Genomic DNA, 57,671 nt, shown 5'->3' with positions numbered 1-57,671 from the left:
ATAGTATAATGGTATTATGTTATCCTTCCAAGTTAAAGATATGGGTTCGATTCCCATTATTCGCTAATTTTGTTGATATAGCTCAGTTGGTAGAGCACATTCTTGGTAAGAATGTGGTCGGCAGTTCAAATCTGCCTATCAGCAAAATTATTAATCTATAACATATAAAAAAATTATGTCTAAAGAAAAGTTTAAAAGAACAAAACCTCATATAAATGTAGGAACTATAGGTCATGTTGATCATGGTAAAACTACTTTAACATCAGCAATAACTACTATTCTTTCTAAGAAATATGGTGGTAGTGTATATAAATTTGAACAAATAGATAATGCTCCAGAAGAAAAAGAAAGAGGAATAACTATAAATACATCTCATGTTGAATATGATACGAATAATAGACATTATGCACATGTAGATTGTCCTGGACATGCTGATTATATAAAAAATATGATAACAGGTGCAGCGCAAATGGATGGAGCTATATTAGTAGTTTCTGCTATAGACGGTCCTATGCCTCAAACTAGAGAACATATATTGTTAGCAAGACAGGTTGGTGTTCCACATATAATTGTATTTATAAATAAATGCGATATGGTAGATGACGAAGAAATATTAGATTTAGTAGAAATGGAAGTTAGAGAATTATTATCAAAATATGGATTTAAAGATAAAGATTTACCAGTTATAAGAGGTTCTGCCTTAAAAGCACTTGAAGGTGATAATAATTGGGAAAATAAAATAATAGATTTATCAGAATATTTAGATGAATATATTCCAGAACCTAAGAGAGATATTGATCATTCATTTTTATTACCAATAGAAGATGTATTTTCTATTTCAGGAAGAGGAACTGTTGTTACTGGAAGAATAGAAAAAGGTATTGTAAAAGTTGGCGATGAAATAGAAATAGTAGGTATAAAAAATACTATAAAAACTATTTGTACTGGTATAGAAATGTTTAAAAAATTATTAGATGAAGGGAGAGCTGGAGAAAATGTAGGTTTACTTTTAAGAGGAATAAAAAGAGAAGATGTAGAAAGAGGACAGGTGTTATCTAAACCAGGAAGTATAAAACCTCATACTAAATTTGAATCTGAAGTTTATGTATTAAATAAAGATGAAGGAGGACGTCATACACCATTTTTTAATGGATATAGACCTCAATTTTATTTTAGAACTACAGATGTTACCGGTACTATAGAACTACCAGATGATATAGAAATGGTTATGCCTGGAGATAATATAAAAGTAAAAATAAATCTTATGTCTTGTATTGCAATGAATGAAGGATTACATTTTGCTATAAGAGAAGGAGGAAAAACAGTTGGAGCTGGAATAGTAACAAAAATATTAGATTAATATTAAAAATTTAAATGTTTTATGATTATTAATAAAATTATTTTATTTATTAGTAATATAATATATGAAATTAAAGATATATCATATCCTAGTTTTTCATATATTATATATGTATCAATATTATTACTCTTTATTATTTTATTTATGTCTTTATTTATTTGGATGATTGATAGTATATTAATATTTATAATTTATTTAATAATTTATAATGAAAAAAAATTATAAAAATGGAAAAAAAATGGTATATAATTCAAGTATTTTCTGGATTTGAATTAAATATAGTAAATAATATAAAGGAAAAAATTAAATTAGAAAATATGGAGTATTTATTTGGAAAAACATTAATACCAAAAGAAGAAGTAATAGAATTTATAGATGGTAATAAAAAAAAAAGTGAAAGAAAATTTTTTCCAGGATATATATTTATAGAAATGAATGTTAATGAAATTAGTTTAAATTTGATAAAAAAAATACCTAATGTAATAGGATTTATGGGTAAAAATAAATATAATTGTCCTATACCATTAAATTCATCTGAAATTTTAAGTCTTATAAATAAAATAAATAATAATAAAGGAAAATTTATACCTAAAATTACATTTGATATAGGAGAAAAAATAAGAGTAAATGATGGACCTTTCTCAGACTTTATAGGAATAATAGAAAGTATAGATTATACAAAAAACACATTAATTGTATTAATATCAATTTTTGGAAGAAATACTCCTGTACAATTAAATTTTAGTAAAGTAGAAAAATATTAATATATTATGAAAAAAATAGAATGTAATATAAAATTACAAATACCTTCTCAAGAAGCTAATCCCGGTCCACCAATAGGTCCTATATTAGGACAAAAAGGTATAAATATATTAAAATTTTGTAATGAATTTAATAATAAATCCATTAATATAGAAAAAGGATTAATAGTTTCTGTATTAATAAATGTATTTTCAGATAAAACATTTAACTTTATAATAAAAAATTCTCCAACATCTATATTAATAAAAAAAATTCTTAATATAAGTTCTGGATCAAAAACTCCAGGAAAACTTTTTGTAAGTACTATAAACAAAAAACAAATATATAATATATCATTATTAAAACTTAATGATAGTAATTCTTTAAAAATCGAATCAGTTATAAACTCTATCACTGGAACAATAAAATCTATGGGAATAAAAATAGAAGATTAGAATGAAAACTAGTAAAAGAATTTTATATATAAAAGAAAAAATATATAAAGAAAATTTAGATAATATAGATTTTATAATTGAAAATATAAAAAAATATTCTTCTAAAAATTTCATAGAAAGTATTGATTTATCTATTATTCTCAATATAGATTTAAATATTAAACAAAATATTTTAAATAAAACTGTACTACCAAATGGTACTGGAAAAGAAATTAAAGTTGGGATACTTGCATTAGAAAAAGATAATAAATATATAATTAATAATGCAGATTATATAGGAATGGATGATTTAATAGATAATTTTCTTAATAAAAAAATTAAATTAGATGTATTTTTATATACTTCAGATTCATTTAAAATTTTAAATGAAAAGATAAATTTATTAAATAAAAAAAAATTAGTACCTAATTATAAACTTGAAACAATAACAAATAATAGTATATCTGAATCAATAAAAAATATAAAGTATAATACTATTTTTTATAAAATTGATAAAAATGGAATTATAAATACATCAATTGGTAAATTAAATTTTAGTTCAAATATGATAAAAGAAAATTTGATAAAACTATTAAAAGATATAAAAAATATTAAATTAAAAAAAACAAAAAGTAATTATTTTAAAAAAATTGTAATAAGTTCAACAATGGGTATTGGAATTGAAATTCCTAATGAATTTACTAAAATATATTAATTAATATATTTATGATAAAAATTGATAAAAAAAAAATTATAGTAAATAAAATTAGTATTTTATTAAATAAATCTACATCTATTTCTTTAATTAATCTTAATAATATAAAAACCAATGACATAAATAATTTAAGAAAAATTTTTTACAAAAATAATATAGGTATTTTTATAATAAAAAATAATATGTTAAATATAGCTTTAAATGAAAGTCCATTTAGTTTTTTAAAAAATAAAATAAAAAATAGTAATATAATATTATTAAGTTATAATATAGATTTTAATTTACCATTAAAAATATTTTATGAATATAAAAAAAATATAGAATACATAAAATTAATATGTTTTAATGGAAAAATATATGAGGGTGATAATATAAAATACATATGTAATATTTTAACTTATAAAGAATTATTAAATAAATTAATTTTTATATTAAAAGAAAAATCTATATTAAATTTATATAATATATTAAAAAAATTATTAAAAATAAAATCTAATCAGGAGTTATAAATGTCTTTAAGTAAAGAAGAAATTTTAGATGAAATATCTAGAATGTCAATTTTAGATATAAATGATCTTATATTAATGATTGAAAAAAAATTTTCTATATCTTTATCAAATATTTCTACATTAAAAGAAAATGATAAAGAAGAAAAGATATTAGAAAAAAATGATTTCAATATTATATTAAAATCTATAGGAACAAATAAAATATCTGTAATAAAATCTATTAGATCTATATTAAATTTAGGATTAAAAGAATCTAAAGATTTAGTAGAATCAGTTCCAGTAAAAATAAAGGAAAAGGTATCTAAAATAGATGCTGAAAATATAAAAAAAATATTAGAAGAATCTGGAGCAAATGTAGATTTAGAATAAATTTTATTTTTAACAAAAAAAAATCATGGTATATTTATATAACATAAAAAGAATAAGGAAAAATTTTAGTAAATTTACTAAAATTTTAGATGTTCCTAATTTATTATATATTCAAAAAGAATCATTTAAAAAATTTATAGATTTTAATTATAAAAATAATAACTATGGTATAAATTCTGTATTAAAATCTTTTTTTCCTATAATAAATTACAATAAAAGTATAGAATTAAAATATATAGATTATAAATTAGACGAGCCTATATTTAATATAATAGAATGTAAAATAAAAGGATTAACTTTTTTATCTCAATTAAAAATTAAATTAAATTTAATTAATTACGAAATAAATAGTAATAAAGTAATAGATTCAAAATTTCAAGAAGTTTATATATGTGATATCCCAATAATGACAGAAAATGGATCATTTATAATAAATGGAACAGAAAGAGTTATAGTATCTCAATTACATAGAAGCCCTGGAGTTTTTTTTAATAAAATAAAAGATAAAAATCAATTAAATAAAGTATTATATAATGCTAGAATAATTCCTTATAGAGGATCATGGTTAGATTTTGAATTTGATATTAAAGATAATTTATTTTTTAGGATAGATAGGAAAAAAAAATTACCAGTAACAATATTGTTACATGCTTTAAAATTTTCTAATGAAAATATAATAAATTTATTTGAAAAAAAAATAAATATTAATATTATAAATAGTTCTTATATAGAAATAGATATAATATATGAAGATATATTAAACGAAATATTACCATTTGATATAATATATGAAGATAGTATTTTTTTTAAAAAAGGTAAAAATATTTTATTAAATAATATAGAAGAGTTAAAGAAAAAAAATATAATAAAAACTAAATTAAATATTGATTTTATATTAAATAAAATATCATATAAAAATTATTATGATAAATATGGAAATATAATAATATTAGCAAATCAAATAATAGATAAGTTAAATATAGATATTTTAATAAAAGAAAATATAAATATTATAGAAATAATTTTTAATGATAAAAGTAAAAACTATATATCTAATACATTAAATATAGATAATACATTTGATGAAATAAGTGCTATAAAAGAAATATATAAAATAATAAAACCTGGAGAATTATCTACTGATGACTCTATAAAAAAATCATTTAAAAATATATTTTTTTCTAAAGATAAATATAATTTATCAGAAGTAGGTAGAATGAAAATAAATATGTCTTTAAATAGAAATAATAAAGAAGGAGAAAAAATTATAGATAAAAAAGATATTATTGATATAATAAAAAAATTAATAAATATAAAAAATGGAAAAGATTTTTTAGATGATATAGATAGTCTAAGTAATAGAAGGGTTAGATTAGTAGGAGAAATGATTGAAAATCAATTTAGAATTGGAATATCTAGATTAGAAAAAATAATAAAAGAAAAAATATCATTAATAAGTAATATAGATTTAATAAATCCACAAGATATAATAAATTCTAAACCAATATCATCAATTATAAAAGAATTTTTTACTTCTAGTCAATTATCTCAATTTATGGATCAAAATAATCCATTGTCAGAAATAACTCATAAAAGAAGAATATCAACATTAGGTCCTGGAGGTTTAACAAAAGAAAGAGCAAGTTTTGAAATAAGAGATGTACATCCTACTTATTATGGAAAATTATGCCCTATAGAAACTCCTGAAGGGCCTAATATAGGTTTAATAAATTCTTTATCAATATATGCAAGAACAAATGAATATGGATTTCTAGAAACTCCATATAAAATAGTAAAAAATGGATTAGTTACTAATAATATAATATATTTATCTTCAATAGAAGAATATAATTTTAAAATAGCTCAAGCTGATACTAAATTAGATATAAATAATAATATAATAGATAATTATATTATTTGCAGAAATAAAGGTGAATTTAATTATTTTTATAAAAAAGAAATTGATTATATAGATATATCAAATCAACAAATAGTATCTGTTGGAGCATCATTAATCCCATTTTTAGAACATGATGATGCAAATAGAGCTTTAATGGGGGCTAATATGCAAAGACAAGCTGTTCCTATAATTAAACCAGAATATCCTATAATAGGAACTGGGATGGAAAGAATAGTAGCAGAAGACTCAGGAGCGATAATATTAGCTAATAGAAGCGGTATAGTTTCATATTTAGATTCAAAATATATATTTATAAATGTAGATAAAAGTGAAATATATAATAATGATGATTTAGGAATTGATATTTATGAACTAAATAAATTTAGTAAAACAAATCAAAATACATGTATAAATCAAACACCATGTATAGAATTAAATAGTAAAGTAAAATTTGGAGATGTTATAGCAGATAATCAATCAACAAATTTAGGAGAATTATCATTAGGTCAAAATTTAAGAGTAGCTTTTATGATATGGAATGGATATAATTTTGAAGATTCTATATTAATTTCAGAAAGATTAGTAAATAAAAATAAATTTACTAGTATACATATACAAGAATTAATTTGTACAGTAAGAGATACAAGATTAGGAAATGAAGAGATAACATCTGATATACCTAATATAGATTATAAATTATTATCTAAGTTAGATGAAAATGGAATAATTAGCATAGGATCGTATGTATCTGAAGGAGATATATTAGTAGGAAAAATAACTCCGAAAGATGAAACTCAATTATCTCCAGAGGAAAAATTATTAAAAGCTATATTTGGAGATAAAGCTTCAAACATTAAAGATACATCACTTAGAGTCCCTAACGGGATGTATGGAACTGTTATAGATGTACAAATATTTTTTAAAAATAATTTAAAGAAAAATAACTCTATATTAGATCAAGAAAAAAATAAAATAAAAGAAGATATAAATAATAAAACAAAAATATTAAAATTATTATTATTAAAAAAAATAAATAAAATATTAAAATATTCAAATTATGATGAAATAACTAATATTAATAAAAAAATAAATATAAATATAAATGATATTAAAAATAAAATATATTTAGAACTATTAATAAATAAATTCAATAATTTAGAAAATGAAAATAATAAATATATAGAATTAGAATATAAAAAAATAAATAAATCTAATGAATTATCACCAGGAATATTAAAAATAGTTAAAATATATATAGCGACAAAAAAACAAATTCAACTTGGTGATAAAATGTCAGGAAGACATGGTAATAAAGGAGTTGTATCTAAAATATGTCCTATAGAAGATATGCCTTATGATATAAATGGAAATGTGGTTGATATTGTTTTAAATCCTTTAGGAGTTCCATCAAGAATGAATATAGGTCAAATTTTAGAAGTCTATTTAGGTAATGCCGCAAAAGAAATAGGTAATATAATAAAAAAATTAATAAATAATAATGAAGAAATTTATAAAATAAGAAATTATCTAAAAAATGTTTATAATTTAAATAATAATATTAATAATATAGATTTAGATAAATTTTCTGATGAAGAAATATTATTACTATCTAATAATTTAATAGAAGGCTTGCCTATATCAACACCTGTTTTTGATGGAGCTAAAGAAGAAGAAATAAAAGAAATATTAAAATTTGCAAATATAAATGAATCAGGTCAGATAGATTTATTTGATGGGTGTACAGGAGAAAAATTTGATAGAAAAATAACTGTTGGATATATGTATGTTATGAAATTAAATCATCTTGTTGATGATAAAATACATGCCAGATCTACTGGATCATATAGTTTAATAACACAACAGCCTTTAGGCGGTAAATCACAATTTGGAGGTCAAAGATTTGGAGAAATGGAAGTTTGGGCTTTAGAAGCATATGGAGCTGCTTATACTTTGCAAGAAATGTTAACTGTTAAATCTGATGATATAAATGGTAGAACAAATATATATAAAAATATAATAAATGGTAAATATTATATGGAACCTTATATACCAGAATCTTTTAATGTTTTATTAAAAGAAATAAAATCATTATGTATAGATATAGAATTAAAAAATGATGAAGAATAATTTTATTTTAAATTTTATTTATATTAATTTTAGGAGATACTGTGAATTATATATTTGATGATATCTTTAATAAAGATTTATCATATAAAACATTTAATTCTATAAAAATATCTTTAGCTTCACCAGAAAAAATAAGATCATGGTCATTTGGAGAAGTTAAAAAACCAGAAACTATAAACTATAGAACTTTTAAACCAGAAAGAGATGGTTTATTTTGTGCTAAAATTTTTGGACCTATAAAAGATTATGAATGTTTATGTGGTAAATATAAAAAAATAAAATATAAAGGAATAACATGTGAAAAATGTGGTGTAGAAATAATTTCTTCTAAAGTTAGAAGAGATAGAATGGGTCATATAGAATTGTCATCTCCTATAGCTCATATATGGTTTTTAAAATCTTTGCCATCAAGGATAAGTTTATTATTAGATATATCATTAAAAGATGTAGAAAAAATATTATATTTTGAAAACTATATAGTAGTTGATAATGGAACAACAAATTTAAAAATTAATCAGATTTTAACAGAAGATCAATATTTTAAATATATAGAGAAATATGGAGATGAATTTGATGCTAAAATAGGCGCAGAAGCGATATATTTCTTATTAAAAAAAATTAATTTAAATAATGAATATAATATATTAATTAATGAATTTAATAATAAAAAAATATCAGATAATAAAAAAAAAAAAATATATAAAAGATTAAAATTAATAAAATTATTTATAGTATCAAATAATAAACCTGAATGGATGATTTTAACTGTATTACCTGTTATACCTCCAGATCTAAGACCTCTTGTTCCAATAGATGGAGGAAGGTTTGCTACATCAGATCTAAATGATTTATATCGTAGAATAATAAATAGAAATAATAGATTAAAGAGATTAATTGAATTATCAGCTCCAGATATAATAATAAAAAATGAAAAAAGAATGTTACAAGAAGCTGTTGATTCATTATTAGATAATGGTAGAAAAAATAAAATATCTTCTAATAAAAGAAGACAATTAAAATCATTATCTGATATGATAAAAGGAAAACAAGGCAGATTTAGACAAAATTTATTGGGAAAAAGAGTTGATTATTCTGGAAGATCAGTAATAACTGTTGGACCAAATTTAAAATTAAATCAATGTGGTATTCCTAAAAAAATGGCATTAGAATTATTTAAACCGTTTATATATGGAAAATTAGAAAAATTAGGAATATGTTCTAGTATAAAATTAGCAAAAAAAATGGTTGAAAATGAAGAGCTTATAGTTTGGAATATTTTAGAGGATATAGTTAATAACTATCCTATTTTATTAAATAGAGCTCCAACTCTTCATAGATTAGGTATACAATCATTCTATCCTATATTAATAGAAGGTAAATCTATACAGTTGCATCCATTAGTTTGTACAGCTTATAATGCAGATTTTGATGGAGATCAAATGGCTATACATATACCATTAACATTAGAATCTAAAAATGAATCTATTAATTTAATGATGTCTACAAATAATATTCTTTCTCCTGCTAATGGAGAGCCAATTATAGTTCCATCTAAAGATATAATATTAGGAATATATTATATGACAAAAGAGATTGAAAATAAAGATAATAATATTTTTATTAATAATGTTAATGAAGTTAAAAAATTATATGATACCGGAAAAATAAAATTACATGAAAATATAAATATTAAAATTAAAGAGTATATAAATAATAATAATAATCTTATTGAAAATATTTATTCAGTAAAAACAACTGTTGGTAGAATTATTTTATGGGATATAATTCCTAATGGGATTGAATTTAATTATATAAATAAAGTTTTAAACAAAACTAATATACTAAAATTAATTGATATATGTTATATAAATTTAGGAAAAGATAAAACAGTTAAATTAGTAGATGATTTGATGTATTTAGGATTTAAATTCGCTACGAAATCAGGAATATCTATAAATATGAATGATTTTATAATTCCTAAAAACAAAAAAAAAATAATAGAAAAAACAGAAATAGAAGTAGAAAATATACAAAATCAATATCAATTAGGATTAATAACATATAAAGAAAAATATAATAAAGTAATAGATATATGGTCTAATGTAAATGAAAATATATCAAAATTTGTTATGAATAAATTAAAAATTAGTAATAATAGTTTTAACAGTATGTTCATGATGATAGACTCAGGAGCCAGAGGATCTTCTAATCAAGTAAGACAAATTTCTGGTATGAGAGGATTAATGTCAAAACCAGATGGATATATAATTGAAACACCAATAAAAGCAAATTTTAAAGAAGGATTAAATATATTAGAATATTTTATATCAACTCATGGTGCTAGAAAAGGATTATCTGATACTGCATTAAAAACTGCAAATTCTGGATATTTAACTAGAAGATTAGTTGATGTCGCTCAAGATATAGTTATAACTGAATATAATTGTAATACTGAAAATGGAATAGAAATAAATTGTATATTAAATTTTTATGAAAATAAAGAAGTATTAAAAGATAAAATTTTTGGTAGAGTTTTATCTAAAGATATATTTGATTCTAATAATAATATATTATTAAAAAAAAATGATTTAATAGATATTAATAATTTTATTGTTATAAAAAATATATATATAGAGAATATATATATAAGATCTCCAATAACATGTGAATCAGAATTTGGATTATGTGCATTATGTTATGGAATAGATTTAACTAAAGGAGAAATAGTAAAAATAGGAGAAGCTGTAGGTGTTATAGCTGCTCAATCAATTGGAGAACCTGGCACACAACTTACAATGAGAACATTTCATGTAGGAGGATCAGCTTCAAAAATTAATATGAATTCAAATATAAAATCTAAAAATGATGGAATATTAAAATTAATAAATTATAAAATAATTAAAAATACTAGTAATAAAAATATATTAATATCAAGAAATACTGAATTAAAGTTAATAGATTCAAATGGAAGAATAAAAGAAACTTATAAAGCACCTTATGGTTCTTATATTTTAAAAAAAGATAAAGATATAGTTAAAAAAAATGAAATTATTGCAGTTTGGGATTTATATACAATACCTATAATTTCAGAAGTTAATGGGATTATTGAATTTGTTGATATGATAGAAGAAAAAACTTTTACATATAAAAAAGATGAATCGACAGGATTGTTATATATAACTATATTAGAAAATCTTAATAAAGAATTAAGACCTATGATAAAAATAATTAGTAATAATATAACAAAAGAAAAACTAAATAAAACTTCATATTATAGATATTTTTTACCTCCTAAATCTATAGTACATATAAAAAATAAATCTTTTATATACATGGGAGATATAATAGCTAAAATACCTCAAGATTTTAGTAAAATAAAAGATATAACAGGTGGATTACCAAGAATATCAGATTTATTTGAAGCAAGAAAAATAAAAGATTCTGCTATATTAGCAGAAAAAACTGGGATAATATATTTTGGTGATGAAACTAAAGGAAAAAAAAAAATAACAATTGTTCCAATAAATGAAAATGATTCAATATATGAAGAAATGATACCAAAATGGAAACATTTAAGTGTTTTTGAAGGAGAGAAAGTAGAAAAAGGTGATATAATATCAGATGGTCAACAATCTTTACATGATATATTAAGATTAAAAGGAATTAATTCATTAACTAGTTTTATAATAAATAATATTCAAGAAATTTATAAATTTCAAGGAGTTAGAATAAATAATAAACATATAGAAATAATAATAAAACAGATGCTAAAAAAAGTAACTGTAGTTAATAAAGGTGATTCTAATTTATTAGAAGGAGAGCAAATTAAATTATATGATGTAAGAAGTATAAATAAAAAATTAAAAAATGAAAATAAAGAATTAGTTAAATTTGAATATAATTTAATTGGTATAACTAAATCATCTTTATTAACAGATTCATTTATATCATCCGCTTCTTTTCAAGAAACAACAAAAGTATTAACAGAATCATCTATATCTGGTAAAATTGATAAATTAAAAGGATTAAAAGAAAATATAATAGTAGGAAGATTAATACCAGCAGGGACTGGATATAAATATTATAAAAAAACAAAATCTTAAAGTATGGTAACAATAAATCAATTAATAAAAAAATCAAGAAAAAAAAAAATATACAAGAGTAATGTACCTGCATTAAATTCATGTCCTCAAAAAAGAGGAATATGTTTAAAAGTATATACTACTACTCCTAAAAAACCTAACTCAGCATTAAGAAAGATATGCAGGGTTAAATTAACTAATGGTATTGAAGTTACTGCTTATATAGGCGGAGAAGGGCATAATTTACAAGAACATTCTTCTGTGTTAATAAGAGGAGGAAGAGTTAAAGATTTACCAGGAGTTAGATACCATGTAGTAAGAGGAACATTAGATTGTTCTGGAGTAAAAAATAGAAAAAAAAGTAGATCTAAATATGGAACAAAAAAAAATAATAATTAATATAATTTAATTTTATGTCTCGTAGAAAAATAAAAAAAATAAATAATATTTTACCTGATATTAAATATAATTCTAAATTAGTATCTAAATTTATAAATATATTAATGTTAAATGGTAAAAAATCTTTAGCTCAGAATATATTATATTCTGCTTTATATAAATTGAAAAATATAAATAATAATGAAATAGAAATATTTAATAAAGCTATAGATAATGTAAAACCTTTATTAGAAATAAAATCAAGAAGAGTTGGAGGATCAACATATCAAATACCTATAGAAATAAAAGAAGATAGAAGTTATACATTAGCTATTAGATGGATAATAAGATTTGCAAGAAAAAGAAAGATAGATAAAACAATGAATATTAAGTTATCAAATGAATTAAATGATGCTTTTTTAAATAAAGGGTCTTCAATAAAAAAACGTGATGAAATATATAAAATAGCAGAATCTAATAAAGCATTTGCTCATTATAAGTGGTAAAAATGAATATACCAATAAATAAATATAGAAATATTGGAATAAGTGCACATATTGATGCTGGAAAAACTACATTTACAGAAAGAGTTTTATTATATACAGGAATAAATAAAAAATTAGGAGAAGTACATTATGGATCAGCAACTATGGATTGGATGGAACAAGAACAAGAAAGAGGGATAACAATAACTTCTGCTGCAACTACTTGTTTTTGGGAAGGTTTATTTAGACAATATAATAATGATAAATATAAAATAAATATTATAGACACTCCTGGTCATGTAGATTTTACTGTAGAAGTAGAAAGATCTATGAGAATATTAGATGGAGCAGTAATGATATATTGCGCAGTAGGAGGTGTACAACCTCAATCTGAAACTGTATGGAGACAAGTTAATAAATATAATATACCTAGAATAGCTTTTATAAATAAAATGGATAGAGTTGGAGCTAATTTTTTTAATGTAATAGATCAAATAAAAAATAAATTGATATCATCTAATCCTATACCAATACAATTATCTATAGGGTCAGAAGATAAATTTGTTGGTATAGTAGATCTTATAAGATTAAAATCATTATATTGGAACAACGACGATTATGGTGTAAATGTTAAAATTTCTGATGAAATACCAAATGAATTAAAAGAAATTTCAATTAATTTGAAAAATATATTAATTGAAACAGCAGCAGATTCTTGTGATGAATTATTAAATAAATATATAAATAAAGGATCATTAAATGAATATGAAATTAAATATGGATTAAGATTAAAAACATTAAATAATGAAATAATTCCTGTTTTATGCGGTTCTGCTTTTAAAAATAAAGGAATACAACCAGTTTTAGATTCAATAATAGATTTTTTACCATCACCTAATGATATACCTCCAATAAAAGTAAATAATATAATAAGATATCCTAAATATGAAGATCCATTTACTGCATTAGTATTTAAAATATATTCTGATCCGTTTGTAGGAAATTTAACTTTTATTAGAGTATACTCTGGAAAAGCTAAAACTGGAGATTATATATTTAATTCTAATAAAAAAAAAAAAGAAAAATTAGGACGTATAGTACAAATGCATGCAAATAAAAGATTAGAAATAAAAGAAATATTTGCCGGTGATATTGTAGCAGCTATAGGTTTAAAAGATGTTTCTACAGGAGATACATTATGTGATATTAATAACCCTATAATATTAGAAAAAATAAAATTTCCTGATCCTGTTATTTCAATAGCTATAGAACCCAATACAAAAATTGATCAAGAAAAAATGAGTATTGCTTTAAATAAATTATCTCAGGAAGATCCTTCTTTTAATGTAAATGTAAATGTAGAAACAAATCAAACTATAATATCTGGAATGGGAGAATTACATTTAGAAATATTAGTAGATAGAATGAAAAGGGAGTTTAATGTAAACGCTAAAATAGGTAAACCTCAAGTTGCATATAAAGAAACTATAAAAAAAATTGTTAAACATGAAGGAAAATATATAAGACAAACTGGTGGAAGAGGTCAATTTGGTCATGTTTTTTTAAAAATAGAACCTATAAAAAATGGAAATAATACTTATGAATTTATAAATAAAATAGTTGGTGGAGTTATACCAAAAGAATATATTCCAGCTATAGATAAAGGAGTTAAAGAGCAAATGAAAGGTGGGATATTAGCAGGATATCCAATAATAAATATAAAAGTTACATGTTATGATGGATCATATCATGAAGTTGATTCATCAGAAATAGCATTTAAAATTGCAGGATCAATAGCTTTTAGAGAAGCTTTTTTAAAAGCTAATCCTGTATTATTAGAGCCTATAATGAGTGTTGAAATTGAAACTCCTAAAGAATATATAGGAGATGTTATTGGAGATCTCAATAAAAAAAGAGGGATAATAGAAAATATAGAAACTAATTTAATGTATAATAAAATATATTCATTTGTACCATTATCAGAAATGTTTGGTTATTCTACTGAATTAAGATCTAAAACTCAAGGAAGAGCTTCATATTCAATGAAATTTTTGAAATATAATGAAGTTCCATATGAATATCAAAAAAAGATAATTGAATTAAAAAAAATTAATGTTAAGATATAAAATGTCAAATTTTAATAATAAAATTAGAATAAAATTAAAATCATTCAATTTTAAATTAATAATAAATTCAACTAAAGATATAATATATACAGCAAAAAATACCGGAGCTGTTGTATATGGACCGATCCCTTTGCCAACTAAAATAGAAAAATTTATAGTTTTAACTTCACCTCATGTAAATAAAGACGCAAGAGAACATTATGAATTAAGAACTTATAAACGTTTAATAGATATAATTCAACATACAGAAAAAACTATTGAAGCATTAAAGCATTTAAATATAAATTCTGGAGTTGATGTAAAAATAATTATATTATCAAAATAAATAATAATATAGATAAAGATGATAATAATAGGAAATAAAATTGGTATGACTAGACTTTTTTTAAATGATGGTATGTCAATACCTATAACTATATTAAAAATATATAATAATTTTATTACTTATATAAAAAATAATTCATTACAAATAACTGTTGAGTCTAATATTAAAATAAAAAAAATAAATAAATCTATAATTGGCCATTATAAAGCTAGTAATATTAGCCCCGGGATTGGATTATGGGAATATAAATTAAAATTATGTGAAAATATAAGTGATTTTAAAATTGGTCAGAAATTATCTATAGATAATTTAATTAATGTAGATAAAGTAAATATTACTGGTATATCTAAAGGAAAAGGATTTTCAGGCGTTATAAAAAGATGGAATTTTAAAATGCAAGATGCATCTCATGGTAATTCTTTATCACATAGAGCTCCAGGTTCTATAGGTCAAAATCAAAGCCCTGGAAGAGTTTTTAAAGGAAAAAAAATGGCCGGACATCATGGAAATTATAAAAAAACTATAAAAAATCTAAAAATAATGTATATAGATTCATATAAAAATATTGTAGCTATAAAAGGTTCAATACCAGGATCTAATAATAAAAATGTAATAATAAATTTTAAACTTAATGGATAATAAAATGGAGTTAATAGTTTATGATTCAAAAGAAAAAATAGTAGTTTTAGATGATGTATTTAATATTGAATTTAATAATAATTTAGTTCATCAAATAATAATATCAGAATCTTTATTAAATAAAAAAAATACTAAGTTAAATAAAAATAGATCTAATGTAAAAGGATCTAATATAAAACAATGGAAGCAAAAAGGCACAGGTAGAGCTAGAGCAGGAAGTAAAAAAAGTCCTATATGGAGATCAGGAGGGGTTACATTTGGAAATCAAATAAATTCATATAAATATAAAATAAATAAAAAAATGTATAAAAAAGCATTTAAATGTATATTATCAGAATTAATAAGAAACGATAGGATATATATATTTAGTGAATTTATTATAAATGATTTCAAAACAAAAAAATTAATAGAAAAAATATATTTTTTTTATAATAAATATAAAAAAATATTGATAATAGTTAACAACTATGATAAAAATTTATTTCTATCATCAAAAAATATATTTAAAATAAAAATAATATTAATAAAAGATATAATTTTAAGTAGATTAATAAATTATGATTGTATTTTAATAACATTAGAATCTATAAAATTTATAGAAAATAGATTAGTAATATGATAAATTATAGAGAGATTTTACTGAAAGTTTTAAATTATCCATTTATTTCAGATAAAAATAATAAGTTATTTAGTAAATTTAAAATATTAACATTTAAAGTAAATTATAATTCGAATAAAAAATTAATAAAAGATTCAATATATGAAATTTTTAAAATAAAACCAATAAAAATAAATATACTAATTATAAAAGGAAAATCTAAAATTTATAAAAATATTTTTGGAAAAAGAAAAAAATGGAAAAAAGCATATATTTTTTTTAAAAAAAATGAAAATTTTAAAGATATAAATAATCTAATAAAACTAAATTAGTTTATGATTAAAATTAAAAAATTAAAACCTACTTCTCCAGGTATAAGACATTTAGTATATATAAAAAATAATGAGTTAAGTAAAAAAAAACCTATAAAAAAATTAGTTATAAAATTAAATAAAACAGGAGGAAGAAATAATTATGGTCGTATTACAACTAGGCATATAGGTGGAAGACATAAAAGAAAATATCGTTTAATAGATTTTAAAAGAGATAAGGATAATATATTAGGAACAGTTAATAGAATAGAATATGATCCAAATAGATCATCAAATATAGCATTAATAATATACAGAGATGGTATAAAAAAATATATATTATGTCCAAAAGGATTAAAAATTGGAGATAAAATTCAATCTGGAATATCATCATCAATAAATAGTGGTAATTCTATGATATTAAAAAATATCCCAGTTGGATATAAAATACATAATATTGAATTAAATCCAGGACAAGGAGGAAAAATATCTAGATCTGCCGGATCGTATTCTCAAATTATTTCTAAAGATAATAAATATGTATTTATAAAATTAAAATCTGGAGAAATAAGAAAAATATTAGAAAGCTGTAGAGCTACTATAGGAGAGGTAGGAAATTCTGAGCATATGTTAATAAAATTAGGAAAAGCTGGAAAAAATAGAAGAAAAGGTATTAGACCTACAGTAAGAGGAACTGCTATGAATCCAGTAGATCATCCTCACGGAGGGGGAGAAGGAAAGAATTTTGGTAAACATCCTGTGTCTCCATGGGGATTAAGTTCTAAAGGAAAAAGAACTAGAAGAAATAAAAGAACAGATAAATTTATAGTAAAAAAAAGATATAATAAATAAAATAGGTAAATTTTAAAAATGTCACGTTCATTAAAAAAAAGTCCATTTATTAGTTTATCTTTATTTAATAAAATAAAAAAAAATATAGATAATAATAAAAAAGAAAAAATATTAACATGGTCTAGAAGTTCAACAATATTTCCTAATATGGTTGGATTTACAATATCTGTTCATAATGGCAGAAAACATATCCCATTATTTATAACTGAAGATATGGTTGGTCATAAATTAGGTGAATTTTCTCCTACAAGAAAATTTAAAGGACACATAGCTGATAAAAAAATAAAAAAGAAAGAATAAAATAATATGATTGTATATTCTAAATATAAAAAAGCTAGAATTTCTGCTCAGAAAGTTCGTTTAGTTTCAAAATTAATAAAAGGAAAAAAAGTTTATGAAGCTTTAAATATATTAAAGTTTCTAAATAAAAAAGCTTCTTACATTTTAATAAAAACTCTTGAATCTGCAATATCAAATGCAGAAAATAATAATGGATTAGATATTGATTTATTAAAAGTAAATACTGTTTTAGTAGATGAAGGTTCAAGTTTTAAAAGAATAATACCTAGAGCTAAAGGTAGATTTAATTATATAAAAAAACGTACTTCTATAATAAGTATTTTTTTAAAAAAAATTTAATTTATAATATAAATAAATAAAATGGGTCAAAAAGTAAATCCTATAAGTTTTCGTTTTGGTGTTATAAAAAATTGGAATTCTATATGGTATGCAAATAAAAAGAAATTTTTAATTAATTTAAAAAATGATTATAATATCAGAAAATTTATAAATAATTATTTACCTAAGTATTATATTTCAAATATAATAATAGAAAGATTAAATAAAAATATAATAATAACTATATATACATCTAGACCTGGAATTATAATAGGTAAAAAAGGAGAAGATGTAGAGAAATTAAAAAAAATGATACATAAAATATCTAATGTATCAATTCAATTAAATATACTTGATATTAATAAACCAGATATAGATGCTAATTTAATATCTAAAAATATAGCATATCAAATAGAAAAAAGAAATCTATTTAGACGTGTTATGAAAAAACATATTAATAATGCAATTAGATTAGGAGCTAAAGGTATAAAAATAGAATTAAATGGTAGATTAGGTGGTTCTGATATATCAAGAACTGAATGGTACAAAGAAGGTAGAATACCATTACATACTATTAGAGCTGATATAGATTATGGACAATATGAAGCAAAAACAAATTATGGAATAATAGGAGTTAAAGTATGGATATTTAAAGGTGAAATATTTAATAAAAAAAAATAAAATATGTTACAACCTAAAAATACTAAATTCAAAAAATATCAAAAAGGTAGAAATAAAGGTTTTTCAATAGGTATGAGATTAGAATATGGAGAGTTTGGTTTAAAATCAATATCTAGAGGAAGGATTACTTCTAATCAAATAGAATCAGCAAGAAGAGCTATATCTAGATATATAAAAAGACAGTGTAAAATATGGATAAGAATATTTCCTGATAAACCTATAACAAAAAAACCTTTAGAAGTAAGAATGGGTAAAGGAAAAGGAAATGTTGAATTTTGGGTTTCATTAATAAAACCTGGGATGATTTTATATGAAATAGAAAATATACCAGAAAATATTGCAAAACAAGCGTTTAAATTAGCTTCTTCAAAATTACCTATTAAAACTTTATTTATATATAAAAATGAATTATAAAAAAAATTTTAATAATATTAAAAATAAAAAAGAATTTTATAACAAATTAATAGATTTATTATATGAAAAATTTTATTTAAATTTAAAAATAAAAAATAATAATAATAATAAAGTTCATTTATTAAAAATAAATAGAAAAAAAATATCTTTATTAAAGTATTTATTTAACAAGAATAATAATATAAATTTATGAGTAAAAATATTGTTGCTACTGTAATAAAAAAAAAAATGAATAAAACAGTTACTGTATTAATAAAAAATATTAGTAAACATTTTATTTATGAAAAAATAATAATAAATAACAAAAAAATACATGTTCATGATGAAAAAAGTATATCTGATATAGGCGATTTAATTTTAATAAAAGAATGTAGACCTATATCTAAAATTAAATCATGGATATTGGTAAAAATAATAAAAAAAAATAATTAAATTTTATATTTAAAATGATTCAAGAACAGACAATTTTACTTGTTGCGGATAATTCTGGAGCTAAAAAAGTTCTATGTATAAAAGTTTTAGGAGGATCTAAAAAAAAATATGCTAGTATAGGAGATATAATTAAAGTGGCAGTTAAAAGTTCTTCTCCAAATGGTAAAGTTAAAAAAGGAGAAGTATCTAAAGCTGTTGTTGTTAGAGTAAAAAAAAAAATTTCTAACAATAAAGAATTTATAAAATTTGATAATAATTCATGTGTAATTATAAATGAAAATAATTTACCTATAGGAACAAGAATATTTGGACCTATTCCTAAAGAAATAAAAAATAAATTTCCTAAAATAGTTTCATTAGCTTTAGAAATTTTATAAAATATTATTATGTTAAAAAAAAAAATTAAAATAAAAAGTAATAATGAAGTTATTATATTAACAGGTAAATATAAGAAATATACAGCTAAAGTTATAAAAATATTAAATAAAAAATATTTAATTTTAAATTTAAATAATAAAGAAGTTAAAAATGATAGTAAGGAATATAAAAAAATACATATTTCAAATGTGTCATTAATAAATATTGTTAAAAATGAAAAATGAGTTATATTTTAAATACAAAAATATTATATCTGAAAATATTAAAAAAAAATTTTTATATAAATCTGTAATGGAAATTCCTATTATAAATAAAATTACTATAAATATGGGATTTGGAAAATTTATTTCAGAAAAAAAAATACTAGAAACTACATTTGATGATTTAACTAAAATATCAGGTCAAAAACCTATATTTACTAAAGCTAAAAAATCAATATCTAATTTTAAAATTAGAAAAGGAGTAATTATAGGATGTAAAGTAACATTAAGAAATAAAAGAATGTGGTCTTTTATTGATAAATTAATATGTGTAGTAATACCTAGAATTAGGGATTTTAGAGGTTTTTCTAAAAAATCATTTGATAAAATGGGTAATTTTAATTTAGGTATAAAAGAGCATATAATTTTTCCTGAAATAAATTATGATTATATAAATAGAGTAAAAGGTATGGATATCAATTTTAATATTAAATCTAAATCTTTAGATGAATCTATTTTTTTATTAAAATCAATAAATTTTCCTATAAAATATTAAAATTAATGACAAAAAAATCTATTATAATAAGAAATAATAAAAGAAAAATATTAGTAAGTAAATTTATAAATAAAAGAAAAAAATTAAAAAATATTATTAAATCAAACATCTCTTCTAAAGAAGATAAATGGAACGCAATGTTAAAGTTTCAATGTTTTCCTAAAGATTCTATACAATATAGAATAAAGAATAGATGTTATCAATCTGGAAGATCTAGATCATTTATAAGAAGATTTGGATTAAGTAGAATAAAATTTAGAGAATCAGTAATTTTAGGATATATTCCTGGAATTAAAAAATCTAGTTGGTAATTAAATGAATAATCAAGATCCTATTTCTGAAATGTTTAATTGTATTAAAAATGCTCAAAAATCAAAAAGAGATTTTGTTAGTATATTTAAATCAAAAATAAAATTATCTATAATAGAAATTTTAAAAAAAGAAGGTTTTATAAAAAATTATAATGTATTAATTTTAGATAAAAAATGCTATATAAAAATTTTTTTAAAATATTTCAATAATATCCCAGTTATAGAAGAACTAAAAAGAATTAGTAAACCAAGTTTAAGGATATATACTAATTTATTTAGAATAAAAAAAAATATAAATAAATTTGGTATATTTATAATTTCAACATCAAAAGGAATAATGACTGATTATAATTGTTGTGAATTAAAATTAGGAGGAGAATTAATATGTTATATTTCATAAAATTATATATAAATATAAAATGTCTCGTATAGCTAATAGAAAATTAATTATTCCTAATAATGTTTTAATTAATATTGAATATAATAAAATAAATGTTTTATGTAATGAAAATTATTTATTTATAAAATATAATCCTATTATAAAAATAAATAAAAAAGATAATTTTATATATATAGATTATAATAAAAATAATAAAAAAATATTATCTTATTCAGGAACTGTGAATTCTTTGATAAAGAATATGATAATTGGAGTTACAATTGGTTTTAGAAAAAAATTAATAATAAAAGGAATAGGATATAAATTTGATATTAAAGATAATTTATTAGTTTTAAGTTTAGGGTATTCTCATTTAATAAAATATAGGTTAGATAAAAAAATAAAAGTAGAATTTCATAGTCAATCAGAATTAATATTATATAGTATTGATAAACAACTTTTAGGTAAAGTTGCATCAGAAATAAAATATTTTAAAATACCTGATCCTTATAAAGGAAAAGGAATATATTATCATAATGAAAAAATAAAATTAAAAGAATCAAATAAAAAATAAAATTATGTATAATAAAAAACATTTAAAAAAATTATCAAAATCTAAATATAAGAATAAAAATAAAGATATTTTTAGATTATTAGTTAATAAAACTAATAATAATATATATGCTAGAATTATATCTAATGATAATAAAATTATTATTGATGTTTCAACTTTAAGTAAAGACATAAAAAAAATTTTAATAGAAAAAAATATAAAATCTAATAATAAATTAGCATCAAAAATAGTAGGTGAATTTATATCTAAAAAAGCAATATTAAAAAATATACATAATGTATATTTTGATAGATCAAAATTCAAATATCATGGAAAAATAAAATGTTTAGCTGAATCTTCAAGAGAATATGGTTTAGTTTTTTAAAAATAAAATGAATATTAAAAATAGTAATTTTCCTTTAAGAGAAAAATTAATTTTAGTAAAAAGAGTATCAAAAACAGTAAAAGGAGGTAGAGTATTTAGTTTTACAGCATTAACTGTAGTTGGTGATCAAAATGGTAAAATTGGTTTTGGATATAAAAAAGCTAAAGAAGTCCCATTAGCTATTAGTAAATCTATAGAAAAAGCAAAAAAAAATTTATTTAATATAAATTTATATAAAAATACTATTCCTCATAAAGTTATAGGTAATCATTTATGTTCAAAAGTTATAATTATACCAAGTTATAATGAAACTGGAATTATATCAGGTAAATCTATGAAATATATTTTTGAAGTTGTAGGAATAAAAAATATTTCATCTAAACTATATGGATCAAGTAATCCTATAAATGTTGTTATAGCAACTATAAATGCATTAAAAAATATAAAAAATTTAAAATTAATATATAAAAAAAAAAAATAAATTAAATATATGTTAAAATTGAACTCTTTAAATAGATATAAATCTAAAAAAAAAAAAAAAAGAATATGTAGAGGAATAGGATCTGGAACAGGAAAGACAGGAGGTAGGGGAAATAAAGGTCAAAAATCTAGGTCAGGTTCAAGAAGAAAAAGAGCTTTTGAAGGAGGACAAACATCTATATGTAGAAGATTACCTAAATTTGGATTTAATAATAAAAATAAAAAAATAGTTAAAGAATTAAGATTATCTTATATAAATAATATAAAAGATAATAATATAAATATTGATGTATTAAAAAAAAACAAGTTAATAAATAAAAATACAAAATTCGTAAAATTAATTTTAGATAAAAAATCAAATAATATATGTTCCAAAATAATAAAAAAAGAATTTGGGATTTCTATATCTAAAAATGTTCATAATGTATTAAATTTATATGGTGGTAAATTTGAATAAATATTTTAATAATATATTTATTAAAGATATATTTAAAAGTAAAAGTTTTGAATTACTAAAAAATAAAATAAAGTATTTATTTTATTATATTATAATATTTAGAATAGGATCTTTTATACCTATACCATGTATAAAAATTAATACTTTTTTAAATAAAAATTTTAATAATAATATTTTTATATTTAAATTATTTAATTTAAATTCAACAAATTATATAAATAGAATTTCTATATTTTCTTTGGGTATAACTCCATATATATCATCATCTATGATGATACAATTATTTAACTTTATGTACCCTTCATTAAAACAAGATTTATATAAATCTGGATTAACTAGTAATTATATTTATTATTTATCATTTATAATATCTATATTACAATCAATATTTTTTATATTGAGTCTTAGAAAGATATTTGGAGTTGATATATTTATAAATAATAATATAAATACATATATAATATCAATATTAAGTCTTGTTATAGGAACGATGTTCTTAATTTGGTTAAGTAATCAAATAACAGAAAATAGTATAATAAATGGAACATCTTTATTAATATTTTTAAATATAATATCAGATATACCTAATTATTTTTTTAAATATTTAAATATTATATTTAAAAAAAATAGTATAGTTAATATTATTAAATTAATTTTATTTTTATTCTTATTGATTTTAATTTTCTATATATCTATATTTATAGAATTATCACAAAAAAAAATAATAATAAATTATCCTATAAATTATCAATATAATTTAATAAATAAATATAGTAATATATTTAATTCTGGTACTTATATACCTATTAAAGTAAATATTTCTGGTATAACTCCATCTATATTTTCTTATAATATAATATTATTCTTTTCTATTTTATTTTATTGGATAGGTAATTATTTTAATATATATTTATTTAAAATATTATATAATAGTTTAAATGAAAATTATTTTTTATATTCATTAATATATATTTTTTTTATATTTATATTTTGTCATATATATTCATTTATTATTTTTAATCCTAAAGAGATTTCAAATAACTTAAAAAAATCTAGTGCTTTTATAAATGGAATTAGACCTGGATTACAGACAGAATTATATATATATAATATAACTAAAAAAATTGTATTTTTAGAATCTTGTTATATAAGTTTAATTTGTTCATTTGTAAAAATATTTTTTAAGTTAATTAATTCTCCATTTTATTTTAATGGAACTTCTTTATTAATTATAGTTGTAGTAATTATAGAATTTATTAATAAAATACAAACTAGCCTTATATCATATAAATATGAATCTATAATAGATAAAATAAAAAATAATTTTTAGGTAAAATGAAAGTAAGAGCATCAGTAAAAAAAATATGTAGAGATTGTAAAATAATAAAAAGATTTAACAAATTAAATGTAATTTGTATAAATCCAAAGCATAAACAAAAACAAGGTTAATTTTAAAATGAGAATATTTGGCATAAATATCCCTGATAATAAACATATATTAATATCATTAACACATATATATGGAATAGGTTTGTCTATAGCTAAAAGTATTTGTATTAAATCTAATATTTCAATATATAAATTAACTAAAAATTTATCAAATTGTGATATTGATAATTTAAAATTAGAGATTTCTAAATACACTATAGAAGGTGATTTAAAGAGAGATATATCTTTAAATATTAAAAGATTAATAGATATAAATTCTTATAGAGGGTTAAGGCATAAAAAAAAATTACCAGTTAGAGGTCAAAGAACTAGAACTAATGCTAAAACAATTAAAAAAAATAAAAATATAAAAGTTTAATATATGATAGTAAAAAAAAATACAAATATAAAAAAAAAGAAAATAAAAAAACAAATTTTAGAAGGTATTGCATATATAAATGCTTCATTTAATAATACTATAATTACAATAACAGATTGTGAAGGAAATGTATTAAGTTGGTCAACATCAGGTAGTATGGGTTTTAAAGGATCGAAAAAATCTACTCCATTTGCAGCTCAAGTGGCTGCTGAAAAATGTGCAAATAATGTTAAACAATATGGATTAAAATCTTTAGAAGTTAAAGTATCTGGTCCTGGGCCAGGAAGGGAGTCAACAATTAGAGCATTAAATAACTGTGGTATAAACATATTAAGTATTAAAGATATAACTCCAATTCCACATAATGGATGCAGAGCGCCTAAAAAAAGAAGAGTTTAAATAAAATGTCAAAGTATCTTGGACCTAAATTAAAATTATATAAAAGGGAAAAAATTGATTTATATTTAAAATCTAAACTAATAGATATAAAAAAAATTTTAAATAATAAAAATAAATCAGATAGAATATCTGATTATGGAAATCAATTAAGAGAAAAACAAAAATTAAAAAGAATATATTGTATATTTGAAAGACAATTTTTAAATTATTATAAAAAATCTATAAAAAAAAAAGGAAATACAATAGAAAATTTATTATTTTTATTAGAAAGTAGATTAGATAATATTATATATAAAATTGGAATTGGAAGGACTATATTAGAATCAAGACAATTTATAAATCATAAATTTATTTTTGTAAATAATAATATAGTAAATATCCCATCTTATAATATTAATATTAATGATAGTATAACAATAAGCAATGAAAATATAGATAATATAAAAGTTTTATTAAAAAAAAATAAGAATATAGATAATTCTTGGTTTTCTTTAAATAAAGATAAAATGATATTTAATATACTAAATATACCAATAAATATAAATAAAAATATAAATTTTAATTTGATATCTCAATTATATTCTAAATAAAAATGCAATATTTAATAGAATCATTAATAAGACCATCTTCATTAAATATAAAAAAGATATGTAATAGATCTTATAAAATAATTATAGAGCCTTTAGAAAGAGGATTTGGCAATACAATAGGAAATTCTTTAAGAAGAATATTATTATCATATATACCAGGATATTCAATTACTGAAATGGAAATAGAAGGTATATTACATGAATTTAGTTTTAAAGATGGTATAAAAGAAGATATTATGGATATAATGTTAAATATAAAAAATATGCCTTTAAGTTTAAATAACAAAAATGAAATTACTTTATTTATAAATAAAACTGGTTTAGGTAAAGTATTATCAAAAGATATAGTTTATAATAATTATGTTAATATAATAAATCCAGATCATTTAATATGCACAATAACTAAAGAAAATACTACTTTTAATGCTAAATTAAAAGTAGAAAAAGGTATAGGTTATAGAGAAATTAAATATAACGGTATAGATATAAAAGATAAATTTGGTAAATTATTTATAGATTCATATTTTAACCCAGTAGAAAAAGTTAGTTATATAGTAGAAAATACTAGATTCGAAAATAAAAATAATCTAGATAAACTTATAATTAATATAGAAACTAATGGTTCTATTGAAATAGAAGAAATAATTAAAACTTCAGTTTTAATATTAATAAAACAACTTGATATATTTTTAAATATAAAAAGTAAAAAAGATATAGTTGATGATTATAATAATTTAGATTTAAATAATAATATTTTTTTAAAAAAAATAGATGATTTAAAATTAACTGTTAGATCATTAAATTGTTTAAAATCTAAAAATATAAATTTATTAGGGGATTTAATTCAAAAAAATGAAAATGAATTATTAAAAATACCTAATTTTGGAAAAAAATCTCTTTCAGAAATAAATAATATTTTAAATAAATATAATCTTTCGTTAGAAACTAAAATAGATAATTGGAATATTATAAAAGAAAATATAAATAAATAAAATATGCGTCATATGAAATCTATTAAGCATTTTAATAGAACTAGAAGTCATTATAAATTAATGTTTAGAAATATGTGTAATTCATTAATAAAATATGAAAAAATTAAAACTACTTTAAATAAAGCAAAGGAATTAAAAAAAATTATAGAGCCAATAATTAATTTATCTAAAATTGATAATTTTAATAATAGGAAATTGGCATTTTCTTTATTAAGAAGTAAATTTAGTTTATTTAAATTATTTGATAACTTAAGAAAAAAATTTATAAATAGAAATGGAGGTTATACTAGAATAATAAAGTATAAATATAGAAGTGGAGATAATGCTTTAATAGCTATAATTGAATTTGTATAAATTAATTTTTATATATTTTTGCGTAATAAAATCCATCACAAAAATTTTCTTTTTGAATTATTTGTTTTCCTGGTTTATTATTATCATTTAATAATGATATTGCATTTTTATTTTCTTTTAAAAAATTAGTTATTTGATATATATTTTCTTCTAAAAGGATTGAGCATGTACTATATATCATAATTCCTCCTTTTTTTAAATATATCCATGCTGAATTTAATAAATCTTTTTGAATCTTAATTAATTCATTAAACTTAGATTCACTTTTATTAAAAATAATATCTGGATTTTTATGTATTATTCCAGTTGATGAACATGGAGCATCTAATATTATTTTATCAAAATAATTATTATAACTTTTATTTAAATTAATTGAATTTTCATTTAAAATTTTAAAATTTTTGCTTATTTTATTAATTTTCAATCTATTAAAATTATCATTTATAAGATTTATTCTTTTATTATTTATATCTATTAATGTTAAATTTGAAAAAGGTGCTAATTCTATTATATGAGAAGCCTTTAATCCTGGAGATGAACACATATCTAGTATATATTCATTATTTTTAGGATTTAAAGATATAATACATTCTTGTGATGATATATCTTGTATACTTATTAATCCTTTATTAAGCCCTGATAATATAATTTTATAATTTTCTTTAATATTTATTAATATTGAGTAATCAATATTTTTATTTTCTATAAATTTAACATTATTATTATTTAATATATTTATATATTTACTTTTATTTATTAATAATCTATTTATTCTTAACCATACAAAATCTTTATTTTTTATATTTAAAATATTATTATTAGGATAATATGATTTTATTTTTTCTATTATAAAATTATTACTATTTTTTATTTTATATTTATTTTCTTTAAAAATATTTAAATATTTATTTTTATTTATTAAAAACAATCTTATTATATAATTTATAAATTTATATATATTTATATTTAGATTCTTAGTGCTTTCAACTAAATTATATGCTATATAATAATCTGGAATGTTTGTATAATATATATTATATATACCTAATATTAATATATAATATATAATACTTTTGTTTTTTATTCTGTTTTTTATTAAACATTTACTTACCATAATATTATAAATTTTCTTTAATACATCTATATTTTCTATTATAGAAAAACATATATTTTTTATAAATAAAAAATCATAATTATTTTTTATTTTTTTTTTTATACAATTAATTTTATATTTAAATGATATATTTTTATTAAATACATCTCGTATTATTAAAATACATGTAGAATAATTATCTAACATTTTATTTAAAAATATTATTAGTTTTAATCATATTGCTTACATAAATAGGTTTTTTATTTATAAACTGTATTTTAGTTAATACTAAAAATCCATCTAATGTTTTTATATATATTTTTTTATTTTTAATAAAAATATTTTTTTCTATTAAATTTTTATTTTTATTAATTAATTTATATTTTATTATATTTATTTTTATGTTTTTAAAATAAAAAAAACATTTTTTTTCTATAAATGCTTTAAATTTTTTATATATATTTTTATTTTTTTCTTTTAAATTTATTTCTAAATCATTTTTATTTATTTTTCTAGCATATTTTTTTTCTATTAAATAATATTTACTTAATTTAATATTAAATATTTTATTAATAGGTAATAAATTGTTATATAAAATTTTATTTAATATAAATACTAATCCATAAGATGATAATTTAGATAATCTATTGTATAGATTTATATAAGTTTCGTTTTTTTTTAATTTTATATATTTTTGAAAAATTATATCTCCATTATCTATTTTTTCATTCATTTTTATTATAGTAATGCCAGATACTTGTTCACCTGATAATATAGTCCAATATATAGGAGCAGGTCCTTTCCATTTGGGTAATATTGATCCATGTACATTTATACATCCATATTTTGGTATATTTAATATATTTTTATCTAATATAATACCATATGAAGATACTATAATTATATCTATATTTAAATTATTTATTATATTATAATAATAAATATTATTTATATTATTAGGTTGAAAAAATTTTATATTATTTTTTATTGCGAATTTTTTTACAGGATTTATTTTATTTAATTTACAATCAGGTTTAGTAAATATGCAAACTATTTTAAATCTATTAAATTTAATTAAATAATTTAAATTATTTACTGTAAATTGTTCAGATCCAGCAAAAATTATATTTATTTTTTTATTTATTAATATCATTTATTTTTATATATTTATTTATTTTTCTAAAAATTATGCTTTTTTTTAATTCAGATAAATAATCTATAAATAATTTACCATTTAAATGATCAATTTCATGTTGTATACATATAGATAATAAATAATTATTTTTTGAATTTATAATTAATTTATTACCATTTCTATCTAGAGCTTTTATTTTTATTGTTTTATATCTTGGAACAGAATAAAATATATTAGGTATTGATAAACATCCTTCTTTTATATAATCTATTTTTTCATTACTTTTATATATTAATTCGGGATTTATTAATATTATTTCTTTTTCTATATTTAATACTATTATTTTTTTATGTATATTAACTTGTGTTGCAGATAATCCTATTCCTTTATTATAATATAAAGTATCTAATAAATTATTTATTATAATTTGTGTATTATTATCTATAGAATTAACATATTCAGCTTTATTTCTTAGTCTATTATCGGGATATAGTAATATTTTTAGTATTGACATTATAGTAACTTTTATAATAAATTTTTAATTAATAGGATAAATTATAATAAATTTTTATAAAAAATTAAAATTGAGTATATTATATGAACAATTTTGTATTATTCGGAAATCCAATTAAACACAGTAAATCTCCATATATACATAATTTTTTTTCTAATCAAATAAATATAAAATATTTTTATTATTTATATGAAATTTTAGATACAAATGATTTTGAGCCTAATTTTATAAATTTTTTTTTACAAAATGGTAATAATGGAGCAAATATTACTATCCCATTTAAAGAAAGGGCTTTCAATTTATGTAATTTACTTACTGAAAATGCTAAACTTTCTGAGTCTGTAAATACGATAAAAAAAAATAGTAATGGAGAAATAATAGGAGAAAATACAGATGGATTAGGTTTATTATATGATTTAAAAAGATTAAATTTTATTAAAAATAATATTAATAAAGTTTTAATAATAGGCTCTGGAGGAGCTTCTAAAGGAATTATACCATCATTAATAAAAAATAAATGTAATATATTATTAACTAATAGAACAATAGATAAATCTGAAAATATAAAAAATATGTTTTATAAAAAAAATATATATATAGATGTAATGCCATATGATAAAATATATAATTACAATTTTGATATTGTAATAAATTCAACATCTTCTGGCATAGATAATAAAATACCTAATATATCAGAAAAAATAGTAAATAGTAAAACAAAATATTATGATTTATTTTATGATACTAAAAATGAAACTCCATTTATAAAATGGTGTAAATCAAATGGTGCTAAATTTGTATCAGATGGATTAGGAATGTTAATCTGTCAGGCTGCATTTTCATGTTTATTTTGGCATAACAAAATGCCAAATCCTATTAATTTAATAAATAAATTTTATGAAAAAGACTAAATTTTACTTAATTTTAATATTATAAAATCAAATATATTATATATAATATTGTAGTTTTTAAAAAAATTAATTTTTTTTATAAAAACATTAAAATTATTTATATTAATAATATTTTTTTTTTTATTAAAAAATATAAATATTATACTTAGCAATCCTCTTACAATAATTGAATTGCTATATCCATACATAAATATTATATTATTTTTTACTTTTAAATTTATCCAAATATTATTACTACATGTTTTTAACATATTATTATTAATAATCATATATTTAGACATTTTATATAAAAATTTTTCATTATTTAATATTAAATTAAATTTATCTTCCCATTCATTTATTAATTTCAATTTATTTAAAAATAATACTTTATTAAATTCTTTTTTTAAAGAATATATTAACATTATAATTATTTATATCTTTTTTAAAATATATACAGTATATATTAATTTATCTATAAATGTATTTATATCATTGAAATTATTATATATAGATATTGATACTCTACATAATCCATCTATGTTATAAAAATTCATTAATGGTATTGCACATTGATTACCAGTTCTTATATATATTTTATTTTTATTTAATACTGTTCCTATATCAAAATTATTAATCTTTTTAATATTAAATGATATTATACTTATTTTATTTTTATTTTCACCATATATTTCTATATCTTTAAAATTTTCTTTTAATAGATTTATTAGATAATTAATTAGTAATTTTTCCCATTTTATTATATTTATAAAATTTATATTTTCTATAAAATTTATTGCTGAATTTAGTCCTATTATGCTAGCAGCATTTATTGATCCAGGTTCAAATCTCCATGGATAATCTATATAATCTATTTTATTATTATTTATATTTATATTTTTTATTATTGATCCACCTGATTGCCAAATAGGAAGATTTGATATTATTTTTTCTTTTACATAAAGAATACCTATTCCTGTAGGTCCATATATTTTATGACCAGAAAACATATAAAAATCACAGTCTAAATCTTGTACATTTACTTTATTATGAGTTATATATTGAGTTCCATCTACTATTATAAATAAATCATTATTTAATGATCTTAAAATTTTTATTATATTTTTTATATTATTCTCTATACCTAATACATTAGATAATTGAGTTATAGATATTATTTTAGTATATTTATCTACAAGAGATAACATTTTATCTAAATTTAAATTACCATCATTTAATAATTCAATAAATCTTATTTCATATTTAATTTCTTTAGATAAATTAATCCATGGAACTATATTTGAGTGATGCTCAGATATTGATATTAAAATATTATTATTATTAGATAGTATTTTTCTACCTAATGTATTTACTATTAAATTTATACTTTCTGTAGTTCCTTTAGTAAATATTATTTCTCTATAATTTTTAGAATTTATAAAATATGAAATATTTTTTCTTATATTTTCTATCCTTTCTGTATTATTTATACTATAATCATATATCCCTTTCTTTATTGACGAATATTCTTTTAAATAAAAATCATTCATTTCTTTTATTACACATTTAGGTTTATGTGTAGTAGAAGCATTATCTAAATATATTATTTTTTCATCATCAAATATTTTAAATATAGGAAATTGATATCTTATTTTTTTTATGTTAAACATTATTTATTTTAATTTTAAATTTTTTTTCTAACATTAAAATACATTTATTTATAATAATATTTATTTCTATATCACTTAAAGTAAATTTATTACCTTGTATTAATATTCTTATTGTTAATATTTTTTCTAATTTTAAATTTTTAAATATATCTATTAAAAATACATCAATTATATTGATATCAACTAATTTACATTTATCAATTAATTCTTCTATATTAATATTATCTTTAATTAAAATTGATAAATCTCTTTTATTTATTGGAAATTTATATATATTATTTATATTAAATTTTTTTTTATCTAAAAATAATAATTTTATTTCAAATATCATTATTTTATATTTATTTAAATTAAAATGATTTAATATTGAATCTTTAATATATCCAAAATATCCTAATTTTTTATTTTTTTTTATAATATCTAATCCATTTATTAATTCATTTTCTGAACTTATTTTAAAATTATAATATATATTTAATATATTTAAAATAATTTCTATTTCTCCTTTTAAATTATTAAAATTATAATTATATTTTTTAATATTATAGTTATATATAAATTTATCACTTATGTATATTAATCCAGATATTTTTTGTTCTTCTATTATTCTATTATTATTTGAATATTTAAAACAAACTCCATGTTCAAATATTTTTATATATTCTTGTTGTCTATTTATATTAAATTTAGCTGTTTTAATTAGACCATATATTAAAGAATTTCTTAATATTGACATATCATTAGATATAGGATTTTTTATATATATCAATTTATCTTTAAATATATTTATATTAAAATTTATCATACTATATGAAATAATTTCATTATATCCTGAATAAATTAAAAAATTTTTTATTTTATCTATATTATTTATATAATAATTATTATTAATATATTTATATTCTATAGGAATATTATTATATTCATAACATTTTAGTATTTCTTCTATTATATCTTCTTCTTTTTTTATATCTATTCTATTTATATTTGGATATATTTTATAATATTTTTTTTTAATATAAAATTTGAAATTTAATTTATTAAATATTTCTAATAATTTATTTAAATTTATCTTAAATCCGAAATATTTATTTATAGTACTTTTTTTTAATATAATAAAATTTCTATTTATATTATTATTTATAATATCTATATTTAAATTATAACTTTTATTAAGAATTAAATTTATTATATTTATAAAATCTTCAAATATTAAGTTTAATATATCTATATCTATTTTTTTTTTATATAAATTTATTATAAATTTATTTTTATTTATATATTTATTTATATTATTATCTATAATATCTTTTTTAAATTCTATACATATTATTAATATATTATTTTTTATTTTATTCAATGAAAAATTTTTATTACTTAATCCTACTATTGACAATAAATCGTTATTTATATTAAAAAATGATAAAATATTATTTTTATCAAATTTTAAACATATGTTTTTAACTTCAGTATCAGATAAGCTTAATATTTCTATTGGATATCCATATTTTATAATAATATAATTTGCTATATTTTTTATTAAATTATTTTCAATTTTTATATCACTTTTTATTAATCTTTCTTGTATAAAAATTGGGGTAAAATAATTATTATTTATATATATATTATTTATAATTTTGAATCCATATATATTATAAAGTTTACTATCTATGTTCAATTTATTTTTACTAACAATAGTATTAAATTTTAATGGAGGGATTAAATTTAATTCTTTAATAATATCATAGATACTATTTATATCTTTTCTATTATGTGGTATAATAATATCTATTATATTATCATTAATATCTATTAAATTTATTAAATTTTCACCTATATTAAATTTACTATTATTTAATTTTATTATTGAATTTTTTTCTCTATTATTTATAATATTTGAACTATATATTATATAATTAATATTTATATTATTTTTTTTACATAAAATAATAATTTTATCATTTTTTTTTAAAATATATTTTTTATTATTTAAGTATATTTTTTTTATTATTTTAAAACCTATATCTATATATAATATTATATTGTTTATATTAGTTTTTATTTTTAATATTTTTCCTACTATTGCTTTATATATATTATTATTCTTATTTATTTTAATAATATTATTTATTTCTAATGTAGATTTACTAAATAATTCTAAATTATTATAATCTTTAATTAATTCTTTTATCCAATTCTCACTAAATTTCATTATATTAGATTTTAAATTCTTATATAAAAGAAAATTGACTTAAAAAATTTAAATCATTTTCGAATAAAGTTTTTAAATTATTTATCTTATATTTAATCATTAATAATCTTTCTACTCCCATACCAAATGCAAATCCAGAATATTTATTACTATTTATTTTCATTTTATCTAAAACATTAGTATGAATTATTCCACATCCTAATATTTCTACCCATTTTCTATTAAAAAAAATATCTATTTCTATTGAAGGTTCAGTAAAAGGAAAATATGATATTCTATATCTAATTTTCATTTTTTTTTTAAAAAAATAGTTTATAAAATTAGTCAATATTGTTTTCATATTTATTAAATTTATATTTTTATCTATACTAAATCCTTCAATTTGATGAAACATAGGAGAATGAGTTTTATCTTTATCTTTTCTATAAACTTTTCCATATGATAATATATTTATTGGGATTTTATTATTTATATATGAATATCTTATTTGTATACTAGATGTATGGGTTCTTAATAATTTAAAATTATTTATCCAAAATGTATCACTTTTATTTCTAGATGGATGATCTTTAGGTATATTTAAATAATCAAAATTGTGTAAATAATCTTCTATTTCATTTCCAATATAAATGTTATATCCTAAATTTTTAAAATAAAATTTTATATCATTTATAACTATATTTATAGGATGTAAATTTCCTATTTTGTTTTTTATACTAGGAAATAAAAAATCAATATTTTCTTTATATAATTTTTTATTTTTTATTAATATTTTTTTTTCATTAAAAAAAATATTTATATTTTTTTTTACCAAATTAAATATTTTCCCTACTTCAGATTTATCATTTTCAGATAAATCTGATATATTACTGCTCATATATTTATATAAATATCCATTTTTACCTATATATTTAGATTTAAATATTTTAAATTCTTCATAATTTGAAATTTTTTTTTTATAAAAATCAAACTTAATTTTATCTAATATATTATTTAATTCATATATTTTTTTTTCTAATTTCATTAATTATTTATAATTTTAATTAAATTTAAAAAATATTCATTATTATTTAATATAATATTTGATAACATTTTCCTATTTATTATTATTGAATTAATTTTTAATTTGAAAATTAATTTGCTATAAGTTAAATTATGTTCTCTTGAAGCTGCATTTATTCTCATTATCCATAATTTTCTCATATTTCTTTTTTTATGACGTCTATGTATATATGAATATTGTCCAGATTTTATTATAGATTGATTAGCTATTCTATGTGATCTAGATCTAGATCCATAATATCCTTTAGCTTGTTTTAATATTTTTTTTTTTTTTAAATGAGATACAACAGATGATTTTACACGTGTCATTATTTATATGGTAAGCATTTATCTACTAAATTAACATCATTTTTAGAAACAATAGAATGTTTTCTCAATTTTCTTTTATTTTTTGAAGATTTTTTTGTTAAAATATGTCTTATATTAGAGCTTTTATGTTTAAATTTTTTATATTTTATTTTCTTAAATCTTTTTTTAGCACTGCATAATGTTTTTATTTTATTTTTTTTCATTAATTTTAAATTTATTTTTTTGGTATTAAAAATAATGATATATATTTACTTTCTATTTTTTTAGGAAAATTTTCTATATTAGATAAATCTTTAGAATCATTACATATTCTTTTTAATATATCTATTCCTATATCTTTATGTATTATTTCTCTACCTTTGAATTTTAAGGTAATTTTAACTTTATTTTTTTTTTTTAAAAAATCTAGTATTTTTTTTAATTTTATTTGATAATCTCTTTCATATATATTTATTTTTATTTTTATTTCTTTTACATTTATTTTTTTTATCTTATTATTTTTTATTTTCTTTTTTTTTTCATATATATATTTACCATAATCCATAATTTTATATATTGTAGGTATAGAATTAGAATTTATTAAAATTAAATCTAAACTTAATTCATTAGCTTTATCTAAAGCATCTTTATAATATATAATTTCAGATTTTTCATCCTCATAAATTAGTCTTATTTTTTTATTATATATATTATCCAAATTGTTTTTATTATAATTATTTTTTATTTTCATTTTTATATTATAAAACTCTATTTTTTATTTCATTTTTTATTTTAATTAAAAATTCTTCATAATTTATAGTATAAATGTAATCTTTATCTCTTTCTCTTATAGATAAAATATTATTTTTTATTTCTTTATCTCCAATAACAATTATATAAGGTATATTTAATATTATATTTTCTCTTATTTTATATTTTATATTTTTATTCCTTAAATCTATTTTAACTCTTATTTTTAAATCTAATAATTTATTATATAAATTAAATATATATTTGTTATTATTATCATTTATATTTATTATAACAATTTGTATTGGAGATATCCAAACTGGATATTTTCCTTGAAAATGTTCTGTTATTATACCTATAAATCTTTCTATTGACCCTAATATTGCTCTATGTATTATTATAGGATTTTTTTTATTATTATCTTTATCTATATAATAAGCATTTAATTTATTAGATAAAAATAAATCCAATTGGATTGTTCCGCATTGCCATGGTCTATTAATATAATCAAATAATATAAATTCTATTTTCGGTCCATAAAATGAACCCTCACCTACATTAATATCAAATTTAATTTTATTATTATTTAATATATTTAATATTAAATTTTCTGACTTATCCCATAAAATATCATCTCCTATTTTAAATTTTGGTCTAGTTGAAAATTTTATATTAATTTTATTAAAATTAAATATACTATAAACATTATTAATAATAGATATACAATTATATATTTCGTCATATATTTGATTTTCTAAACAAAATATATGAGCATCGTCTTGTACAAAAGAATTTGTTCTCATTAATCCATATAAAGATCCAGATGGTTCAATTCTAAAACAATTTCCAAATTCTGAAATTCTTAATGGTAAATCACTATATGATCTTAATTTATTTTTAAATAAATATATATGACCTGGGCAATTCATAGGTTTTATACAAAATTCTCTATTTTCTTTATATATAGAAAACATATTTTTATTAAAAAAATTATAATGTTCTGATTTAATCCATAATTTTTTATTTATTAAAACAGGAGTTTTTACTTCATTATATGAATATAATAATAACTTTTCTCTTATTAATTTTTTTAATTCTTCAAATATATATAATCCATTTTCATCCCAAAATATCATTCCTGGAGAATCTTTATTTATATAATATAAATTAATTTTTTTATTTATAATTTGATGACTTAAATTATTATTAATTTTATTTTTTTTCATTTTAAAAATAAATAGTATTTATATTAAAATAAATTTATTATTAATAATAAACTAAAAATTTTACATTTTAAATATCAAAATATTAAACCCTTAATAAAATGAATTTTAATGAACATTTAATATTTTTAATATCTAGTATTTTTTTTATAAAAAATTATGGATTTTTTAAATATTTATCAAAAGAAGAATGGGTATATTTATATATAGGAGGCATTTTAACTTTTTCATTACCTGATATAGATCATCCAAATTCATTTATAGGAAGTAAAATTAAATTTATATCAAAGTTAATAAATAAAAAAATAGGTCATAGAAAATTTACTCATAGTTTATTAATATTAATAATATTAAATTATTATTTTAAAAAAATAGTAAATTTATATTTTACATCTAATTCATTATATTATGGAATGATAATAGGATATATTACACATATAATATTAGACTTATTTACACCTATGGGGGTGGAAATATTATGGCCATTAAATTTTAAATTTAAAATATCAATATATTATTTTATTAAAATTATAAAATATATTATAATAATGTTATTATATTTATTATTAATATTTTTAATTTTAAAATTAAATGTCTATTATATTAGGAATAGATCCTGGATATAAAATTACAGGTTATGGGATAATAAAAAAATATAAAAATAATTTATTTCATATAGATAATGGATCTATAAGTCTTAAAAATGAAAGTAATTTATTTAAAGTAATAAAAAATATATACATTAAAATTAGTTCTATAATAGTTGAATTTAAACCTAATTATTTAGTTATAGAACAAATATTTGTAGGTAAAAATTTTAATTCTATTATTAAATTAAGTTATGCTAAAAGCGCTGCTATTATAGCATCATCAAATTATAATATTCCTGTTTTTGAATATAATTCAAATAAAACTAAAAAAATAATTACAGGAATAAATAATGCTAAAAAAAATGAAATACAAATTAGTGTAAAAAAAATATTAAATTTACCATTTTACATAAACAAAGATGAATCAGATGCTTTAGCTATAGCTATAACTCATTGTTTTATAAATAAAAATTGTTAATTTATAAATAATTTTACAAATAATAAAGGTATAATTTTGTGCGACAGCTGATTAGTGATAAATCGAATATAATATTATTTTTTAAATATATAATAAAAATTTTAATTATATTTTTATTAAATAATTCAATTTTAAATAAAAAATATATTGATAATAAAAATACAAATGTAGAAAATATTTTAAATATTTTAAATGCTAAAAAAATAGATAAATTACTTTATATAAAAAATAAAGATAATAAAGATAATATATATTTTATTAAATATAATAATAGTTTAAATATATCTTTATATGATTTTTTATTTATAAATAATATTAAAACCAACAGCATTAAAAATTTAATTAATCAATTTCCTAAGTTAAATAAAATTAAATACAATCAATCATTATATTTTTTTATATTAAAGAATAAAAATATAAGTAAAATAATATGGAATGTATCAAATAAAGAAAAAATAATATTTGAATGTATAAATAATAATTTTATTGAAATAAAAGTAATAAATCTAAAAAATAAAAAATTAATAATTATAAGTAGTTTATTTAACATAAATTTTTTTATAAATAATATAAAAAAAAATATATTAAATGATAATTATATAAAAACTATAAAATCAATATTAAATAAAATTACAAATATAAATAAATTAAAAACTGGAGATAAAATTAGTATAATAATACTAAATTATAATAATATATATAATTTAAATAAATCTAATAATAAATTAATAGGAATAAAAGTATATACAAATAATAAAAAATATTATGCATTAAAATTGAAAAATGATAATAAATTTTATGATCAAAATGCTAATAGTGTAAATTATAATAAATTTATTTTTCCTATTATTGGAAAAATAAATATAACTTCAAATTTTAGCAATAAAAGATTAAATCCTATAACAAATAGGATATCTCCTCATAATGGCATAGATATTAAAGTACCTATAGGTACATCAATTTTTTCTATATGTGATGGGATAATTAAAAAAGTTTCTTATGATAAAAATGCTGGAAATTTTATTGTTATAGATCATAATAATAATTATATAACTAAATATATGCATTTAAATAAATCTTTAGTAAAAACAGGACAAATAATAAAAAAAGGAGATTTAATAGCTATATCTGGTAATTCTGGAAGAACAACTGGACCTCATTTACATTTTGAAATTTGGGACAAAAAAAAAGCTATTAATCCATTAAATGTAAAAAAATTAAATAAATTACATAAATTATATGGAAATAAAAAAATAGAATTTATAAAATTTTTTAATAAAATAAATAGTTATATAGATTAAATTATGATTAATAATAAAAATTCTTTTCAAAATATTTTGGATAAATTAAAAAGTTTTTGGATTAAAAATGTAAATTCTATAAGAATAGAGTCATATGATATAGAAGTTGGAGCTGGGACATCGCATCCTATGACATTTTTATGGAGTTTAAAAGACATACCAATTTCTTTTATATATATACAGAAATCAAGAAGGCCATGTGATTCAATAAAAAATAATATAAATTTTGATAGATTATATAGTCATTTTCAATTTCAAGTAATAATAAGACCAATACCTAATAATATACAGGAATTATATATAAAATCACTTAAATATATAGGAATTAATTTAAAGATACATGATATAAAATTTATAGAAGATAATTGGGAAAATACAACATTATCATCATGGGGTATAGGATGGGAAGTTCAATTAGATACAGTAGAAATAACTCAATTTACTTATTTTCAACAAGTAGGAGGAATAAATTGTAAACCAATTATAGAAATAACATATGGATTAGAAAGAATATTAATGTTCATACAAAATTTAAATAATATATATGAGTTGATATGGGATATAAATAAATCTGGAAAATGTATAAAATATAAAGATATTTTTTATTATAATGAAATAGAATATTCTTTATATAATTATAAATATTCTAATATTAATTTAATATTTAATAGATTTATAGAATATAAAAATGAAGCTGAATATTTATTAATAAATTCACCATTAATAATTCCAACTTATGAAGCTATATTAAAATCAATACATAATTTTAATATATTAGATTCTAAAAAAATTTTTTCTTTTTTTGAAAAAGAATTTTATATTTTAGAAATACAAAAATTATCTAAAAAGTTAGCTAATAAATATGTTAATAATATAAATTTTTAAATTTATGAATAATTTATTAATAGAATTAGGTGTTGAATATATACCTTCTAAATATTTAAAAAATATATCTAAAATTTTATTAGAAAATATAAATAATAATTTTATAAAAAATAATTTAATATATTCAAATATAGAAATATTTGAAACTATTAATAGAATAGGATTTAAAATAATAAATATAAAACATAATAATATATTTTTAGAAAAAAAAGGACCTAATACAAATTTAATATATAATAATAATATAATAAATAATTGGATAAAAAAAAATAATATAAATAATTTAAATAATATAAAAATTTTAATAGATAAAAATGGATCTTATTTATTTTCTTTTATTGAAGAAAAAATATTATTAAATAATAAAATAAAATTAATATTATATAATTCATTAATTAATATAAATATTAATGAAAAAATGAATTGGAATAAATTTAATAAATTTAAATTTATAAGACCTATAAGAAATATAGTATTAATATTGAATAATAAAGTATTAAATTTAAATTTTTTTGATATAAAAACTACAAATATAACATATGGTAATAATTTTTTTAATAAAAAAAAAATTATTATAAATGATATAGATAATTATTCAAAATTACTTTATAAAAATAAAGTAATATCTAATTATGATAATAGAAAGAAATTTTTATTAAGAAATATAAAAAAAAAAATATTAAATATTAATGGATATATAAATTTTAATAATAATTTATTAGATATAATAACATCATCTACAGAATATCCTATAATAGTATTAATAAAAATAAATTTTTATAATATTTCTATAGATATAATAAAATATATATTAGAAGAAAAATTTAGATGTTTTATTATATATGATATATATAAAAAAGATAATTTATTACCATATATTATATATATATCTAATACAAAATCTATAAATATTAATATTTTAAAAAATAAAATAAAAAATAATATAGAATCCTATATAAATAATATTAATACATTAATTAATAAAGATTTAAAAAAAAATTTAATTGAATATTTGTATTATTTAAAAAATATATCATTTATAAAAAAAGAAAATTTATTAACTAAAATTAAAATAATAGAAAAATTATCTTTATATATATCAAAATTCTGCAATTCAAATATTTATAATATAAAAAAAATATCTTTACTTTTTAAATGTGACTTAGTTACAGAATTAGGATATTTTTTTCCTAAATTATCTTGTTTGATAGGTAAAATATATTTAGAAAAAAAAGATAAATATAAAAATTTATCTCATTATTTAAATGATATTTTCTTAATAAGGAATAATAAATTTATTATAGATGAAATAAGATTAGAATCTTGTATAGTATATATATCTGATGAACTTAGTACTATAGTAAGTATATATAATAATAATATATATATTCCTAAAGGAAATAAAGATTTTTTATTAATTAAAAATAAAGTAGATAATATTATAAGTATAATAATAAATAAAAAAATATTAATTTCATTAGAGGAATTAATAAATAAATCAATATTTATTTATAATAAATATAATAAAATAATAGATAAATTAATTTTTTATAAAATAAGAGATTTAATATTATCTAGATTTGAATTATATATAATTAATGCAGGATATAATAAATTAATTATAAAATCAATAATTAATAATAAAAATTTAAATTATATTTTATTATATAAAAATTTAGTAAAAAGTATAAATAAATTTTTTATAAATAAAAAAATATATATATTAATAAGTGCATATAAAAGAATAACTAACTTAATAAAGTTAAATAATAAATCTTTAATAAAAATAAATTTAAACATTAAAAAAAAACTAATTAATAGTAAATTAGAAAATAAATTATTTATTAATATAAATAATTTAGAAAAATATAAATATTATTATATTTACAATAAATTTGATTATATAATAAATGATATATATAAATTTTCTATTAATATAATAAAATTTTTAAATATGGTAAAAATATTTAAAAATACTAAATTTTTAGAAAATAGAGTTTTATTATTATATAAATCTAAAAATATATTAGATTATATATTTGATATATCATTATTAATAAATAAACTTTAATAAAAATTTTTATTTTTTATAAAATTTCATATCCCATATCATTTTACTTGATTTTACAGCCTTATTTTCAAATTTAGTAAAATATTTACTATTTTTATATATAAATTCATTTTTTAATATGAATAATTTACTATCTATAATTATATTTAATATAAAATTTTTATATATTTCAGAATCTGTTACTATATTTAGTATAGTATTTTTCTTTAATAAATAATATGAATTTAATAAAAATTCATTATTTATAATTCTTCTTTTATTATGCTTTTTTTTTTCCCAAGGATCAGGGAACAAAATTATTATTTTATATATAAAATTTTTTGGTGCTAATTTTTTAATTATTTCATTAATATCATAATTTATAATTTTTATATTATCTATTTTTTTTTTATTTATTAAATCTAAACAATATGCTAATCCAGGTTCATAAAAATCAATTCCTATAAAATTTATATTTTTATTTAATTCTGCATTTTTAACAAAAAAATTCCATTACCAAATCCTATTTCTATTATTATTTCATTATTATTATCAAATAAGTTATTTAAATATATATATTTATTATTATGATTTATAATATACTTTTTATTAATATATAAAATTTTTTTTTTATTTTCAGTTAATTTATTTCTATAATATTTTTTTATCATATATTTTTATTATTTTAATTTATATATTTATGTAATAAAATATTAATTATTAATTTTATTTTATAAAAATAAATATGTCGTTTAATATAATTATATTATTATTAATTTTTTTTATTAATATAAATATATCTTTATGTAAAGATATTTATAGTGTAAATAAAAAATACTGGAATAATTATAAAATTAATAATATTAACTATTCTGAAAGTTTAAAAATAAGAAGTTATATAGATTTTAATTTAAAAATTTTAATTGTAGAAACATTACATAATGATAATCCAAAATTTTTTTTAGAAAAAGAAATAGTAAAAATTTTATTAAAAAATAATTTATTTTTTATTGATATAGTTAATAAAAACATATCAAATTATGAAATTTTAGCTAAATATATAGTTAATAGATATTTTAATATAAAAAAAACATATAATAATAAATATATGTATTTTGTTAGTTTAAATTTTTTAGATCTTTATTATAAAGATTTATATAATAATTATAATAAATTAATAGATATAAATTCTAGTAAATATAACATAGATAAAAAACTAGTATTATCTATTATAAAAGCAGAATCTAATTTTAACTCATTTGCTGTAAGTAAATCTGGAGCTATAGGTTTAATGCAAATATTATATAATAAATCAGCTAAAGATGTTTTTAATATTTATAAAAATTTAATAAGATTTAAAAAAGAAGAATTATTTAATCCAGAACATAATATAGAAATTGGTATAGCTTATATATCTATAATTCAAAATAAGTATTTTTCAAAAATAGAAAATTCTGAATCACTAAGATATATAACAATAGCTTCATATAATGGAGGAATAAATAGTATAATAAATATATTTTTAGGTGATAGTAATAATTTTGTATATACTATAAATAATATGAGTTCAAATTTAGTATATAAAAGTATAGTTAAACATCATCCTATTAAAGAAATAAGAGAATATTTAAAAAAAGTTAATAAATATTATAATGAAAATTAATGTTTAAAAATAATTTTGATGTATTAGTCGTTGGTGCAGGTCATTCTGGAATTGAAGCAGCTTCAGCTGCATCTAGATTAGGTTGTGAAGTAATGTTAATTACATCTAATATAGATACAATAGCTCAAATGTCATGTAATCCTTCAATAGGAGGTATAGGTAAAGGTCATTTAGTTAAGGAAATAGATTCATTAGATGGGTTAATGGGTATAACTTCAGATGAATCTGGTATACAATTTAAAACATTAAATACAAGCAAAGGAATGTCAGTTAGATCAACTAGAGCACAAATAGATAAATTATTATATCAGAAAATAATAAAACATAAAATATGGAAATATAAAAATTTAACTATACTTCAGCAAAAAGTTAATGATTTATTAATTAATAAATATAAAGTTATAGGAGTTAAAACTGAATTAAATATAGAAATATTTTCTAAAACAGTAATATTAACTATGGGGACTTTTTTAAATAGTAATATATATATAGGAATAAATAATAAATCAGAAGGCGGAAGAATAGGTGATATATCTTCTAAATCACTATCATTAAATATACAAAATAAATTATCATTTAATACTAAAAGATTTAAAACAGGAACTCCACCAAGAATAGATGCAAGATCAATAGATTTTTCTGATTTAGAAGAGCAAAAAAGCGATTATCCTATACCTAAATTTTCTTTTATAAAAACAAAAAATGAATTAAAACAAATTTCATGTTTTATAACTAGAACTAATATGAATACTCATGAAATTATATTTAATAATATTAACAAAAGTCCAGTTTATAATGAAATAATAAAAGGTAAAGGACCTAGATATTGCCCATCAATAGAAGATAAAATAATAAAATTTAAAGATAAAGATTCACATCAAATATTTTTAGAACCAGAAGGTTTATCCAGTAAAGAAATATACCCTAACGGTATATCTACTAGCCTTCCATTTGATATACAAATTGAATTTATAAAATCTATAAAAGGATTAGAAAATTCATGTATAACTAGACCTGGATATGCTGTTGAATATGATTTTTTTGATCCTAAAGATCTAAAATTAACTTTAGAAAGTAAAATTATATCTAATTTATTTTTTGCAGGTCAAATAAATGGAACTACTGGATATGAAGAAGCTGCAGCTCAAGGTTTATTAGCCGGCATAAATGCTGGAAGATTATCTAAAAAATTAGATCAATGGATTCCTAATAGATATGAATCATATATTGGAGTTATGGTTGATGATTTATGTAATAAAGGGATAATAGAGCCATATAGAATGTTTACATCTAGATCTGAATATAGATTAATGTTAAGAGAAGATAATGCTGATTTTAGACTAACTGAAATAGGATATAAATTAGGAGTTGTTAATAAATTAAGATGGGATTTTTTTAAAAATAAAAAAAAAATAATAAACAAAGAAAAAAATAGATTAAAAAAAATATATATAAATAATAATTGTTTAAAAAAAAATAATTTAGATAAATTAATTAAATTAAATAAAAGTATAAATTGCTACGATATTTTACGTTTTAATAATATTAATTCTAATACATTAGAATATATTTCAGAAGTAAAACCTTTATTAATTAATGATAATTTTAATATATATAAAATAATTGAAATAGATTCTAAATATAAAAATTATATAGATAGACAATACATTGAAATAAAAAAAATTAAATCTTATGAAAAAATTAAAATACCTAGTAATATAAATTTTAGTTTAATAAAAAATTTATCAAATGAAATAAAAGAAAATCTTAATAAATTTAATCCTAAAACTTTAAGTGATATATATAAAATTCCAGGTATAAATTATTCATCAATACTTACTATTATAGTATGGATAAAAAAAAGTATTAATAAATAATATGATAAAAAAAAATAGTAGTATAAATAAAATAAATTCATTTGGAATAAATATAAAATGTAAATATTTAGCTATAGCTAATAATTTAAATGATATAAAAAGATATATTTATATATCAATAAATAAAAAAATTCCTATAATTTTTGTTGGTGATATTAGTAATACTATATTTTTAGAAAACTTCTGTGGATTTATAGTTTTAAATAGAATTTATGGAATAAATATATACAATTATAAAAAATATTGGCATTTACATATACATTCTGGAGAATCATGGTCCAAAATTGTTAATATTACTATTAAAAAAAATATATATGGATTAGAAAATTTATCTATGATACCTGGAAGAGTTGGATCAGCGGTTATAAATAATATAGGAGCATATGGAGTTGAAATAAGTGATATAATTAGTTATGTTTATATTATTAATATATATAATTTTAATAAAAAAAAAATAAATAATAATGAATGTTCATTTAATTACAGATATAGTATATTTAAAACTAATAAATATAAAGATTATATAATACTATCAATAGGTTTAAATTTAAAAAAAAACTGGAGTCCTATATTAAATCACAAAAAAATTTTTTGTTTAAAAAAATATAATTTAAATTCTAAAAAAATATACAAAATAATAAATAATATAAGGGCAAATAATATACCTAATTTTAATATTATTAGTAATTGTGGAAGTTTTTTTAAAAATTGCATATTAAAAAATAAAAATTTTATAAATTTAAAAAATAAATATAAATTAATACCAAATTTTAAAATAAGTAATAATAAATTTAAAATTTACTCAGGATGGTTAATTGATAAATGTAATTTAAAGAGTTTTTTTTATAAAAATTTATACATATATAATAAAAATTCTTTAGTTATAGTAAATTTAGGAGAAAATACAAATGGGAACGATATATTATTCTTTATAAGAATAATAAAAAAAGTAGTAAAAAGAAAATTTAATATAAAATTAGAAAATGAAGTTCTTTTATTAAAAAATAATTTTATAAAAAAATTATATGGTTAGAATAAGATTATCTAGATATGGAAGAAAAAAATTGTCTTCTTATAGAATAGTTGTTATATCATCAAAAAAACCCAGAAATGGAAAATATATAGAAAAAATAGGATTTTTTAATCCTAGTATAAATACTAATAATATTAAAAATAAATTATATATAAATATAGATAGAATATATTTTTGGAAAAAAAAAGGAGCTTCTTTATCAAAAAGAATTCCTAATTTAATAAAAATGTATGAAAGAAGTATTTAATAATTTATTAGTTGGCAAAATAGGATCATCTTATGGTGTTATAGGATACAATAAAGTATATTCTTATATGGATAATAAAATTGATATATTTAAATATAAATGGATAATTATATTAAATAAAATAAAAACTACATATATAGTTGAGAAATGGAAAAGTTATAAAGATAACTTTTTAGTTAAATTAAATACTGTAGATAGTAAAGAAAAATCATCAAAAATAACAAATTTATATATATATATAAATATCTTATATAAAGATAATGATTTTATATATTTAAAAGATATATTAAATTTTTCTGTTTTTTTTGAAAATTATTTTTTAGGAAATGTATATGATTTTATAGAAATAAAATATTATTATATATTAATAATAAAAAAAAATAATAAAGAAATATATATACCTTTAATATTTAATATATTTATAAGAGAAATTAATTTAGAAAAAAAAAATATAATTTTAAATAAAATATGTTAAAATGATTAAATTTGCTGTAATTACTATGTTTCCAGAAATATTTTCTATAGTTAAGAAAATTGGAATAATAAGAAAAGCTATAAAAAATAACATAGTAAATATATATATATTTGATTTAAAAAAATATTCTGATAATAAAAGAGTAGATGATAAACCTTATGGAGGAGGATATGGAATGATAATTAAACCTGTTCCATTAAAAAAAACTATAGACGCAGCAAAAAAAAAAATAGGCAAAACTTCAAAAGTTATATATTTAACTCCTCAAGGAATTAAAATTAATAATAATATTATTAAATACTTTTCAAAATCTAATAAAAATATAATATTTATATGCGGAAGGTATAAAGGTATAGATGAAAGAATAATATTAAATGAAGTTAATTATGAAATTTCTATAGGAGATTATATTTTAAGTGGAGGAGAAATACCTTCTATTTTAATTATGGACTCTATAATAAGATTAATACCTGGAGTTTTAAATTCTGAAAGTTCATATAAAAATGATTCATTTTATAAAAAAATTTTTGATTTTCCAAATTATACTAGACCTAGAATATTTAATAATATAGAAGTTCCTAAAGTTTTATTATCTGGAAATCATTATGAAATAAATAAATGGAGATTAAAACAATCATTAGGAAAAATGTGGTTAAATAGACCTGAATTAATAAATAAAAGCAAATTAGATAAAAATGAAATAAAATTGCTAGAAGAATTTAAAGATGAATTATTAAAAGATAATAAAAATGTCAAAAAATAGTATAATAAAAAATATTGAAAATAGTCAAATAAAAGATATAAATATTATAAATAAAATAAAATCAGGATGTACAGTAAAAATAGAAAATATTAATATTATAAATAAAAATATTCAAATTTTTTTTGGAATAGTTATATCTATTAGTAGAAAAGGTATATCTACATCAATAACTGTAAGAAAAATGTTTTCTAATAGTGAAGGAGTAGAAAAAACTTTTTTTATTTATTCTCCTACAATAAAAAATATAAGTATAATTAAATATAACAAAGTTAGAAAATCTAAGTTATTCTTTATAAGAAAAAATAATAAATATATAAAAATATAGTTTACATTTATTAAATTTACTAGTAAAATATATTTACTAGTAAAATATATTTACTAGTAAATATATCCTTTTATAATTTTATATTTTAAATATGAATACAAATTGTTTTAATTTCTTAAAAGAAAAAGATTTTATATCCCCAAATTTATTAAAAAATAAATTTAATATCTATAAAAATATTAATATTAATATATTAGAATATCGTAATATTATATCTAATATAATAAATAAATTAGATAATAGATTATTAATTATATGCGGTCCTTGTTCTGTAAACAATAGAGAATCTCTTATAGAATATGCAAATAATTTTAAAAATTTATCTTTAAAAGTAAATGATTATTTATATTTAGTTATTAGAGCATATTATGAAAAACCAAGAACAACAGTAGGTTGGAAAGGTATAATATATGATCCTGATATAAATGGATCAAATGATATTGAAAAAGGAATTTATACTTTTAGAGAAATTTTATTAGATTTATTTAATATATCAATCCCTGTAGCATCTGAAATTTTAAATCCTATATTTATAAGATATTTTGGAGATTTATTAAGTTGGGTATCTATAGGAGCTAGAACTTCAGAATCTCAAATACATAGAGAAATAATATCCGGATTAAATATTCCAGTTGGTTTTAAAAATAGTACAGATGGTAGTATAGATTCTTGTGTTAATTCAATAATTTCATCTAAAAATTCACATAATTTTATATATATTAATGAATATGGAAAATTATCTTATGTAAAAACATTAGGAAATTTAAATTCTCATATAATTTTAAGAGGGGGAAAAAATGGTCCTAATTATTTTTATGAAAATATAGATGAATATATTAAAATTTTAGATAAAAATAAATTAAATAAATCTATACTTATAGATTGTAGTCATGATAATTCTAATAAGAATTATAAAAATCAAATAAATGTTGTAAATAATATAATTAAACAATTAAAAAACAATAAGTATATTATAGGTTTAATGATAGAAAGCAATTTAAATGAAGGAAATCAAAGTTTTGATTTATATGATAAAAACAAAAATATTAAATATGGTGTATCTATAACAGATTCATGTATTAATTGGAAAGATACAGAAGATTTAATATATAAAATATATTATGAATATAAAAATATTTGTAATAATAGACAAAATGAAAAATAGTTTAGATAAAATAAGAAAAAAAATAGATATAATAGATAAAGAAATATTTTATTTATTTTCAGAAAGATTTAATTTAGTAAAAAATATATCAGATATAAAAAGTAAATTAGGTTTATTATCTTTTGATAAAGATAGAGAATCTTTTATATTAAATAAAATAATAAATGATAATACTAATATATCTAAAAATTTTATAGAAGATATTTTAAATAGAGTATTTTTTGAATCTTATATTTTAGAAAATAATACATATGATAAAATAATATATAATACTAATTCTAAAATAAATATTACTATAATAGGTGGAGATGGTAATATGGGAATTTTATTTAAAGATAAATTTATAAAATCAGGATATATTGTTAAATCTATAAATTCATCAAATTGGGATATTAATTTAGAATTTATTATAAATTCGAATGTTATTATAATAAGTGTCCCTATATCAAAATTTATATCTATAATAGATAAATTAAATAATTTAAATTTAAGTAAAAATATAATAATAGTAGATATATCTTCTATAAAACATTTTACTATAAAAAGTATATTAAATATTCATGAAGGTCCGGTTTTAGGATTACATCCTATGTTTAGTAATAATATAGATAATTTTTCAAATCAAATTATGATTTGTTGTAATGGAAGATTATCTGATTCATATAAATGGATATTAGATCAATTTAAATTATGGGGTTTAATATTACATACTATAGATAGTATTGAACATGATAAATATATGTTATATATACAATATTTAAGATATTTTATATTTTTATCATATGGTTTATTTTTAATTAGAAATAATATTAATATAAATGAAATGATAAATATTTCTCCTTCATTTAATTATATATTTTTAAATTTATTTATATATTTTTTCAATCAAGATTCTAAAATATATATAGAAATAATAAATTATAGTAAAAAAAATGATAATAATATAATAAATTCATTTTTAGACAATATAAATTTAATAAAATTATATATAAAAAATAATAAAATTGATGAAATTTTTAATGAAATAAAAAAATGGATTAATCTAAATATAGATAAAAAATATATAAATAAATCTAGTAATATTATAAAGAATTCAATAATATTAAAGTAAATTTATTATTATTTTTTTATTAATTTTAATTTTATAAAATTATCTATATTTGAATCTAAAATTTTATTAAAATTTTTTAAAATTTCATTTAAGCTTAATTTTTCACATGAATGTCTTGCATATATTACAGCGTAATATACTAAACTTGTATCTTGAAAATTTTTAATAAATTCTATAGATCTATTTAAAGATGATAAATAATATCTATTATCTAAAAAATATTTTATTTTTAATATTTCATTTAATGCAATTTTATCTTTTATATAATTTAATTTTTTTATTGATGAATTGTAATATACGCTATTAGGATAGTTTTCTATTAATTCTTTAAAACTATTAAATGCTATTTTTAATTTAGAATTATCTCTATTTTCTTCAAATGTAAATATACTTTTTTTATTTTTAGAATGTAACAATATATTTATTAATCCTTTCATATATAATAAATAATCATAATTTTTAAGTTCTTTATATTTTAATAATTTATTTATTATTAATATTGATTTTTCTAATTTATTTACTTTATAATATGAAAACGCTAATTCTATTTTTGTTTCTATTAAATCTTTATATGGTATACATAAATTACATGTTCTTTTTAAATCTTTTATAACTAATTTATAATTTTCATTTATTAAATTATTAAATATATCTGTTTTAATTTTATTATTATAATTTTGACTAGATATACATGAATTTAAATTTAACATTATATAAATAGTTATTAATAGTATATTTTTCATTATTTTTTTTTTAATTTATGTTATAAATATAATATTATTAATTTTACTATTTTTTTTTTAAATGTTAAATATAATTTATGAAGATAAATATATTATTATTATTAATAAACAAAATAATTTAATAGTAAATAATATATTATATAAAAAAAATAAAACATTAGTTGATTTATTAAATGAATATTATCCTAATATTGTTAATGTTGAAAGAAATGGAATAATACATAGATTAGATAAAAATACTACAGGATTATTAGTAGTTGCTAAAACAAATATGTCTTATAAATTTTTAATAAATTCATTTTTAAAAAAAAAAAATATAAAAGAATATATAACATTAGTATCAGGTTTGCTAATTTCCGGAGGAAATATAAATAGTTATATAAAAAGAGATTTTAAAAATAAAATGAAAATGAAAGTATCTAATAACGGAAAATATTCAATTACACATTATAGAATAATAGATAAATTTAATATTTTTACTTTGTTAAAAGTTATATTATATACCGGCAGAACTCATCAAATAAGAGTTCATATGTCATATATAAATCATCCTATAATAGGTGACTTTAAATATGGTAAGAATATTTCTATATTTGATAAATCAATGAATTTCATAAAAAAAAGAAATATAAATTTTAATAGACAAGCTTTACATTCATCAAAATTAATTATACAACATCCTGTAAGTAATAAATTTATGCATTTTTATAGTGAAATTCCCAAAGATATGATGGATTTAATAAAAATATTAAAAAAATAAATTATATGAATATATAAATTTATTGATAAAATAATAATACATGGTATTATTTATATTAATATAAAATAAATATTATATATATAAAATGATATTAAAAAATAACATATTTATTATAGGAGCAATGGCTTCTGGAAAAAGTACTATAGGAAAACTTTTATCATGTAAATTAAATTTTAATTTTATAGATTCAGATGAAGAAATTAAAAAAAAATTAGATATGGATATTAATAGTATATTTAAATATAACGGGGAATTCTTTTTTAGAAAAGAAGAAGAAAAAATATTAGAAGAAATTGTTATAAAAAATAATATAGTATTATCTACAGGAGGAGGAGTTATAGATTCTGATAAGAATATAAATTTATTAGTAAATAATGGTATTATAATTTATTTAAAAGTTAGTATTGAAAATCAATTATTAAGAATAAAAAATAATAAAGATAGACCAATATTATCAAATAATAAATTAAATAATTATAATATTTTATATGAAAAAAATAAAATAAGAAATAATTTATATAATAAAATATCTAATATTATTGTTGATACTAATGAATTTGATATTAATATTATTATAGAAAAAATATTAATTTCTTTAAAAGAATTTAATTTTTTTATTAAAAAATTTAGTTAAATTATGTATAAATTAAATGTAAATTTAAATAATAATAAATACAATATAAAAATAGATTTTAATTTATTATCAAATATAAATAATTTATCTCCTTTAAAAAAAAATGATGTAGTAGTAGTAATAACTAATAATATACTATATAAAATACATTTAAATTTTTTAAAAAAAATATTAATTAAATTTGATTTAATTATAAATGAAATAATAATACAAGATGGTGAAAATAATAAATCGTTAACTATATTGAATGATATATTTACAAATTTATTACATTATGAATATGATAGAAATATAATATTAATATCATTTGGAGGTGGAGTAATAGGCGATATATCAGGTTTTGTAGCATCAATATATAAAAGAGGTGTTAGAATTATACATATACCAACAACATTATTATCTCAAGTTGATTCATCAATAGGGGGTAAAAACGGTATAAATCATCCATTAGGAAAAAATATGATAGGAACATTTTATCAACCTAATGCTGTTTTTATAGATACATTTTTTTTAAAAACATTACCAAAAAAAGAATTTATATCAGGATTATCTGAAATTATAAAATATGGGATAATTTTAGATAAATTATTTTTTAATTGGTTAGAATATAATATTGATTTTTTATTAAATCTTGATTTTAGAAAAATAAATTATTGTATATATAAATGTTGTAAAATAAAATTAAGTATAGTAAATAAAGATGAAAAAGAAACTAAAAATATAAGATCATTATTAAATTTAGGTCATACTTATGGTCATGCTATAGAATCTTTTTTAGGTTATGGTAATTGGTCTCATGGAGAAGCTGTATCTGCTGGTATAATGATGTCTGTATATACTTCTTTAATAACTAAAAATATAAATATAAATGATGCTATAAGAATAAAAAATATATTAAATAAAGCCGGATTACCAATAAAAGGACCATTAAATATGAATTATGAAGATTATATTTTTTATATGAAAAAGGATAAAAAAAATGATAATAATTCAATAAATATAATAATTCCTATAAGTATAGGAAAATCTAAAATTTTAAAAAATATTTCACATGATATAATAAAGTCTTCAATATATAAATGTAATAATGAAGAATTTTAATTATTTAAAAATTTTGATGATTTAATAAATCCTTTATTTATTAATATATCAGTAGCCAATATACATTCTTCTATTGATTTATATATTTTATTTTTTTCATTAATATTAAAATTTGTTAGTAAATAATTATGTGTATTATTTATAGATTTTCCTATTCCTATTTCTATTCTATAAAATTTATTATTATTTATATTATTTATAATACTTTTAATCCCATTATGACTAGAATTAATTTTATTAAATTTTATTTTAGAGCGACCTTGAATTAAATTCATCTCATCATAAGCAATTAGTATATTGCTATAATTTATAATAGATAAATAGTCTAATACTAATTTTATATTTTTTCCTATCAAATTCATATATGAATTTGATATAAATATATGTATAATATTATTTTTTACGTTTAAATAAAATATTTTTCCAAATTTTTTTTTTTCTATTTTAAAAATGTTTTTTTTAAAAAAAAATACTAATTTTTCTATATAAATTAATCCTATATTATGTCTATTATAAATGTATTTAGGAAAATTGTTTCCTAATCCAGATATTAATTTTATATTCAATGCATTAATAAAAATTCCAATTACATATTTTTAAATAGAAATTATTATTACTATTTTTTTCTATAAATTCTATATTAATAGGTAATTTAGGTTCTAAATTATCATAATACTCATGATATATTATATTATATATATTATGTTTTATTTCTTTTAAATATCCATTCTTATTATATACAAATTTATCTGAATTAGAAGGTAATCCTATTAACCATAATTTTAAATTTTTTATTGGAAAGTTTTCTACATATAAACTTTTTATTATTTTATTTTTTTTTATTTTTTCTTTTTTATTTGGATAAGAAACGAAGTCAATTAAATTTATTCCATATGTATATACTTTAAATTTAAAGTATTTGTTTTTTATATTATTACAATAAAATTTTATTAAAGTATTTTTCATTTTTTCATTATTAAATATAATATTTCCATTAACTTCAAAATTTTTTATTTTAAATAACATATTTTTATTTTTTTTCCATTTACTACTTTTTTCATAATTTATAGAATTTTTATTACAGTATAAATTTTCAGTATTAGAATATTTAATATTTAATATATTATATAATACTAATAAATAAATAAAAAAATTAATAAAATTAGTCATATTTTTTCTTTTAATTTTTAAAATTAATTTATTTAAACTAATTTTAATTAATATAATATTATAAAATAATATTATAATATTTTTATATTAAAAATCAAAATAACAATTTAATATGGATGTGTATTATTTTTTTTTAAAACATATAGATATAATAAAAAATAAAATAAAAAATATAGAATTAAATTTCAAAAAAAATATTTTTAATAAAATTAATATAGAAAAAGAAAATTTTGAATATATAAAATTAAAATCAATAATAGATGAATTTAATGAATTAAAAAATATATATAATAGTATATTATTTTGTAAAAAAGAAATAGAATCTAATTCTTATATAAAAGAATTAGCATGTGAAGAATTAAATATATTTTTAAATTTAAAAAATAAAATAGAGAATAATTTAAAAAAAATTATTACATTAGAATATTCTGAAAAAAAAAATAAAGGTTGTTTTCTTGAAATAAAATCAGGAACAGGAGGTAATGAATCCTCATTATTTGTTATCAATTTATTTAAGATGTATCAA

General features: G+C 17.2%; 74 protein-coding genes and 2 tRNA genes (2 of these 76 cut by a window edge). 60 read left to right on the top strand and 16 right to left on the bottom strand.

Annotated features, from left to right (window positions below; all coding sequences use genetic code 11):
- The 41 genes from NARSGI1_RS01345 to rplQ form a co-directional block, all read left to right on the top strand.
- Nucleotides 1-65: transfer RNA gene (locus NARSGI1_RS01345), tRNA-Gly, on the top strand (it extends 6 nt beyond the left edge of the window).
- Between the two features lie 6 nt (nt 66-71).
- Nucleotides 72-144, top strand: a tRNA-Thr gene (locus tag NARSGI1_RS00640).
- A 31-nt stretch (nt 145-175) separates the two neighbouring features.
- Nucleotides 176-1,360 (top strand): elongation factor Tu, encoded by a 1,185-nt coding sequence (tuf, locus tag NARSGI1_RS00635; protein ID WP_130616901.1) that lies wholly within the window; start codon nt 176-178, stop codon nt 1,358-1,360.
- A 21-nt stretch (nt 1,361-1,381) separates the two neighbouring features.
- Nucleotides 1,382-1,585 (top strand): preprotein translocase subunit SecE, encoded by a 204-nt coding sequence (locus NARSGI1_RS00630; protein ID WP_130616900.1) that lies wholly within the window; start codon nt 1,382-1,384, stop codon nt 1,583-1,585.
- Nucleotides 1,586-1,587: 2 nt separating this feature from the next.
- Nucleotides 1,588-2,124 carry a transcription termination/antitermination protein NusG gene (gene nusG / locus NARSGI1_RS00625; RefSeq protein WP_130616899.1) on the top strand — a complete coding sequence of 179 codons (537 nt, stop codon included), beginning with the start codon at nt 1,588-1,590 and terminating at the stop codon, nt 2,122-2,124.
- A gap of 3 nt (nt 2,125-2,127) precedes the next feature.
- Nucleotides 2,128-2,556 carry a 50S ribosomal protein L11 gene (gene rplK / locus NARSGI1_RS00620; RefSeq protein ID WP_130616898.1) on the top strand — a complete coding sequence of 143 codons (429 nt, stop codon included), beginning with the start codon at nt 2,128-2,130 and terminating at the stop codon, nt 2,554-2,556.
- Between the two features lies 1 nt (nt 2,557).
- Nucleotides 2,558-3,250, top strand: a complete 693-nt coding sequence (gene rplA / locus NARSGI1_RS00615) for a 50S ribosomal protein L1 (RefSeq protein WP_130616897.1) — start codon at nt 2,558-2,560, stop codon at nt 3,248-3,250.
- 11 nt (nt 3,251-3,261) lie between these two features.
- Nucleotides 3,262-3,759: a 50S ribosomal protein L10 gene (gene rplJ, locus NARSGI1_RS00610; RefSeq protein WP_130616896.1), complete on the top strand. Its 498-nt coding sequence runs from the start codon at nt 3,262-3,264 to the stop codon at nt 3,757-3,759.
- Entirely contained in the window at nt 3,760-4,128 is a 369-nt protein-coding gene (gene rplL, locus NARSGI1_RS00605) for a 50S ribosomal protein L7/L12 (RefSeq protein WP_130616895.1), read from the top strand.
- A gap of 25 nt (nt 4,129-4,153) precedes the next feature.
- Nucleotides 4,154-8,155, top strand: a complete 4,002-nt coding sequence (gene rpoB, locus NARSGI1_RS00600) for a DNA-directed RNA polymerase subunit beta (RefSeq protein WP_130616894.1) — start codon at nt 4,154-4,156, stop codon at nt 8,153-8,155.
- A 41-nt stretch (nt 8,156-8,196) separates the two neighbouring features.
- On the top strand, nt 8,197-12,258 hold the full coding sequence (gene rpoC / locus NARSGI1_RS00595; RefSeq protein ID WP_232513721.1) for a DNA-directed RNA polymerase subunit beta': 4,062 nt from the start codon (nt 8,197-8,199) through the stop codon (nt 12,256-12,258).
- 3 nt (nt 12,259-12,261) lie between these two features.
- The gene (gene rpsL, locus NARSGI1_RS00590) at nt 12,262-12,636 is read left to right on the top strand and encodes a 30S ribosomal protein S12 (protein WP_130616893.1); all 375 of its coding nucleotides are present in this window, start codon (nt 12,262-12,264) and stop codon (nt 12,634-12,636) included.
- Nucleotides 12,637-12,650: 14 nt separating this feature from the next.
- Nucleotides 12,651-13,121 carry a 30S ribosomal protein S7 gene (rpsG, locus tag NARSGI1_RS00585; protein WP_130616892.1) on the top strand — a complete coding sequence of 157 codons (471 nt, stop codon included), beginning with the start codon at nt 12,651-12,653 and terminating at the stop codon, nt 13,119-13,121.
- 2 nt (nt 13,122-13,123) lie between these two features.
- The gene (fusA, locus tag NARSGI1_RS00580; protein ID WP_130616891.1) at nt 13,124-15,226 is read left to right on the top strand and encodes an elongation factor G; all 2,103 of its coding nucleotides are present in this window, start codon (nt 13,124-13,126) and stop codon (nt 15,224-15,226) included.
- Between the two features lies 1 nt (nt 15,227).
- Entirely contained in the window at nt 15,228-15,551 is a 324-nt protein-coding gene (gene rpsJ, locus NARSGI1_RS00575; protein WP_130616890.1) for a 30S ribosomal protein S10, read from the top strand.
- Nucleotides 15,552-15,569: 18 nt separating this feature from the next.
- Nucleotides 15,570-16,190, top strand: a complete 621-nt coding sequence (gene rplC, locus NARSGI1_RS00570) for a 50S ribosomal protein L3 (RefSeq protein WP_130616889.1) — start codon at nt 15,570-15,572, stop codon at nt 16,188-16,190.
- A complete protein-coding gene (gene rplD, locus NARSGI1_RS00565) occupies nt 16,183-16,809 on the top strand; it encodes a 50S ribosomal protein L4 (protein WP_130616888.1) in 627 nt (208 codons plus the stop codon). Before rplC ends, rplD begins: the two co-directional genes overlap by 8 nt.
- A complete protein-coding gene (gene rplW / locus NARSGI1_RS00560) occupies nt 16,806-17,120 on the top strand; it encodes a 50S ribosomal protein L23 (protein WP_232513720.1) in 315 nt (104 codons plus the stop codon). The genes rplD and rplW overlap by 4 nt, the downstream gene beginning before the upstream one ends.
- Nucleotides 17,121-17,126: 6 nt before the next feature.
- The gene (rplB, locus tag NARSGI1_RS00555) at nt 17,127-17,951 is read left to right on the top strand and encodes a 50S ribosomal protein L2 (protein WP_130617009.1); all 825 of its coding nucleotides are present in this window, start codon (nt 17,127-17,129) and stop codon (nt 17,949-17,951) included.
- 18 nt (nt 17,952-17,969) lie between these two features.
- On the top strand, nt 17,970-18,251 hold the full coding sequence (gene rpsS / locus NARSGI1_RS00550) for a 30S ribosomal protein S19 (protein WP_130616887.1): 282 nt from the start codon (nt 17,970-17,972) through the stop codon (nt 18,249-18,251).
- A gap of 6 nt (nt 18,252-18,257) precedes the next feature.
- The gene (gene rplV / locus NARSGI1_RS00545; protein WP_130616886.1) at nt 18,258-18,590 is read left to right on the top strand and encodes a 50S ribosomal protein L22; all 333 of its coding nucleotides are present in this window, start codon (nt 18,258-18,260) and stop codon (nt 18,588-18,590) included.
- Between the two features lie 21 nt (nt 18,591-18,611).
- Nucleotides 18,612-19,250, top strand: coding sequence for a 30S ribosomal protein S3 (gene rpsC, locus NARSGI1_RS00540; protein WP_130616885.1), 639 nt, complete (start codon nt 18,612-18,614; stop codon nt 19,248-19,250).
- Between the two features lie 3 nt (nt 19,251-19,253).
- On the top strand, nt 19,254-19,664 hold the full coding sequence (gene rplP, locus NARSGI1_RS00535; protein WP_130616884.1) for a 50S ribosomal protein L16: 411 nt from the start codon (nt 19,254-19,256) through the stop codon (nt 19,662-19,664).
- Complete coding sequence (locus NARSGI1_RS00530; RefSeq protein ID WP_130616883.1) at nt 19,654-19,857, top strand: hypothetical protein; 204 nt, start codon at nt 19,654-19,656, stop codon at nt 19,855-19,857. Before rplP ends, NARSGI1_RS00530 begins: the two co-directional genes overlap by 11 nt.
- On the top strand, nt 19,854-20,096 hold the full coding sequence (gene rpsQ, locus NARSGI1_RS00525) for a 30S ribosomal protein S17 (RefSeq protein ID WP_130616882.1): 243 nt from the start codon (nt 19,854-19,856) through the stop codon (nt 20,094-20,096). The genes NARSGI1_RS00530 and rpsQ overlap by 4 nt, the downstream gene beginning before the upstream one ends.
- Nucleotides 20,097-20,110: 14 nt before the next feature.
- A complete protein-coding gene (gene rplN / locus NARSGI1_RS00520; protein ID WP_130616881.1) occupies nt 20,111-20,473 on the top strand; it encodes a 50S ribosomal protein L14 in 363 nt (120 codons plus the stop codon).
- 9 nt (nt 20,474-20,482) lie between these two features.
- Nucleotides 20,483-20,698: a KOW domain-containing RNA-binding protein gene (locus tag NARSGI1_RS00515; RefSeq protein WP_130616880.1), complete on the top strand. Its 216-nt coding sequence runs from the start codon at nt 20,483-20,485 to the stop codon at nt 20,696-20,698.
- A complete protein-coding gene (gene rplE, locus NARSGI1_RS00510) occupies nt 20,688-21,230 on the top strand; it encodes a 50S ribosomal protein L5 (protein ID WP_130616879.1) in 543 nt (180 codons plus the stop codon). Before NARSGI1_RS00515 ends, rplE begins: the two co-directional genes overlap by 11 nt.
- A gap of 5 nt (nt 21,231-21,235) precedes the next feature.
- On the top strand, nt 21,236-21,541 hold the full coding sequence (gene rpsN / locus NARSGI1_RS00505) for a 30S ribosomal protein S14 (RefSeq protein ID WP_130616878.1): 306 nt from the start codon (nt 21,236-21,238) through the stop codon (nt 21,539-21,541).
- Between the two features lie 4 nt (nt 21,542-21,545).
- A complete protein-coding gene (gene rpsH, locus NARSGI1_RS00500; protein WP_130616877.1) occupies nt 21,546-21,941 on the top strand; it encodes a 30S ribosomal protein S8 in 396 nt (131 codons plus the stop codon).
- Nucleotides 21,942-21,960: 19 nt separating this feature from the next.
- A complete protein-coding gene (gene rplF / locus NARSGI1_RS00495; protein ID WP_130616876.1) occupies nt 21,961-22,494 on the top strand; it encodes a 50S ribosomal protein L6 in 534 nt (177 codons plus the stop codon).
- A gap of 4 nt (nt 22,495-22,498) precedes the next feature.
- Nucleotides 22,499-22,858, top strand: coding sequence for a 50S ribosomal protein L18 (locus NARSGI1_RS00490; RefSeq protein ID WP_130616875.1), 360 nt, complete (start codon nt 22,499-22,501; stop codon nt 22,856-22,858).
- Between the two features lie 7 nt (nt 22,859-22,865).
- Entirely contained in the window at nt 22,866-23,339 is a 474-nt protein-coding gene (rpsE, locus tag NARSGI1_RS00485; RefSeq protein WP_130616874.1) for a 30S ribosomal protein S5, read from the top strand.
- Nucleotides 23,340-23,348: 9 nt separating this feature from the next.
- The gene (rplO, locus tag NARSGI1_RS00480; RefSeq protein WP_130616873.1) at nt 23,349-23,795 is read left to right on the top strand and encodes a 50S ribosomal protein L15; all 447 of its coding nucleotides are present in this window, start codon (nt 23,349-23,351) and stop codon (nt 23,793-23,795) included.
- The gene (locus tag NARSGI1_RS00475) at nt 23,776-25,125 is read left to right on the top strand and encodes a preprotein translocase subunit SecY (RefSeq protein ID WP_130616872.1); all 1,350 of its coding nucleotides are present in this window, start codon (nt 23,776-23,778) and stop codon (nt 25,123-25,125) included. The genes rplO and NARSGI1_RS00475 overlap by 20 nt, the downstream gene beginning before the upstream one ends.
- 5 nt (nt 25,126-25,130) lie before the next feature.
- Entirely contained in the window at nt 25,131-25,244 is a 114-nt protein-coding gene (rpmJ, locus tag NARSGI1_RS00470; protein ID WP_130616871.1) for a 50S ribosomal protein L36, read from the top strand.
- 7 nt (nt 25,245-25,251) lie between these two features.
- Complete coding sequence (gene rpsM, locus NARSGI1_RS00465; RefSeq protein WP_130616870.1) at nt 25,252-25,602, top strand: 30S ribosomal protein S13; 351 nt, start codon at nt 25,252-25,254, stop codon at nt 25,600-25,602.
- A 3-nt stretch (nt 25,603-25,605) separates the two neighbouring features.
- Nucleotides 25,606-26,001 carry a 30S ribosomal protein S11 gene (gene rpsK / locus NARSGI1_RS00460; protein WP_130616869.1) on the top strand — a complete coding sequence of 132 codons (396 nt, stop codon included), beginning with the start codon at nt 25,606-25,608 and terminating at the stop codon, nt 25,999-26,001.
- A gap of 5 nt (nt 26,002-26,006) precedes the next feature.
- On the top strand, nt 26,007-26,591 hold the full coding sequence (rpsD, locus tag NARSGI1_RS00455) for a 30S ribosomal protein S4 (protein WP_130616868.1): 585 nt from the start codon (nt 26,007-26,009) through the stop codon (nt 26,589-26,591).
- A gap of 2 nt (nt 26,592-26,593) precedes the next feature.
- Nucleotides 26,594-27,583, top strand: a complete 990-nt coding sequence (locus NARSGI1_RS00450; protein ID WP_130616867.1) for a DNA-directed RNA polymerase subunit alpha — start codon at nt 26,594-26,596, stop codon at nt 27,581-27,583.
- A 3-nt stretch (nt 27,584-27,586) separates the two neighbouring features.
- Nucleotides 27,587-27,937, top strand: a complete 351-nt coding sequence (gene rplQ / locus NARSGI1_RS00445; protein ID WP_130616866.1) for a 50S ribosomal protein L17 — start codon at nt 27,587-27,589, stop codon at nt 27,935-27,937.
- A gap of 1 nt (nt 27,938) precedes the next feature.
- Here rplQ and NARSGI1_RS00440 read toward each other — a convergent pair whose 3' ends face one another.
- The 3 genes from NARSGI1_RS00440 to def are packed head-to-tail and all read right to left on the bottom strand — an operon-like array spanning nt 27,939 to nt 30,679.
- Nucleotides 27,939-29,237, bottom strand: coding sequence for an RsmB/NOP family class I SAM-dependent RNA methyltransferase (locus tag NARSGI1_RS00440; RefSeq protein WP_130616865.1), 1,299 nt, complete (start codon nt 29,235-29,237; stop codon nt 27,939-27,941).
- A gap of 1 nt (nt 29,238) precedes the next feature.
- A complete protein-coding gene (locus NARSGI1_RS00435) occupies nt 29,239-30,183 on the bottom strand; it encodes a methionyl-tRNA formyltransferase (protein ID WP_130616864.1) in 945 nt (314 codons plus the stop codon).
- A complete protein-coding gene (gene def, locus NARSGI1_RS00430; protein WP_130616863.1) occupies nt 30,167-30,679 on the bottom strand; it encodes a peptide deformylase in 513 nt (170 codons plus the stop codon). The genes NARSGI1_RS00435 and def overlap by 17 nt, the downstream gene beginning before the upstream one ends.
- Nucleotides 30,680-30,762: 83 nt before the next feature.
- On the opposite strand from def, the gene aroE reads away from it, so the two are divergent.
- The gene (aroE, locus tag NARSGI1_RS00425) at nt 30,763-31,590 is read left to right on the top strand and encodes a shikimate dehydrogenase (protein WP_130616862.1); all 828 of its coding nucleotides are present in this window, start codon (nt 30,763-30,765) and stop codon (nt 31,588-31,590) included.
- Here the strand turns inward: aroE and NARSGI1_RS00420 are convergent.
- Genes NARSGI1_RS00420 through thrS form a run of 8 tightly spaced genes read right to left on the bottom strand, consistent with a single transcriptional unit; the run spans nt 31,587 to nt 38,777 of the window.
- Nucleotides 31,587-31,994, bottom strand: a complete 408-nt coding sequence (locus tag NARSGI1_RS00420) for a SufE family protein (protein WP_130616861.1) — start codon at nt 31,992-31,994, stop codon at nt 31,587-31,589. The genes aroE and NARSGI1_RS00420 overlap by 4 nt on opposite strands.
- Before the next feature lie 9 nt (nt 31,995-32,003).
- Complete coding sequence (locus NARSGI1_RS00415) at nt 32,004-33,239, bottom strand: aminotransferase class V-fold PLP-dependent enzyme (protein ID WP_130616860.1); 1,236 nt, start codon at nt 33,237-33,239, stop codon at nt 32,004-32,006.
- On the bottom strand, nt 33,232-35,451 hold the full coding sequence (locus NARSGI1_RS00410) for a phenylalanine--tRNA ligase subunit beta-related protein (protein WP_130616859.1): 2,220 nt from the start codon (nt 35,449-35,451) through the stop codon (nt 33,232-33,234). Before NARSGI1_RS00410 ends, NARSGI1_RS00415 begins: the two co-directional genes overlap by 8 nt.
- Nucleotides 35,452-35,470: 19 nt before the next feature.
- Nucleotides 35,471-36,475 carry a phenylalanine--tRNA ligase subunit alpha gene (gene pheS / locus NARSGI1_RS00405; protein ID WP_130616858.1) on the bottom strand — a complete coding sequence of 335 codons (1,005 nt, stop codon included), beginning with the start codon at nt 36,473-36,475 and terminating at the stop codon, nt 35,471-35,473.
- Entirely contained in the window at nt 36,475-36,822 is a 348-nt protein-coding gene (gene rplT / locus NARSGI1_RS00400; protein ID WP_130616857.1) for a 50S ribosomal protein L20, read from the bottom strand. The genes pheS and rplT overlap by 1 nt, the downstream gene beginning before the upstream one ends.
- Nucleotides 36,822-37,025 (bottom strand): 50S ribosomal protein L35, encoded by a 204-nt coding sequence (gene rpmI / locus NARSGI1_RS00395; protein ID WP_130616856.1) that lies wholly within the window; start codon nt 37,023-37,025, stop codon nt 36,822-36,824. Before rpmI ends, rplT begins: the two co-directional genes overlap by 1 nt.
- Nucleotides 37,026-37,036: 11 nt before the next feature.
- Entirely contained in the window at nt 37,037-37,552 is a 516-nt protein-coding gene (gene infC, locus NARSGI1_RS00390) for a translation initiation factor IF-3 (protein WP_130616855.1), read from the bottom strand.
- 7 nt (nt 37,553-37,559) lie between these two features.
- On the bottom strand, nt 37,560-38,777 hold the full coding sequence (thrS, locus tag NARSGI1_RS00385) for a threonine--tRNA ligase (protein WP_130616854.1): 1,218 nt from the start codon (nt 38,775-38,777) through the stop codon (nt 37,560-37,562).
- A 98-nt stretch (nt 38,778-38,875) separates the two neighbouring features.
- Between thrS and NARSGI1_RS00380 the strand changes: the two genes are divergently transcribed.
- Genes NARSGI1_RS00380 through NARSGI1_RS00360 form a run of 5 tightly spaced genes read left to right on the top strand, consistent with a single transcriptional unit; the run spans nt 38,876 to nt 44,099 of the window.
- Complete coding sequence (locus NARSGI1_RS00380; protein ID WP_130616853.1) at nt 38,876-39,400, top strand: metal-dependent hydrolase; 525 nt, start codon at nt 38,876-38,878, stop codon at nt 39,398-39,400.
- Nucleotides 39,366-39,842: a crossover junction endodeoxyribonuclease RuvC gene (gene ruvC / locus NARSGI1_RS00375; RefSeq protein ID WP_130616852.1), complete on the top strand. Its 477-nt coding sequence runs from the start codon at nt 39,366-39,368 to the stop codon at nt 39,840-39,842. Before NARSGI1_RS00380 ends, ruvC begins: the two co-directional genes overlap by 35 nt.
- Nucleotides 39,843-39,880: 38 nt before the next feature.
- Nucleotides 39,881-41,143, top strand: coding sequence for a peptidoglycan DD-metalloendopeptidase family protein (locus NARSGI1_RS00370; RefSeq protein WP_130616851.1), 1,263 nt, complete (start codon nt 39,881-39,883; stop codon nt 41,141-41,143).
- A gap of 3 nt (nt 41,144-41,146) precedes the next feature.
- Entirely contained in the window at nt 41,147-42,028 is an 882-nt protein-coding gene (locus NARSGI1_RS00365; protein WP_130616850.1) for a glycine--tRNA ligase subunit alpha, read from the top strand.
- 4 nt (nt 42,029-42,032) lie between these two features.
- Complete coding sequence (locus tag NARSGI1_RS00360) at nt 42,033-44,099, top strand: glycine--tRNA ligase subunit beta (protein ID WP_130616849.1); 2,067 nt, start codon at nt 42,033-42,035, stop codon at nt 44,097-44,099.
- 9 nt (nt 44,100-44,108) lie between these two features.
- Here NARSGI1_RS00360 and NARSGI1_RS00355 read toward each other — a convergent pair whose 3' ends face one another.
- Entirely contained in the window at nt 44,109-44,537 is a 429-nt protein-coding gene (locus NARSGI1_RS00355) for a class I SAM-dependent methyltransferase (RefSeq protein ID WP_232513723.1), read from the bottom strand.
- 23 nt (nt 44,538-44,560) lie between these two features.
- A complete protein-coding gene (locus NARSGI1_RS00350; RefSeq protein ID WP_130616847.1) occupies nt 44,561-44,749 on the bottom strand; it encodes a hypothetical protein in 189 nt (62 codons plus the stop codon).
- A gap of 74 nt (nt 44,750-44,823) precedes the next feature.
- Between NARSGI1_RS00350 and NARSGI1_RS00345 the strand changes: the two genes are divergently transcribed.
- The 9 genes from NARSGI1_RS00345 to tyrA all read left to right on the top strand — a co-directional run bounded on the left by NARSGI1_RS00345 (nt 44,824) and on the right by tyrA (nt 52,737).
- Complete coding sequence (locus tag NARSGI1_RS00345) at nt 44,824-45,741, top strand: murein transglycosylase domain-containing protein (RefSeq protein ID WP_130616846.1); 918 nt, start codon at nt 44,824-44,826, stop codon at nt 45,739-45,741.
- On the top strand, nt 45,741-47,618 hold the full coding sequence (gene mnmG, locus NARSGI1_RS00340; protein ID WP_130616845.1) for a tRNA uridine-5-carboxymethylaminomethyl(34) synthesis enzyme MnmG: 1,878 nt from the start codon (nt 45,741-45,743) through the stop codon (nt 47,616-47,618). The genes NARSGI1_RS00345 and mnmG overlap by 1 nt, the downstream gene beginning before the upstream one ends.
- Before the next feature lies 1 nt (nt 47,619).
- Nucleotides 47,620-48,651, top strand: coding sequence for a UDP-N-acetylmuramate dehydrogenase (murB, locus tag NARSGI1_RS00335; protein WP_130616844.1), 1,032 nt, complete (start codon nt 47,620-47,622; stop codon nt 48,649-48,651).
- Entirely contained in the window at nt 48,644-48,898 is a 255-nt protein-coding gene (gene rpsP, locus NARSGI1_RS00330; protein WP_130616843.1) for a 30S ribosomal protein S16, read from the top strand. The genes murB and rpsP overlap by 8 nt, the downstream gene beginning before the upstream one ends.
- Nucleotides 48,882-49,373 (top strand): ribosome maturation factor RimM, encoded by a 492-nt coding sequence (gene rimM, locus NARSGI1_RS00325; protein WP_130616842.1) that lies wholly within the window; start codon nt 48,882-48,884, stop codon nt 49,371-49,373. The genes rpsP and rimM overlap by 17 nt, the downstream gene beginning before the upstream one ends.
- Before the next feature lies 1 nt (nt 49,374).
- Nucleotides 49,375-50,136: a tRNA (guanosine(37)-N1)-methyltransferase TrmD gene (gene trmD / locus NARSGI1_RS00320; RefSeq protein ID WP_130616841.1), complete on the top strand. Its 762-nt coding sequence runs from the start codon at nt 49,375-49,377 to the stop codon at nt 50,134-50,136.
- Entirely contained in the window at nt 50,123-50,461 is a 339-nt protein-coding gene (locus NARSGI1_RS00315) for a 50S ribosomal protein L19 (RefSeq protein WP_130616840.1), read from the top strand. Before trmD ends, NARSGI1_RS00315 begins: the two co-directional genes overlap by 14 nt.
- Nucleotides 50,462-50,552: 91 nt before the next feature.
- On the top strand, nt 50,553-51,626 hold the full coding sequence (locus tag NARSGI1_RS00310) for a 3-deoxy-7-phosphoheptulonate synthase (RefSeq protein WP_130616839.1): 1,074 nt from the start codon (nt 50,553-50,555) through the stop codon (nt 51,624-51,626).
- Entirely contained in the window at nt 51,583-52,737 is a 1,155-nt protein-coding gene (gene tyrA, locus NARSGI1_RS00305; RefSeq protein WP_130616838.1) for a bifunctional chorismate mutase/prephenate dehydrogenase, read from the top strand. Before NARSGI1_RS00310 ends, tyrA begins: the two co-directional genes overlap by 44 nt.
- Before the next feature lie 8 nt (nt 52,738-52,745).
- On the opposite strand, the gene bamD is transcribed toward tyrA, so the two are convergent.
- Entirely contained in the window at nt 52,746-53,480 is a 735-nt protein-coding gene (gene bamD / locus NARSGI1_RS00300) for an outer membrane protein assembly factor BamD (RefSeq protein ID WP_130616837.1), read from the bottom strand.
- A 61-nt stretch (nt 53,481-53,541) separates the two neighbouring features.
- Here bamD and NARSGI1_RS00295 point away from each other — a divergent pair, with 61 nt between their 5' ends.
- The 3 genes from NARSGI1_RS00295 (at nt 53,542) to aroB (ending at nt 55,975) form a co-directional block, all read left to right on the top strand.
- Nucleotides 53,542-54,240: an RluA family pseudouridine synthase gene (locus NARSGI1_RS00295; protein ID WP_130616836.1), complete on the top strand. Its 699-nt coding sequence runs from the start codon at nt 53,542-53,544 to the stop codon at nt 54,238-54,240.
- Between the two features lie 85 nt (nt 54,241-54,325).
- A complete protein-coding gene (locus NARSGI1_RS00290; RefSeq protein ID WP_130616835.1) occupies nt 54,326-54,874 on the top strand; it encodes a shikimate kinase in 549 nt (182 codons plus the stop codon).
- Between the two features lie 3 nt (nt 54,875-54,877).
- Nucleotides 54,878-55,975 (top strand): 3-dehydroquinate synthase, encoded by a 1,098-nt coding sequence (gene aroB / locus NARSGI1_RS00285; protein WP_232513719.1) that lies wholly within the window; start codon nt 54,878-54,880, stop codon nt 55,973-55,975.
- On the opposite strand, the gene pth is transcribed toward aroB, so the two are convergent.
- Together pth and NARSGI1_RS00275 are read right to left on the bottom strand one after the other, a co-directional pair.
- Nucleotides 55,972-56,541 (bottom strand): aminoacyl-tRNA hydrolase, encoded by a 570-nt coding sequence (gene pth, locus NARSGI1_RS00280; protein ID WP_172596827.1) that lies wholly within the window; start codon nt 56,539-56,541, stop codon nt 55,972-55,974. The genes aroB and pth overlap by 4 nt on opposite strands.
- A 4-nt stretch (nt 56,542-56,545) precedes the next feature.
- Nucleotides 56,546-57,145 carry a lipoprotein insertase outer membrane protein LolB gene (locus NARSGI1_RS00275; RefSeq protein ID WP_130616832.1) on the bottom strand — a complete coding sequence of 200 codons (600 nt, stop codon included), beginning with the start codon at nt 57,143-57,145 and terminating at the stop codon, nt 56,546-56,548.
- A gap of 112 nt (nt 57,146-57,257) precedes the next feature.
- Here NARSGI1_RS00275 and NARSGI1_RS00270 point away from each other — a divergent pair, with 112 nt between their 5' ends.
- Nucleotides 57,258-57,671 carry the start of a PCRF domain-containing protein gene (locus NARSGI1_RS00270; protein ID WP_130616831.1) on the top strand. It continues 684 nt past the right edge of the window, so the window shows 414 of its 1,098 coding nt (coding positions 1-414); its start codon is at nt 57,258-57,260; its stop codon lies off the right edge, out of view.

Source organism: endosymbiont of Sipalinus gigas, from assembly GCF_004296475.1.
Taxonomy (GTDB): Bacteria; Pseudomonadota; Gammaproteobacteria; order Enterobacterales; family Enterobacteriaceae; genus Nardonella.
The sequence above is the reverse complement of the archived record's forward strand: the minus strand, read 5'-3'. Positions and strand labels throughout refer to the sequence as shown.

What these genes read in the sequence shown, in the direction of transcription:
- tuf (WP_130616901.1), top strand. Translation starts at nt 176, where the DNA reads ATGTCTAAAGAAAAGTTTAAAAGAACAAAACCTCATATAAATGTAGGA.
- NARSGI1_RS00630 (WP_130616900.1), top strand. Translation starts at nt 1,382, where the DNA reads ATGATTATTAATAAAATTATTTTATTTATTAGTAATATAATATATGAA.
- nusG (WP_130616899.1), top strand. Translation starts at nt 1,588, where the DNA reads ATGGAAAAAAAATGGTATATAATTCAAGTATTTTCTGGATTTGAATTA.
- rplA (WP_130616897.1), top strand. Translation starts at nt 2,558, where the DNA reads ATGAAAACTAGTAAAAGAATTTTATATATAAAAGAAAAAATATATAAA.
- rplJ (WP_130616896.1), top strand. Translation starts at nt 3,262, where the DNA reads ATGATAAAAATTGATAAAAAAAAAATTATAGTAAATAAAATTAGTATT.
- rplL (WP_130616895.1), top strand. Translation starts at nt 3,760, where the DNA reads ATGTCTTTAAGTAAAGAAGAAATTTTAGATGAAATATCTAGAATGTCA.
- rpoB (WP_130616894.1), top strand. Translation starts at nt 4,154, where the DNA reads ATGGTATATTTATATAACATAAAAAGAATAAGGAAAAATTTTAGTAAA.
- rpsL (WP_130616893.1), top strand. Translation starts at nt 12,262, where the DNA reads ATGGTAACAATAAATCAATTAATAAAAAAATCAAGAAAAAAAAAAATA.
- rpsG (WP_130616892.1), top strand. Translation starts at nt 12,651, where the DNA reads ATGTCTCGTAGAAAAATAAAAAAAATAAATAATATTTTACCTGATATT.
- fusA (WP_130616891.1), top strand. Translation starts at nt 13,124, where the DNA reads ATGAATATACCAATAAATAAATATAGAAATATTGGAATAAGTGCACAT.
- rpsJ (WP_130616890.1), top strand. Translation starts at nt 15,228, where the DNA reads ATGTCAAATTTTAATAATAAAATTAGAATAAAATTAAAATCATTCAAT.
- rplC (WP_130616889.1), top strand. Translation starts at nt 15,570, where the DNA reads ATGATAATAATAGGAAATAAAATTGGTATGACTAGACTTTTTTTAAAT.
- rplD (WP_130616888.1), top strand. Translation starts at nt 16,183, where the DNA reads ATGGATAATAAAATGGAGTTAATAGTTTATGATTCAAAAGAAAAAATA.
- rplW (WP_232513720.1), top strand. Translation starts at nt 16,806, where the DNA reads ATGATAAATTATAGAGAGATTTTACTGAAAGTTTTAAATTATCCATTT.
- rpsS (WP_130616887.1), top strand. Translation starts at nt 17,970, where the DNA reads ATGTCACGTTCATTAAAAAAAAGTCCATTTATTAGTTTATCTTTATTT.
- rplV (WP_130616886.1), top strand. Translation starts at nt 18,258, where the DNA reads ATGATTGTATATTCTAAATATAAAAAAGCTAGAATTTCTGCTCAGAAA.
- rpsC (WP_130616885.1), top strand. Translation starts at nt 18,612, where the DNA reads ATGGGTCAAAAAGTAAATCCTATAAGTTTTCGTTTTGGTGTTATAAAA.
- rplP (WP_130616884.1), top strand. Translation starts at nt 19,254, where the DNA reads ATGTTACAACCTAAAAATACTAAATTCAAAAAATATCAAAAAGGTAGA.
- NARSGI1_RS00530 (WP_130616883.1), top strand. Translation starts at nt 19,654, where the DNA reads ATGAATTATAAAAAAAATTTTAATAATATTAAAAATAAAAAAGAATTT.
- rpsQ (WP_130616882.1), top strand. Translation starts at nt 19,854, where the DNA reads ATGAGTAAAAATATTGTTGCTACTGTAATAAAAAAAAAAATGAATAAA.
- rplN (WP_130616881.1), top strand. Translation starts at nt 20,111, where the DNA reads ATGATTCAAGAACAGACAATTTTACTTGTTGCGGATAATTCTGGAGCT.
- NARSGI1_RS00515 (WP_130616880.1), top strand. Translation starts at nt 20,483, where the DNA reads ATGTTAAAAAAAAAAATTAAAATAAAAAGTAATAATGAAGTTATTATA.
- rplE (WP_130616879.1), top strand. Translation starts at nt 20,688, where the DNA reads ATGAAAAATGAGTTATATTTTAAATACAAAAATATTATATCTGAAAAT.
- rpsN (WP_130616878.1), top strand. Translation starts at nt 21,236, where the DNA reads ATGACAAAAAAATCTATTATAATAAGAAATAATAAAAGAAAAATATTA.
- rpsH (WP_130616877.1), top strand. Translation starts at nt 21,546, where the DNA reads ATGAATAATCAAGATCCTATTTCTGAAATGTTTAATTGTATTAAAAAT.
- rplF (WP_130616876.1), top strand. Translation starts at nt 21,961, where the DNA reads ATGTCTCGTATAGCTAATAGAAAATTAATTATTCCTAATAATGTTTTA.
- NARSGI1_RS00490 (WP_130616875.1), top strand. Translation starts at nt 22,499, where the DNA reads ATGTATAATAAAAAACATTTAAAAAAATTATCAAAATCTAAATATAAG.
- rpsE (WP_130616874.1), top strand. Translation starts at nt 22,866, where the DNA reads ATGAATATTAAAAATAGTAATTTTCCTTTAAGAGAAAAATTAATTTTA.
- rplO (WP_130616873.1), top strand. Translation starts at nt 23,349, where the DNA reads ATGTTAAAATTGAACTCTTTAAATAGATATAAATCTAAAAAAAAAAAA.
- NARSGI1_RS00475 (WP_130616872.1), top strand. Translation starts at nt 23,776, where the DNA reads ATGGTGGTAAATTTGAATAAATATTTTAATAATATATTTATTAAAGAT.
- rpmJ (WP_130616871.1), top strand. Translation starts at nt 25,131, where the DNA reads ATGAAAGTAAGAGCATCAGTAAAAAAAATATGTAGAGATTGTAAAATA.
- rpsM (WP_130616870.1), top strand. Translation starts at nt 25,252, where the DNA reads ATGAGAATATTTGGCATAAATATCCCTGATAATAAACATATATTAATA.
- rpsK (WP_130616869.1), top strand. Translation starts at nt 25,606, where the DNA reads ATGATAGTAAAAAAAAATACAAATATAAAAAAAAAGAAAATAAAAAAA.
- rpsD (WP_130616868.1), top strand. Translation starts at nt 26,007, where the DNA reads ATGTCAAAGTATCTTGGACCTAAATTAAAATTATATAAAAGGGAAAAA.
- NARSGI1_RS00450 (WP_130616867.1), top strand. Translation starts at nt 26,594, where the DNA reads ATGCAATATTTAATAGAATCATTAATAAGACCATCTTCATTAAATATA.
- rplQ (WP_130616866.1), top strand. Translation starts at nt 27,587, where the DNA reads ATGCGTCATATGAAATCTATTAAGCATTTTAATAGAACTAGAAGTCAT.
- NARSGI1_RS00440 (WP_130616865.1), bottom strand. Translation starts at nt 29,237, where the DNA reads ATGTTAGATAATTATTCTACATGTATTTTAATAATACGAGATGTATTT.
- NARSGI1_RS00435 (WP_130616864.1), bottom strand. Translation starts at nt 30,183, where the DNA reads ATGATATTAATAAATAAAAAAATAAATATAATTTTTGCTGGATCTGAA.
- def (WP_130616863.1), bottom strand. Translation starts at nt 30,679, where the DNA reads ATGTCAATACTAAAAATATTACTATATCCCGATAATAGACTAAGAAAT.
- aroE (WP_130616862.1), top strand. Translation starts at nt 30,763, where the DNA reads ATGAACAATTTTGTATTATTCGGAAATCCAATTAAACACAGTAAATCT.
- NARSGI1_RS00420 (WP_130616861.1), bottom strand. Translation starts at nt 31,994, where the DNA reads ATGTTAATATATTCTTTAAAAAAAGAATTTAATAAAGTATTATTTTTA.
- NARSGI1_RS00415 (WP_130616860.1), bottom strand. Translation starts at nt 33,239, where the DNA reads ATGTTTAACATAAAAAAAATAAGATATCAATTTCCTATATTTAAAATA.
- NARSGI1_RS00410 (WP_130616859.1), bottom strand. Translation starts at nt 35,451, where the DNA reads ATGAAATTTAGTGAGAATTGGATAAAAGAATTAATTAAAGATTATAAT.
- pheS (WP_130616858.1), bottom strand. Translation starts at nt 36,475, where the DNA reads ATGAAATTAGAAAAAAAAATATATGAATTAAATAATATATTAGATAAA.
- rplT (WP_130616857.1), bottom strand. Translation starts at nt 36,822, where the DNA reads ATGACACGTGTAAAATCATCTGTTGTATCTCATTTAAAAAAAAAAAAA.
- rpmI (WP_130616856.1), bottom strand. Translation starts at nt 37,025, where the DNA reads ATGAAAAAAAATAAAATAAAAACATTATGCAGTGCTAAAAAAAGATTT.
- infC (WP_130616855.1), bottom strand. Translation starts at nt 37,552, where the DNA reads ATGAAAATAAAAAATAATTATAATAAAAACAATTTGGATAATATATAT.
- thrS (WP_130616854.1), bottom strand. Translation starts at nt 38,777, where the DNA reads ATGAAAAAAAATAAAATTAATAATAATTTAAGTCATCAAATTATAAAT.
- NARSGI1_RS00380 (WP_130616853.1), top strand. Translation starts at nt 38,876, where the DNA reads ATGAATTTTAATGAACATTTAATATTTTTAATATCTAGTATTTTTTTT.
- ruvC (WP_130616852.1), top strand. Translation starts at nt 39,366, where the DNA reads ATGTCTATTATATTAGGAATAGATCCTGGATATAAAATTACAGGTTAT.
- NARSGI1_RS00365 (WP_130616850.1), top strand. Translation starts at nt 41,147, where the DNA reads ATGATTAATAATAAAAATTCTTTTCAAAATATTTTGGATAAATTAAAA.
- NARSGI1_RS00360 (WP_130616849.1), top strand. Translation starts at nt 42,033, where the DNA reads ATGAATAATTTATTAATAGAATTAGGTGTTGAATATATACCTTCTAAA.
- NARSGI1_RS00350 (WP_130616847.1), bottom strand. Translation starts at nt 44,749, where the DNA reads ATGATAAAAAAATATTATAGAAATAAATTAACTGAAAATAAAAAAAAA.
- NARSGI1_RS00345 (WP_130616846.1), top strand. Translation starts at nt 44,824, where the DNA reads ATGTCGTTTAATATAATTATATTATTATTAATTTTTTTTATTAATATA.
- mnmG (WP_130616845.1), top strand. Translation starts at nt 45,741, where the DNA reads ATGTTTAAAAATAATTTTGATGTATTAGTCGTTGGTGCAGGTCATTCT.
- murB (WP_130616844.1), top strand. Translation starts at nt 47,620, where the DNA reads ATGATAAAAAAAAATAGTAGTATAAATAAAATAAATTCATTTGGAATA.
- rpsP (WP_130616843.1), top strand. Translation starts at nt 48,644, where the DNA reads ATGGTTAGAATAAGATTATCTAGATATGGAAGAAAAAAATTGTCTTCT.
- rimM (WP_130616842.1), top strand. Translation starts at nt 48,882, where the DNA reads ATGAAAGAAGTATTTAATAATTTATTAGTTGGCAAAATAGGATCATCT.
- trmD (WP_130616841.1), top strand. Translation starts at nt 49,375, where the DNA reads ATGATTAAATTTGCTGTAATTACTATGTTTCCAGAAATATTTTCTATA.
- NARSGI1_RS00315 (WP_130616840.1), top strand. Translation starts at nt 50,123, where the DNA reads ATGTCAAAAAATAGTATAATAAAAAATATTGAAAATAGTCAAATAAAA.
- NARSGI1_RS00310 (WP_130616839.1), top strand. Translation starts at nt 50,553, where the DNA reads ATGAATACAAATTGTTTTAATTTCTTAAAAGAAAAAGATTTTATATCC.
- tyrA (WP_130616838.1), top strand. Translation starts at nt 51,583, where the DNA reads ATGAATATAAAAATATTTGTAATAATAGACAAAATGAAAAATAGTTTA.
- bamD (WP_130616837.1), bottom strand. Translation starts at nt 53,480, where the DNA reads ATGAAAAATATACTATTAATAACTATTTATATAATGTTAAATTTAAAT.
- NARSGI1_RS00295 (WP_130616836.1), top strand. Translation starts at nt 53,542, where the DNA reads ATGTTAAATATAATTTATGAAGATAAATATATTATTATTATTAATAAA.
- NARSGI1_RS00290 (WP_130616835.1), top strand. Translation starts at nt 54,326, where the DNA reads ATGATATTAAAAAATAACATATTTATTATAGGAGCAATGGCTTCTGGA.
- aroB (WP_232513719.1), top strand. Translation starts at nt 54,878, where the DNA reads ATGTATAAATTAAATGTAAATTTAAATAATAATAAATACAATATAAAA.
- NARSGI1_RS00275 (WP_130616832.1), bottom strand. Translation starts at nt 57,145, where the DNA reads ATGACTAATTTTATTAATTTTTTTATTTATTTATTAGTATTATATAAT.